The 54,603-nt window shown below is 71.9% G+C and carries 43 protein-coding genes; 26 read left to right on the forward strand and 17 right to left on the reverse strand.

Translation table 11 applies throughout. The annotated features are described in order from the left end of the window. The coding region (locus ABZ860_RS39035; RefSeq protein ID WP_357230482.1) for an NB-ARC domain-containing protein at positions 1-749 on the reverse strand (749 nt) is incomplete at its 3' end. A gap of 185 nt (positions 750-934) precedes the next feature. Beyond that, on the reverse strand, positions 935-1,804 hold the full coding sequence (locus tag ABZ860_RS39040) for a LysR family transcriptional regulator (protein ID WP_357230485.1): 870 nt from the start codon (positions 1,802-1,804) through the stop codon (positions 935-937). Between the two features lie 1,204 nt (positions 1,805-3,008). On the opposite strand from ABZ860_RS39040, the gene ABZ860_RS39045 reads away from it, so the two are divergent. From ABZ860_RS39045 to ABZ860_RS39070, 6 genes are all read left to right on the forward strand, one after another. Next, positions 3,009-4,118: a neutral zinc metallopeptidase gene (locus tag ABZ860_RS39045; protein WP_357230488.1), complete on the forward strand. Its 1,110-nt coding sequence runs from the start codon at positions 3,009-3,011 to the stop codon at positions 4,116-4,118. Between the two features lie 84 nt (positions 4,119-4,202). Then, positions 4,203-5,828, forward strand: a complete 1,626-nt coding sequence (locus ABZ860_RS39050) for an LCP family protein (protein ID WP_357230491.1) — start codon at positions 4,203-4,205, stop codon at positions 5,826-5,828. 147 nt (positions 5,829-5,975) lie between these two features. Further along, positions 5,976-7,337 carry a S8 family serine peptidase gene (locus ABZ860_RS39055; protein ID WP_357230494.1) on the forward strand — a complete coding sequence of 454 codons (1,362 nt, stop codon included), beginning with the start codon at positions 5,976-5,978 and terminating at the stop codon, positions 7,335-7,337. Between the two features lie 78 nt (positions 7,338-7,415). Then, positions 7,416-7,667, forward strand: coding sequence for a hypothetical protein (locus tag ABZ860_RS39060; protein WP_357230497.1), 252 nt, complete (start codon positions 7,416-7,418; stop codon positions 7,665-7,667). Continuing rightward, positions 7,664-8,230 (forward strand): AAA family ATPase, encoded by a 567-nt coding sequence (locus tag ABZ860_RS39065; RefSeq protein ID WP_357230500.1) that lies wholly within the window; start codon positions 7,664-7,666, stop codon positions 8,228-8,230. Before ABZ860_RS39060 ends, ABZ860_RS39065 begins: the two co-directional genes overlap by 4 nt. A 192-nt stretch (positions 8,231-8,422) precedes the next feature. Beyond that, positions 8,423-9,385 carry a zinc-dependent alcohol dehydrogenase family protein gene (locus ABZ860_RS39070; RefSeq protein WP_357230503.1) on the forward strand — a complete coding sequence of 321 codons (963 nt, stop codon included), beginning with the start codon at positions 8,423-8,425 and terminating at the stop codon, positions 9,383-9,385. Between the two features lie 30 nt (positions 9,386-9,415). Here ABZ860_RS39070 and ABZ860_RS39075 read toward each other — a convergent pair whose 3' ends face one another. After that, the gene (locus tag ABZ860_RS39075; protein ID WP_357230506.1) at positions 9,416-10,012 is read right to left on the reverse strand and encodes an HD domain-containing protein; all 597 of its coding nucleotides are present in this window, start codon (positions 10,010-10,012) and stop codon (positions 9,416-9,418) included. A gap of 48 nt (positions 10,013-10,060) precedes the next feature. Next, a complete protein-coding gene (locus tag ABZ860_RS39080; RefSeq protein ID WP_357230509.1) occupies positions 10,061-10,825 on the reverse strand; it encodes an ion transporter in 765 nt (254 codons plus the stop codon). Between the two features lie 180 nt (positions 10,826-11,005). Here ABZ860_RS39080 and ABZ860_RS39085 point away from each other — a divergent pair, with 180 nt between their 5' ends. After that, positions 11,006-12,865 (forward strand): protein kinase, encoded by a 1,860-nt coding sequence (locus tag ABZ860_RS39085; RefSeq protein ID WP_357230512.1) that lies wholly within the window; start codon positions 11,006-11,008, stop codon positions 12,863-12,865. Here the strand turns inward: ABZ860_RS39085 and ABZ860_RS39090 are convergent. Further along, complete coding sequence (locus tag ABZ860_RS39090; RefSeq protein ID WP_357230515.1) at positions 12,807-13,289, reverse strand: DoxX family protein; 483 nt, start codon at positions 13,287-13,289, stop codon at positions 12,807-12,809. The genes ABZ860_RS39085 and ABZ860_RS39090 overlap by 59 nt on opposite strands. Before the next feature lie 74 nt (positions 13,290-13,363). On the opposite strand from ABZ860_RS39090, the gene ABZ860_RS39095 reads away from it, so the two are divergent. Together ABZ860_RS39095 and ABZ860_RS39100 are read left to right on the forward strand one after the other, a co-directional pair. Beyond that, the gene (locus ABZ860_RS39095) at positions 13,364-14,224 is read left to right on the forward strand and encodes a sigma-70 family RNA polymerase sigma factor (protein WP_357230518.1); all 861 of its coding nucleotides are present in this window, start codon (positions 13,364-13,366) and stop codon (positions 14,222-14,224) included. A gap of 168 nt (positions 14,225-14,392) precedes the next feature. After that, positions 14,393-14,770 carry a helix-turn-helix transcriptional regulator gene (locus ABZ860_RS39100; RefSeq protein WP_357230601.1) on the forward strand — a complete coding sequence of 126 codons (378 nt, stop codon included), beginning with the start codon at positions 14,393-14,395 and terminating at the stop codon, positions 14,768-14,770. 75 nt (positions 14,771-14,845) lie between these two features. Here the strand turns inward: ABZ860_RS39100 and ABZ860_RS39105 are convergent, their stop codons facing one another. From ABZ860_RS39105 to ABZ860_RS39115, 3 genes are all read right to left on the reverse strand, one after another. Further along, entirely contained in the window at positions 14,846-15,208 is a 363-nt protein-coding gene (locus ABZ860_RS39105; protein ID WP_357230521.1) for a hypothetical protein, read from the reverse strand. Positions 15,209-15,265: 57 nt separating this feature from the next. Then, positions 15,266-15,580 carry a hypothetical protein gene (locus tag ABZ860_RS39110; protein ID WP_357230524.1) on the reverse strand — a complete coding sequence of 105 codons (315 nt, stop codon included), beginning with the start codon at positions 15,578-15,580 and terminating at the stop codon, positions 15,266-15,268. Positions 15,581-15,927: 347 nt separating this feature from the next. After that, on the reverse strand, positions 15,928-17,079 hold the full coding sequence (locus ABZ860_RS39115; RefSeq protein WP_357230527.1) for an ROK family transcriptional regulator: 1,152 nt from the start codon (positions 17,077-17,079) through the stop codon (positions 15,928-15,930). 241 nt (positions 17,080-17,320) lie between these two features. Here ABZ860_RS39115 and edd point away from each other — a divergent pair, with 241 nt between their 5' ends. Genes edd through eda form a run of 3 tightly spaced genes read left to right on the forward strand, consistent with a single transcriptional unit; the run spans position 17,321 to position 20,735 of the window. Then, positions 17,321-19,150, forward strand: coding sequence for a phosphogluconate dehydratase (edd, locus tag ABZ860_RS39120; RefSeq protein WP_357230530.1), 1,830 nt, complete (start codon positions 17,321-17,323; stop codon positions 19,148-19,150). Further along, positions 19,147-20,121 carry a glucokinase gene (locus ABZ860_RS39125; RefSeq protein ID WP_357230533.1) on the forward strand — a complete coding sequence of 325 codons (975 nt, stop codon included), beginning with the start codon at positions 19,147-19,149 and terminating at the stop codon, positions 20,119-20,121. Before edd ends, ABZ860_RS39125 begins: the two co-directional genes overlap by 4 nt. Beyond that, positions 20,118-20,735, forward strand: a complete 618-nt coding sequence (gene eda / locus ABZ860_RS39130) for a bifunctional 4-hydroxy-2-oxoglutarate aldolase/2-dehydro-3-deoxy-phosphogluconate aldolase (RefSeq protein ID WP_357230536.1) — start codon at positions 20,118-20,120, stop codon at positions 20,733-20,735. Before ABZ860_RS39125 ends, eda begins: the two co-directional genes overlap by 4 nt. Before the next feature lie 196 nt (positions 20,736-20,931). On the opposite strand, the gene ABZ860_RS39135 is transcribed toward eda, so the two are convergent. The 6 genes from ABZ860_RS39135 to ABZ860_RS39160 all read right to left on the reverse strand — a co-directional run bounded on the left by ABZ860_RS39135 (position 20,932) and on the right by ABZ860_RS39160 (position 27,849). Next, positions 20,932-21,825: a PfkB family carbohydrate kinase gene (locus tag ABZ860_RS39135; RefSeq protein ID WP_357230539.1), complete on the reverse strand. Its 894-nt coding sequence runs from the start codon at positions 21,823-21,825 to the stop codon at positions 20,932-20,934. A 202-nt stretch (positions 21,826-22,027) separates the two neighbouring features. Then, positions 22,028-23,050, reverse strand: coding sequence for a LacI family DNA-binding transcriptional regulator (locus ABZ860_RS39140; protein WP_357230542.1), 1,023 nt, complete (start codon positions 23,048-23,050; stop codon positions 22,028-22,030). Between the two features lie 10 nt (positions 23,051-23,060). Next, positions 23,061-24,695: a glycoside hydrolase family 13 protein gene (locus ABZ860_RS39145; protein ID WP_357230545.1), complete on the reverse strand. Its 1,635-nt coding sequence runs from the start codon at positions 24,693-24,695 to the stop codon at positions 23,061-23,063. A gap of 26 nt (positions 24,696-24,721) precedes the next feature. Next, positions 24,722-25,594, reverse strand: coding sequence for a sugar ABC transporter permease (locus ABZ860_RS39150; protein ID WP_357230548.1), 873 nt, complete (start codon positions 25,592-25,594; stop codon positions 24,722-24,724). Beyond that, positions 25,588-26,550, reverse strand: coding sequence for a sugar ABC transporter permease (locus ABZ860_RS39155; RefSeq protein WP_357230551.1), 963 nt, complete (start codon positions 26,548-26,550; stop codon positions 25,588-25,590). The genes ABZ860_RS39150 and ABZ860_RS39155 overlap by 7 nt, the downstream gene beginning before the upstream one ends. A 3-nt stretch (positions 26,551-26,553) precedes the next feature. Beyond that, positions 26,554-27,849 (reverse strand): extracellular solute-binding protein, encoded by a 1,296-nt coding sequence (locus tag ABZ860_RS39160; protein WP_357230554.1) that lies wholly within the window; start codon positions 27,847-27,849, stop codon positions 26,554-26,556. A 313-nt stretch (positions 27,850-28,162) separates the two neighbouring features. On the opposite strand from ABZ860_RS39160, the gene ABZ860_RS39165 reads away from it, so the two are divergent. Next, positions 28,163-29,434, forward strand: a complete 1,272-nt coding sequence (locus ABZ860_RS39165) for an ATP-binding cassette domain-containing protein (RefSeq protein WP_357230557.1) — start codon at positions 28,163-28,165, stop codon at positions 29,432-29,434. A gap of 6 nt (positions 29,435-29,440) precedes the next feature. Here the strand turns inward: ABZ860_RS39165 and ABZ860_RS39170 are convergent, their stop codons facing one another. Beyond that, positions 29,441-30,085, reverse strand: a complete 645-nt coding sequence (locus ABZ860_RS39170; protein WP_357230560.1) for an amino acid-binding protein — start codon at positions 30,083-30,085, stop codon at positions 29,441-29,443. A 121-nt stretch (positions 30,086-30,206) separates the two neighbouring features. On the opposite strand from ABZ860_RS39170, the gene pulA reads away from it, so the two are divergent. From pulA to ABZ860_RS39200, 6 genes are all read left to right on the forward strand, one after another. Next, positions 30,207-35,930 carry a pullulanase-type alpha-1,6-glucosidase gene (gene pulA, locus ABZ860_RS39175; RefSeq protein WP_357230563.1) on the forward strand — a complete coding sequence of 1,908 codons (5,724 nt, stop codon included), beginning with the start codon at positions 30,207-30,209 and terminating at the stop codon, positions 35,928-35,930. A gap of 125 nt (positions 35,931-36,055) precedes the next feature. Beyond that, positions 36,056-37,483, forward strand: a complete 1,428-nt coding sequence (locus ABZ860_RS39180; protein ID WP_357230565.1) for a serine hydrolase domain-containing protein — start codon at positions 36,056-36,058, stop codon at positions 37,481-37,483. 150 nt (positions 37,484-37,633) lie between these two features. After that, positions 37,634-39,040, forward strand: a complete 1,407-nt coding sequence (locus ABZ860_RS39185; RefSeq protein WP_357230568.1) for a HAMP domain-containing sensor histidine kinase — start codon at positions 37,634-37,636, stop codon at positions 39,038-39,040. A 123-nt stretch (positions 39,041-39,163) separates the two neighbouring features. Further along, positions 39,164-41,266, forward strand: coding sequence for an N-acetylneuraminate synthase family protein (locus tag ABZ860_RS39190; RefSeq protein WP_357230571.1), 2,103 nt, complete (start codon positions 39,164-39,166; stop codon positions 41,264-41,266). Beyond that, positions 41,263-42,228: a glycosyltransferase family 2 protein gene (locus ABZ860_RS39195; RefSeq protein WP_357230574.1), complete on the forward strand. Its 966-nt coding sequence runs from the start codon at positions 41,263-41,265 to the stop codon at positions 42,226-42,228. The genes ABZ860_RS39190 and ABZ860_RS39195 overlap by 4 nt, the downstream gene beginning before the upstream one ends. After that, positions 42,221-43,483, forward strand: coding sequence for a polysialyltransferase family glycosyltransferase (locus ABZ860_RS39200; RefSeq protein ID WP_357230577.1), 1,263 nt, complete (start codon positions 42,221-42,223; stop codon positions 43,481-43,483). Before ABZ860_RS39195 ends, ABZ860_RS39200 begins: the two co-directional genes overlap by 8 nt. 42 nt (positions 43,484-43,525) lie before the next feature. Here ABZ860_RS39200 and ABZ860_RS39205 read toward each other — a convergent pair whose 3' ends face one another. Both ABZ860_RS39205 and ABZ860_RS39210 read right to left on the reverse strand, forming a co-directional pair. Further along, positions 43,526-44,752 (reverse strand): DUF6716 putative glycosyltransferase, encoded by a 1,227-nt coding sequence (locus ABZ860_RS39205; protein ID WP_357230580.1) that lies wholly within the window; start codon positions 44,750-44,752, stop codon positions 43,526-43,528. Beyond that, positions 44,749-45,780, reverse strand: a complete 1,032-nt coding sequence (locus tag ABZ860_RS39210; RefSeq protein WP_357230583.1) for a hypothetical protein — start codon at positions 45,778-45,780, stop codon at positions 44,749-44,751. Before ABZ860_RS39210 ends, ABZ860_RS39205 begins: the two co-directional genes overlap by 4 nt. A 99-nt stretch (positions 45,781-45,879) precedes the next feature. Between ABZ860_RS39210 and ABZ860_RS39215 the strand changes: the two genes are divergently transcribed. The 7 genes from ABZ860_RS39215 (at position 45,880) to ABZ860_RS39245 (ending at position 54,521) form a co-directional block, all read left to right on the forward strand. After that, positions 45,880-46,698 carry an aldo/keto reductase gene (locus tag ABZ860_RS39215; protein WP_357230586.1) on the forward strand — a complete coding sequence of 273 codons (819 nt, stop codon included), beginning with the start codon at positions 45,880-45,882 and terminating at the stop codon, positions 46,696-46,698. 150 nt (positions 46,699-46,848) lie between these two features. Beyond that, positions 46,849-48,411 (forward strand): sulfatase, encoded by a 1,563-nt coding sequence (locus ABZ860_RS39220; RefSeq protein WP_357230589.1) that lies wholly within the window; start codon positions 46,849-46,851, stop codon positions 48,409-48,411. Between the two features lie 333 nt (positions 48,412-48,744). After that, positions 48,745-50,091 carry an extracellular solute-binding protein gene (locus tag ABZ860_RS39225; RefSeq protein ID WP_357230592.1) on the forward strand — a complete coding sequence of 449 codons (1,347 nt, stop codon included), beginning with the start codon at positions 48,745-48,747 and terminating at the stop codon, positions 50,089-50,091. 84 nt (positions 50,092-50,175) lie between these two features. Further along, on the forward strand, positions 50,176-51,150 hold the full coding sequence (locus ABZ860_RS39230; RefSeq protein ID WP_357230595.1) for a sugar ABC transporter permease: 975 nt from the start codon (positions 50,176-50,178) through the stop codon (positions 51,148-51,150). Next, positions 51,147-52,040: a carbohydrate ABC transporter permease gene (locus tag ABZ860_RS39235; RefSeq protein ID WP_357230598.1), complete on the forward strand. Its 894-nt coding sequence runs from the start codon at positions 51,147-51,149 to the stop codon at positions 52,038-52,040. Before ABZ860_RS39230 ends, ABZ860_RS39235 begins: the two co-directional genes overlap by 4 nt. Before the next feature lie 41 nt (positions 52,041-52,081). Further along, positions 52,082-53,473: a GH1 family beta-glucosidase gene (locus ABZ860_RS39240; RefSeq protein ID WP_357230604.1), complete on the forward strand. Its 1,392-nt coding sequence runs from the start codon at positions 52,082-52,084 to the stop codon at positions 53,471-53,473. A 28-nt stretch (positions 53,474-53,501) separates the two neighbouring features. Next, entirely contained in the window at positions 53,502-54,521 is a 1,020-nt protein-coding gene (locus ABZ860_RS39245) for a LacI family DNA-binding transcriptional regulator (protein ID WP_139572861.1), read from the forward strand. The last annotated feature ends 82 nt before the right edge of the window (positions 54,522-54,603 follow it).

Below are 54,603 nucleotides of genomic sequence, written 5' to 3' on the forward strand. Positions count from 1 at the left end.
TTCAGGACGCCGTACCGGTCGTCGAGCCGCTCGACCAGCGCGTTCACCGACAGCGCCCGCAGCCGCACGGCGGCGAGCTCGATCGCCAGCGGGATCCCGTCCAGCCGGCGGCACAGCTCGACCACGGCCTCCTCGTTGTCCGCTGTCAGGCGGAACCCGGGCACGACGGCCGCCGCCCGCTCCACGAACAGGCTGACTCCGTCGTACAGCTCCAGCGCCTTGTGCGGGAGCGGCCGGTCCGGCTCGGGAAGCGCGAGCGGCGCCACCTTCATCTGGTGCTCGCCCATGACCCCGAGCGACTGGCGGCTGGTGGCGATGATCCGCAAATCGGGAACGGCCCGCAGAAGCCGGTCGGCGAGCGACGCGCAGGCGCCTCGCAGGTGCTCGCAGTTGTCGAGCACGAGCAGCGTCCGCTGCGCCGACAGCGCCTGGATCAGCGAGGTGAGAGAGGACTTCTCCGACTGGTCCCGCACGCCGATGGTCGCCGCCACCGTCTCGGTGACCAGCTCCGGGTCGTCGAGGGCGGACAGATCGACCAGCCAGACCGCGTCGAACGCCCGATGCTGCTCGGCGGCGACCCGCAGCGCGAGCCGGGTCTTGCCGACGCCGCCCGCTCCCGTCAGAGTCACCAGGCGCGAGATGTTCTGCAACCGGCGGATCTCGGTCAGGTCCCGCCTGCGGCCCACAAAGCTCGTCAGCTCGGCTGGAAGGTTGCCGACCCGACGCGTGAGCGGCGCGCTGGTGACCACCACTTCACGCTAGGCGGGACGAACTACCAGGTCAAACGCTGTTATTACCGCACCATCGGGCCGCTCGCTCGCCTCCCTTCGCCCGGGACGGCCGGGCATCCGGAGCTTCACCCGCCCGCCGCCGGTCTTGCCGGTATGGGTCGCCGTCGGTGGTGCTGGAACGATCCAAACGACCTGCATGCGATTCATGCCGCGGAGCCGCCCTCGGCCAGGGCCACGAAATCCTGTGCCATCGCGGGCAGCCTCCGCCGGGCGTGCACGACCGCGATGATCTTCCGGAGCGAGGGGTCGAGCGAGCGGACCACCAGGCCGGCCCTTGCCGCCTGCTCGGCCATGCCCCGATACCACAGCAGCGAGGCCCGCCCCTCCCGTACGGTCCGCAGCCAGCCCCGGCGCTCGTCGGACTCGACGGCCGGGATCGGGCGGACGCCGTACGTGGCGAAGATCTGGTCGAACTCCCTGCGGCGGGGACTGCCGGGGGCGGGCAGCACCAGCCGCATGCGGTCGAGCCGGGCCACGGGGACGGGGTCGGGCAGGTCGACGCCGGGCGGGGAGATCAGCACGATCTCCTGGCGTTCGAGCGGGTGGCTCACCAGGTCGGTGGGCACCGGGAGGTCGGTCAGCCCGAGATCGGCGCGCTGCTCGCGGACCGCGCTGACCACCCCCTCCCGGCCCTCGCACCGCACGATGTGCACCCGGATTCCCGGATGCTCGGCGGCGTAGGCGGGCAGCAGGCGCCCGGCGAGCCCGGGCTCCAGGCTCGGCGTGGACGCGATCCGCAGTTCGGCGCCGGAGGAGTTGCCCTGCGTCGCGAGGGCCTCGATCTCGGCCACCGCGTCGAGGGCCTCGCGGGCCAGCTTCACGACCCGGCGTCCCTGGGCCGTCACGACCACTCCACGGCCCGAGCGTGCGAAAAGCGTCATTCCGAGTTCACGTTCCAGGTCGCGTATCGCGCGGGACAGAGCCGGCTGCGCGATATACAGCGATCTGGCGGCATCGGTCATGGTGCGGTGCTCCGCAGTGGCGACCACGTAACGGAGCTGCTGCAGATTCATGCGAAAAACGCTAGGGCAGACGAGCCCGGCGATTCCGGAACATCGCAGAGATCACGTCGGTCGATTACACATCGTGCCCGACATCTGCTACATCCGTGATGGATGAGAAAACAGTATTCTTTTGCCCCAAATCCACAAAGGGGGCAATGTCGTGGCGCAGCAGTACCCTCCCCAGGAGCCACCGGGGGAGAGTTCTCCCTATTCGGGGCAGCCGTATTCGCCGCAACCGGAGGCCGTGCCCGGCTCACCGGACGGTTCGCGATCCCCCGGCGCGGAGCCGGGGCCGTACGGTCCGCCCGGGTGGAGCGGCCCGGAGGGCGGCGCGTGGCAGCAGGCGCCCGGCGCCGCTCCCTACCCGCCGCAGCAGCAGCCGCAGAACGGCTCCCCGGCGCCGGGAGGTCAGCCTTACGGCGGGCCCTATCCGCCCGCGGCGCATCCGCAGGGCCCGCCCGCATACCCGGGGAACGCCCCGTCCCACATTCCGTCCCACGGCCCGGCCTATCCGGCGAACGCCGCGCCGCAGGGCGGACCCCAACCTCCCGGTCCCCATGTCTCCGGCATGCCGCAGGGCGGCGCTTTCCATCCGCCGAGCGGGCCGCCGCAGGGTGCCGGGGCGTACCCCGGGTCTCAGCCTCAGGGCGGGGTTCCGCACTCCGGACCGAACGGCGGCGCCCCCTACCCGCAGACCGCGCCGTCCTATGGCCAGGCCGCGCCCTATGGCCAGGGCGCGCAGCCGGGGGCCGAGGCGCAGGGCGGCGCCCATGCGCCCAACGGCCCTTACCCGGGTGCGGCTCCCTATCAGCCCGGGGCGCACTTCCAGGGCGGGGCGCAGCCGCAGGCCCCGGCGTGGCCGGACGGGACAGGCGCCGGACCGCAGGCGCAGCCCCCCGCACAGTCCTATGCGCAGCCCCCCGCACAGTCCTATGCGCAGCCCCCCGCGCAGTCCTTCGCACAGCCTCCCGCGCAGTCTCATGCCGGGCCCTACGCGCCGTCCTACGCACCCCCGCCGTCCCCCGCCCCGGCGGGCGCGTCACCCGGCTCTCCGTACGCGCCGGGCGGGCTCGGGTACCCGCAGGATCTCCCGGGATCACGGGGCAACACGGCGGCCCCCGCCCCACCGCAGGGCATGCCGTTCCAGGCGGCACCACCCCAGGCACCACCGCAGGCGGCGCCGTTCCAGGGAGCTCCGTTGCAGGGAGCGCCGTTGCAGGGAGCGCCGTTCCAGGTGCCGCCGCCGCAGGCGGCACCGCACGCGGCGCCGCCGCAGGGGCCGGGGTGGGCTCCGCAGCCGCCGCCTCCCCCGCGTGGGCCCGCCGCCCCCTATCCGCCACCCGCCTGGCGGCCGCCCCGCCGCAAGTCCGGCGCGGGGGCGGTCGTCGGCGCGCTCGTGGGCGTGCTGGCGGTGGTCTTCGTGCTCGTCGTGGTCGTGAGCGCGCTGGCCGGCCTGTCGGACCACGAAGAAACGGTCTCACCGGTCGCGATTCCGACCTTCACCTTCTCGCCGTTCCCCTCGGACGAACCCACCGGCGACACGGAGCCGACCGGGAAGCCCACCTCGAAGCCGACGTCGCAGCCCACGACGCGGCCGACTCCGGTGCTCAACCGCACGACGAAGAACAACACCCTCTACCGGGCCGGGTCGCTGGCGAAGACGAACTGCCGGGCGGGGAACGGCAGCATCTACAACCACGCGCAGTTCAAGGCGCTGATCCTGAAGACCGGCGCGTGCATGGGCAAGGCGTGGGCGCCGGCGCTGGAGCGGGTCGGGATCGACTGGAGCCCGCCGAAGTACATGATCGCGGCCCGCAAGGGCAGGGGCGCGTGCGGCGACTATCCCTCCCCCGGCAGCAACGTGCCGTACTACTGCCCGAGCAACAGCACGATCTACGCCTCCACCTCGGCCATGACGAGGGAGTACGGCCCGCTCGGGTCGTGGAACGGGATCATCATCAGCATGATGGCCCACGAGTACGGCCACCACATCCAGAGCCTGTCGGGCATCTCCGACTCCTGGTGGCGGCAGACGCTCGACTCCAGCTCCCGCAGCGGCAGGATGGCCCTGAGCCGCCGGCACGAACTGCAGGCCACGTGTTTCGGCGGCATGTTCATGCGGTCGGTCGCCGCCTCGTATCCGATCGACACCACCCGGCGCAACACGCTCCTGTGGGCGTACAGCCACCTGGGCGACCAGCCGGGAGGGCCACGCGACCACGGGAACACGCGCAGCAACGCCGCCTGGTTCCGTCAGGGGTACACCCGCCCGATGGCCTACCAGTGCAACACCTGGGTCGTCGGCTCCAGTTCGGTGTCATGATCGGCCCTCAGGTTTACGTCTACCTTGTCCGGATATGGGGGTTAGAATCCCTAGCCACAGCTTCGGAGGAGAGAGCGGTGAACGATGCGAGGCGGGGGTCCCGCTGACGATGCCGGGGGTCCCCGGGAAGGTCAGCGAGCAGGTCGGCGGGGTGGGAGTGGGGACGGCACGGAACCCACGGGCCCGCCACCCACGGCGGCCGCGCGCGGCGAGGGGCCCCGTTTCGGCCCTCCGCTGACCACCGCCTCCCTGATCGGCTGGACGGCGCTGTCGGCCGTCCTGCCCGGGGCGGCCCACCTGCGGGCGGGCAGGCGCCGCACCGGGATCGCACTGCTGGCGACGTTCGGCGTCGTGCTGGTCGCCCTGGTGGTCCTGGTCCTGCGCCTGAAGGACAACGCGGGGGTCGCGCTGCGCGGCAGCACGATGACCGCCGTCATGGCCGGCGCCGCCCTGTGCGCGCTCGCCTGGTTCGCGCTCGTACTCCTGTCGTTCGTCGCCCTGCGCCCGCAGCGCCTGACCCAGACCGGGCAGGTGGTGTCCGGCATCGTCGCGGGCGTGCTGTGCGTGGCCGTGATGGCCCCCTTCGCCTTCACCGCGAACACGATCAGGACGGCCAGCCAGTTACTCGACGACGTCACGGCTCCGGTGGAGGGCTCGACCCCCGTCCCCGTACGCGCCGAGGACCCGTGGAACGGCCGCACGCGCGTGAACTTCCTGCTGATCGGCGGCGACGCGGCGGGCAACCGGGTCGGGGTGCGCACCGACTCGATGACCGTGGCCAGCGTGAACGTCGCCACCGGCAACACCGTCCTGTTCAGCCTGCCGCGCAACCTCCAGTACGTCCGCTTCTCCCCGAGCAGCCCCCTGCGCAAGGTGTTCCCCAACGGCTTCAACGCGGAGGGGCAGGGCCTGCTCAACTCCGTCTGGTACTACGCCGACAACAACCCCCAGGTCATGGGCGGCAAGAACAGGGGCGCGCTGGCGCTGAAGGACGCCATCGGCTACACCCTGGGCCTGCACATCGACTACTACGCGATGGTCGACATGTACGGCTTCGCGGCACTGATCGACGCGGTCGGCGGGCTCAAGATCCGGGTCGAGCAGGACGTCAGGTGGGGCGGCAAGTTCGGCACCGCCGGGACCATCAAGGCCGGTTACCGGACGCTCAACGGCGAGGAGGTGCTCTGGTACGGCCGCTCGCGGGTGGACAGCGACGACTTCTCCCGCATGGCCCGCCAGCGCTGCGTCATCGGCGCGCTCGCCCAGCAGGTCACCCCGGCCACCGTGCTCGCGAACTTCAACAAGATCGCCACGGCGGCCCGGCACATGTTCCGCACCGACATCCCCCGCGACCTGCTGGAGCACCTCGTCCCGCTCGGCATGAAGGTGCGCAGCGCGAAGATCACCAGCCTCCAGTTCGTGCCGCCGCTCATCTACACGGGCAACCCGGACTGGGCCAAGATCAGGCAGCTGACGAGGGAAGCGATCCGCGACTCGATGTCCGACCGGGGCGCCGTCGCGGCCACCGCCTCGCCGATGACGTCCGCCGGATCGGCGGCGTCCGCCACCCCCTCCGGTTCGCCCTCCCCGTCCGCGTCGCCGAGTCCGTCGGCCTCCCGCACGCCGGTCGTCGCCGGGGCGAGCCCTCACAAGACCCCCACGACGAACGACAAGGCGGCCAAGAGCCTCTCGGAGCTGTGCGGCTTCTGAGCGAAGGCTTCTGAGCGAAAGCCTTCGACCGGGGCACGCCGGCGGGTTTTTCCGCGAAGACGTGGACGACGTCGTGCGGATGCAGCAAGGTTGTCACGTAACGCATCCACCCAGTCACGATCCGCACAGTAACGGAGTGGACTCGTCGTGCGCGTACTCATCCAGTTGCGTCCGTCCCCCGACCTGGTCGCCGCCGTCGCCGACCCGTCGGTCCCGTCGATGGCGTCCGACGTGGCCGACGGCCTGCCCGGAGTCGTCCTCGACCACTCGTACGCCCCCGTGGCCGTGCCCCGCCCGATGCCCGCGTACCCCGGCGGGGACCCGCTGTCGCTCAACCAGCCGCTGGTCTTCTCCATGGCGCCCCAGGACGCCTCTGTCGTGGTCCGCGGGGAGATCGCCGACGACGAGGTCACCAGCAGGATCGCCCTCCTGCCCGCCGCCCGCCGCGACGTGGTCGCGGTGTACGCCGACCCGGCGATCGAGACCACGCTCACCTGCGGGGGCGACCCCGCCGTCGGCGACTGGCACGACGTCGAACGGCTGCTGCGCGTGCCCGACCTGACGGCCGAGGGACTGGACGGCTCCGGCGTCCCCCTCGCGGTCGTCGACACCGGCATCAACGCGGCGTACGTCAAGGCCGCCCGCGGCCACGACGTCACCGTGGATCACGAGCGGAGCTGGACCCCCCAGAGCGTCTCCGGAACGCCGGGGGACTTCCCGGTCGACCACGGCACGATGTGCGCCTTCGACGCGCTGATCGCCGCGCCCAAGGCGTCGCTGGTGGACGTGCCCGTGCTGCTGTCGCGGCGGCAGGGCGGCTCGACGCTCGACGGCCTGCTGTCCGACGCGATCGCCGCGTACGCCCACCTGCGCGACATCCTCGACGCCCAGCCCGCCGAGTCGCGGGCGCTCGTGGTGACCAACAGCTGGGGGTCGTTCTCCCCGCGCTGGGACTTCCCGCCCGGCCACCCCGGCAACTACTCCGACAACCCGGCCCATCCGTTCAACCTGATCGTCGGCAGCCTGGCCGAGGCGGGGGCGGACATCCTGTTCGCCGCGGGCAACTGCGGGACGCAGTGCCGCGACAGCAGGTGCGCCTACCCCGACCGGCCCATCGTCGGGGCCAACTCCCATCCCCGCGCGCTGTCGATCGGCGGGATCGACACGGCGGGGACGCGGGTGGGCTACTCCTCGCAGGGCCCCGGGCGGCTGGCCGCGCGCAAGCCGGACGTGTGCGCCTACACGCACTTCGCCGGGTCGGGCGCGCTCGGCGACGACGAGCCCGACTCGGGCACCTCGGCGGCCTGCCCCGTCGCGGCCGGGCTGGTCGCCGCCGTACGCTCCCGCTGGCCCTCGACGGTGCTGCCGCCCGCCCAGCTCAGGACCCTGCTCCGCAGGACAGCCGATGATCGCAGTGCCGTAGGGTATGACCACGACTACGGGTACGGCGTGGTGGACGCCGCCGGCATCATCGCCGCGCTGCGCCGCCGATCCGCGAAGGCGGCCTGAAAGGCACAACGCCGCGAAGGCGGCAAAGACCGCCGCGCCGTCCGGTGACGAAACGTCCAGCAGGGGGAGGCGGGGCCGGTGGCCGAGGTGCTCATCACCGTGCGGCTCGCCGCGCCGGCGACGCTGGAGGCCGCGATGCGGCGGCTCGGCCTCACCGAGGACGAGGTCGACACCGGATACGGTCTGGTGCCGGTCGATCCCGGCAGGAGCCTGTACGTCCTGCGGGTGACGGAGGAGGCCGGACGGCGCGTCGGCGACCCGGGCGCCGGGACGGCGGACGGCGGGCCGTACTCCGACCCGCCCATCGAGCCCTACGGCCCGCCGCGATGACCGCTCACGTCTGGGTGGTGTCCGGTCCGCCGGGCGCGGGCAAGTCGACCGTCTGCGACCTGCTGCTGGCCCGCCTCGACCCCGTGCCCGCGCTGCTCGACAAGGACACGATGTACGGCGGTTTCGTCGAGGCCACGCTCGCCGCGCACGGCAGGCCCCCGGGCGAGCGTGAGGGGCCGTGGTACGACGAGCACGTCAAGCGGCACGAGTACGCCGGCATGACGGCGACGGCCAGGGAGATCCGCTCCCACGGCTGCCCGGTGATGCTCGGCGGGCCCTTCACCTCCCAGGTGCACGACGCGGCGCTCTGGCACGCGTGGGTGGAGGCGCTGGGCGGACCCGAGGTGCGCCTGCTCTGGATCCGCTCCGACGGGCCGACGCTGCGCGAGCGGCTCATCCGCCGGGGCCTCGCCAGGGACGGGCAGAAGCTGGAGAGGTTCGCCGAATACCTGCGCGCCATCCGCGCCGGCGAGCCGCCCGCCGTGCCGTACGACGAGGTCGACAACCGCCTCGGCGCTCCCCCGCTGGAGGCCCAGATCGACCGGCTGCTGGCGAGGACCTAGCCGGGTCGCGTCTTCAGGCGTCCTGTCTCGGCGCGCGGGCCGCGTCCAGGACGCGCTCACGGCTGTCCAGGGCGTCGGAACGCGGGATGTGAGACGAACGGCCGATCACCGCTCTCACTTCGGCTGCACGGACGGCGGCGTCCGTTACGGTCCGAAGGCAGTACCGATCGATCCGGCGATGTGGAGACGACCGTGAAAGCAGTGGTGATCCAGGCGTTCGGAAGCCCCGAAGGCCTGGCGCTCATCGACCTCCCCACCCCGGCTCCCGCCGCCGGGCAGGTGCTGATCGCGACCCAGGCGATCGGCGTCGGCGGCGCGGACGCCGTGATCCGAAGCGGCGCGCTGGCCGCCTACGGCTTCGAGGAAGGCCACATCCCCGGCAGTGAGGTGGCGGGCATCGTGATCGCCGCGGGCGACGGCGTCGACACCTCGTGGATCGGGCAGCGGGTGTGGGCGTTCACCGGCGTCGGCGGCGGCTACGTCGAACAGGCGATCGCTCCGGTCGAGGAGATCATCCCCCTTCCCGCGAAGCTGTCCGCCGTCGACGCGGTGACGCTCGGGAGCTCCGGAGTGGTGGCCCACTTCGGCCTTTCCCATGCCCGCTTCGCTCCCGGCGAGTCGGTGCTGGTGCGCGGCGCGGCCGGCAGCATCGGGATCATGACGGTCCAGCTCGCGGCGCGTGGCGGCGCCGGCGCGGTGGCGGTCACGACGTCGTCGGCCGAGCGCGGCGAGCGTCTGCGCGAGCTCGGCGCGACCCACGTGCTGGACCGCTCCGGCGAGGGGAGCGCGGACGCTCCCACGGGCTACGACGTCGTCATCGACGTCGTCGCCGGCGCGGATCTGCCTTCGTTCTTCGGCAAGCTCAACCCGAACGGCCGCCTGGTGGTCGTCGGCGCGGTCGGAGGCCAGCCGCCGGCGGACTTCGGCACGACGATGATGGCGGCGTTCCGGAAGTCGATGTCGTTCGCCACCTTCAGCGCCGACACGGTCGCCGGACCCTGCCGGCGTGCCGTGAGGACCGAGCAGTTCGCGGCCGCGAGCCGCGGCGAGCTGCACACGGTGGTGCACGAGGTGCTGCCGTTGGACCAGGCCGTGTCGGCGCACCGGAAGATGGACGCCGGCGAGGTGTTCGGCAGGATCGTGCTGACGCCGTAGCCCTCGCGGCTCACGGGCGTGCGCCGCCGGTCACCCGATCTCGTGGCCGTACGCGGCGGCGAGCGGCCGCAGGTCGGGGACGCCGAAGGCCGCGCACATGGACGCGAACACCTCGGCCTTGTCGTCGCCGTACCGGCGGATGTGGGCCGCGTAGGCGTCGGCGGTGACGAATCTCGGCGGGTCGGTCTTGCTGTGGAACTTGTCGGCGAACATCACGAGCTCTTCCTCGGCCGACTCCGCGAGATAGTCGCGGGGAGGCAGCGGCAGGCCCTGCCGCAGCACGTCCTCCCGGCTGATCCCCACACCGGTGTGGTGGGAGCAGAACCGGCTGAGGATCTCGGGCAAGCCCTCCCCGCGGAGCAGTTCGTGGCCGAGGATCCCGTGGCGCACGTAACCGGCGTGGTCGAGCCGCCCGTCCTCGTCATAGAGGCGGTAGACCCCGATGTCGTGCAGCAGGCTTCCGGCCCGCACCAACTCGGCGTCGACGTCGAGGCCGGCGCGGCCGGCCAGGCGCAGGGCGATCGCGCAGACGATCTCGCAGTGCGTGTGCACGAGCTCGAACGCTTCTTCCGTGGGCGCGTGTTTCGCGTGCAGTGCGCGGATCTCAGCGTCCGTCGGAAGCCGCATGCGGCGAAGTTTAGCAAGCGACGATCATGGGCGATCGGATCCCTGCCGTCAGGAGGGCACCCGTTCGCCCAGGCTCTCGCGCAGGCCCCTGATCTCCTCGCGCAGGGCCGACAGCTCGGCGAGCGTCGAGCTGTCGTCCCTCGCCTCCTCCTCCATCGCGCTCACCACGACCGCGATGAAGAGGTTCAGCACGACGAACGTGCAGACCAACACGAACACCACGAAGTAGATCCACGACGAGGGGTGGCTCTCCATCAACTGGCGGTTGATCTCCGACCAGCCGTCCCCCGTCATGACCTGGAACAGCGTGTAGAGCGACGTGGGCAGGTCGCCGAAGTACTCGGGCGCCGCGGTGCCGTACAGCTTCGTGCCCATGACGGCGGCGACGTACAGGACGAGGCCGAGCAGGACGACGATCGAGGTCATCCCGGGGATGGCGGTGAGCAGCGCGGAGACCACCCTGCGCAGCGACGGCACCACCGAGATCAGCCGCAGCGCCCGCAGGACGCGCAGAGCCCGCAGCACCGACAGACCGCCCGCCGTGGGGAGGAACGAGAAGCCGATGATCAGCAGGTCGAAGACGTTCCAGGCGTCGCGGAGGAACCGCCACCGGTAGACGTAGACCTTGGCCAGAATCTCCGCCACGAAGACGTACAGGGCGACGTGGTCGGCGATGTGCAGTTCCGTGCCGTAGCGGGCGACCGCCTCGGCGGAGGTCTCGATGCCCAGCGTGGCCGCGTTGAAGAGGATCACCACGGTGATCGCCTGCTGGAACCGCCGCGACTCGATCAGGCGGCGGACACGTTCACGCACGAAAAACTCCTGGGGGGCCATGGAAGATCGGCAAGAGCCTAGTGCCACCGCCCGACATATCCGTTCCCGGTCGGCCCGGCCCCCGGCCGTGGCCGGCCCGATCGAGCACCCGGCGCGACACCTGGACGGGGCCGATGCTTTCGCTAGGCTGGATCGTGATCACGATGGATGAGGGGCTGCATGGCCGGAAGTCCGTTACGTGCCGGAGACCCGGAACGGCTGGGTGACTATCGCCTCATAGGCCGCCTGGGGGAAGGCGGCCAGGGCGTGGTGTACCTCGGCGAGACCCCGGCCGGGGAGCGGGTGGCGGTCAAGGTCGTGCGGGCGCGGCCCTCCACCGGCGTTCCCGCGTCCTTGGCCAGGGAGCTGGCCGCGGCGCGCCAGGTGGCCGAGTTCTGCACGGCGCGCATCCTCGACGCCAGACTGGACGCCGCCCTGCCCTACATCGTGAGCGAGTTCGTCGACGGCCTGTCGCTCCAGCAGGTGGTCGAGAGCGGTGGCCCGATGAGGGGCGCGGTGCTGCACCGGCTGGCCATCGGCACCATCACCGCCTTGGCGGCCGTGCACGGGGCGGGGGTGGTGCACCGCGACTTCAAGCCGAGCAACGTGCTCGTCGGTCCCGACGGGCCGCGCGTCATCGACTTCGGCATCGCCCGGCTGATCGACGCCTCGGCCACCACCGGCTCCGCCGCCGGCACGCCGTCGTACATGGCGCCCGAGCACTTCCGCGGTGACCGGATCGGGCGTCCGGCGGACGTGTTCGCCTGGGCCTCCACCATCACGTACGCGGCCACGGGGGCGCCGCCGTTCGGCCGGGACACTCCCGCGGCCGTCGCCTACCGGATCGTGCAGGGCGAACCCGTCCTCGGTGACCTGGCGGGCGGGCTGCGCGACCTGGTGGCACGCTGCCTGGACAAGGACCCGGCACGACGGCCGACCGCCCGTGAGGTCCTCCTGAGCCTCCTTGACGACGTGCCGTCCTCCGGAGGGGACGTCGCAGCGCTCCACATGGGCCGGCAGGCGGCGATCGGGCGGGCCCCTCATCTCCTCGCGGCGGGGACGACGAGCGACGGGCAGCACCGGCTTCCTCGCCGGGCTCTGCTCGCCGGCACGGGCGCGGTGGTCGCGGCCCTCGCAGGGACCTGGATCGTGGTCGCCCGCCTACCCGGCCGGACCGCGACCGGCGGGGCTCCGCCGTCGGCGTCGGGGCCGGGGGCGTCGCCCGTGCCGATGGCCGCATCCGGCTCCTCCTCCCTCGCCGGGCCTTCGGGCGTGTCCACCGCGAACGATCCCGCCTCGGCGACCTCCGCGCCCGGCGGGACCGCTTCGCCGTCGGCAGGCCCGGCCCGCACGGCCGAGCCGTCCCCGGTCGCGGCTCCCGCGACCGCGGCGGAGCTGGGCGCGGCGATCGACGCCGCCGCCACGGCCACTCCCTCCGCGAGCTTCACCTGCGAGGGGGCGTTCACCCAGAGTGACACCTACCTGCGGGCCGACGGCAGGTTCACCCATGACCCCGCAGGCGGGTACGACGGCGACTCCTACGACATGCGCGTCACCTATCCCGGCAGCGAGCGCAAACGCGTCGTCGTCATCGCCGACGAGGTTCACCTCCCGCACGGCGAGAGGCTGCCGCTGGATCTCGACCCGCAGGGACAGGCCGCCCGCGGGCGCGACAGCGCGGCGGCGGGCGCCGCGCTCTTCATCCTCGTCGGCTCGATTCCCACGATCCTGACCCTTGTCGGCGCCACCCCGAGGGTCTACCGCTCCGGGGAGGACGGCAGGACGTACTCGGGCGGGGTCCAGGTCGCCGACGCCGGTTACGAACTGCGCGAGTTCCTCGCGAGCTGGCTGAGCCCGGCCCGGGGTCTCGACAGGTCCCGCATCTCGTACGTCGTGACGCTCGGCCAGGACGACCTGCCGGTCAGGTTCGCGTTCACCTGGAAGGCGTCCGTGCCGCAGCTGGGACTGCTCTCGTCGTCCTTCACGACGTCCTACCGAGGGTGGGGCCGGACCCGGCCGATCGTCGCCCCGGCTCACTGAACCCTGCATCCCGAACCCCGCATCCCGAAGCCGGCACCCGCCCAGGGGGCCTCAGCGCCCAGGACAGCGCGGTCAGTGCGGTCAGGATGGCAAGCACCCACACTTCGCCGAGGGAGTACCCGGTGGTCACGTGGGAGACGACGGCCCCGGTGTAGGTGTAGAAGGCGCCCGCATAGGCCCATTCCTTGACCAGCGGGCGACGCGGGACGAGCAGGGCGATCGCACCCAGCACCTTCCAGGTTCCCAGCAGCACCAGGAAGTAGGGCGGATAGCCCAGGTGCGTCACCAGGTCGCGGACGTGCGGAATCCGCGCGATGTCCCAGATGCCGCCGACCGCCAGTTCGGCCGCCACCGCTGCGGTGGCCGTCCAATAGCCGGCCGCACGCAGGTGTGCGCAGCGCCTGATGCTCGAAATCGGTTCCATGGGATGCTCCTTGTCACATCCGAGCGGGGTCCGGGTTCATCGCCATGAACCCCGACGGCGAAAGGATGTGACCGATGGACGAGGCCGGGCTGGCGGTCCGCTTCGAGGAGCAGCGACCCCATCTGCTGGCGGTCGCCTACCGGATGCTGGGCTCGCACGCGGAAGCCGACGACGCGGTGCAGAACGCATGGCTGCGCCTCAGCGGCGCCGACACCGCCGAGGTGGCCAACCTCGCCGGTTGGCTGACCACGGTCGTCGCCCGGGAGTGCCTCAAGGTGCTGCGCACCCGCCGCAACCGCCGCGAGGAGCCCCTTACCGACACCACTGCCGGGCCCTCCGCCGGAGGCCACGACGTCGGCGATCCCGAAGCCGAAGCCCTGCTGGCCGACTCGATCGGTCCCGCGCTGATGGTCGTGCTCGACAGCCTCGCCCCCGCCGAGCGGCTCGCCTTCGTCCTGCACGACGTCTTCGCCGTGCCCTTCGGTGAGATCGCCGCCATCCTCGAGAGGTCCCCGGCCGCCACCCGTCAGCTCACCAGCCGCGCCCGCAGACGCGTCGTGGGCGCGACCCCGCCCCGGCAGGTGGACGTCATCCGCCAGCGGCAGGTCGTCCGGGCCTTCCTCGCCGCGCTGCGGCACGGTGACTTCGACGGGCTCCTCGCCGTGCTCGATCCCGATGTCCTCCTCAGGGACGACGGCGCGGGGCTGGTGCGGGGTGCGCGGGCCGTGGGCGCCCACGCGCTCACCTTCTCGCGGGCCGCCCGGTTCGTACGGCCCGCGCTTGTCGACGGGACCGTGGGGCTCGCGATCGTCCCGCAAGGACGCCTCATCGGGGCACTCGGCTTCGCCTTCGACCACGACAAGATCGCCGTAATCGAGCTGATCAGCGATCCCGGACGCCTGCGGCGCGTCGACCTGGCCGCTTTCCGCCCTTGACCGCACCGGCGGGCACGACCGGCGTACGCTGCGATGCCCCGCGCCACGCTCGCCGTCGCGGGGCGGGATGACGGACGGAAGGCCCAAGTTTCCGGACCTGTCTTTGAAGCCGTCCTTGGCGCATGCTCGCGCCGTCGGGAGAGTCGAGCCATGACACGGACGACACCCATGCAGGAAAGGGAGCATCGAAGCCTGGGAGCGCTCATCCGAGCCTGGCGGAATCGTGCGTTGCTGACCCAGGAGCAGCTCGCCGACCGGGCGGGCGTCAACGTCCGCACCATCGGCAGACTCGAAGGCGACGCCGTGGGGCGGCCCCGCAGTGCGTCGCTTCAGCGGCTGGCCGAGGCACTGGGCCTGGACGGGCGGGAGCGGGCCGCGCTTGCCGCGGCGGCCTGTCGCACGCCGGCCCGGCGCGGCGCGGAGGACGCATGGCCTGGCATCCCGCGCCGGGGGGCGCCCGAGCTGCTGATCGTGCTCGCGGACGCCGCGGTCGTGAGGGTCGAATCCGCGTGCCGGTGCCGGTCCCGCCGGGATGCCCGGCGCTGATCGCCGGCCGGTGCCGGAGCGACGAAGCGCGGCGCCTTCGGGTAACGATCGGGAAGGGCGCCGCGGGGCGCGGTCTCAGGCGGTCACGGCACGGATCGCGAGCGGCTCGCCGCTCTTGCAGACCACGCAGAAGAGCCAGAGCTGGACCGCGACGACGCTGCCGCCGTCGCGGAGGTTACGGCAGTAGGCGCGGTAGTTCCCGGTCGCCTCGTACGCGCTGCCCGCGGCCACGCACTTCCCGCACGCGTTGGGCTGGGAGTAGGTGGCTTCCAGGAAGGAGCCCGACGGGGGAAGTGAGATCGAGCAACTCACAGCGGGCGCGAGGCCGGCGGCGGAGGGTTCCGCCCACACCGGGGCCGCGCTCGCGATTCCGCCCGCCATCAGCGCGAATGCCGCGCCCAGTCCGATGGCCGTCTTCGTGGAGTAGCGCACGGTCATGATGTCTTCCTTTCGATGGCTTCCGCTGGGCGTGACCGGCGCCGGTCGTCGCGGCTGTCAGCGGTCCGCGGGGCCGGCGCCGGTTGAGGCCGCCCACACGCCGTCGGCCCGGTCACAGGCCTCGGCGGCATGCGCGGGGCTGACGCCGGTCTCCCTGAGCACGTCGTAGCAGAAGACGTAGCCGCCGATCTCGCCGCTTGCGGCCCGCTCGCACGCCATCCTCTTCGCCGTCGTCTCCGGGTAACCCGCGCCGGCGAGGTAGGAGAGGCAGTCACTGGGGGACGCCTGGGCGGGGGACGCGACGAAGACCGCCGAGGCGGTCGCCGCCACGGTGACAGCCGCCGTCGTGGCCGCTCGGAACCGTCTGGACATTCGAGTCTTTCCCTTCTGCCGAATCGTCTCCGAGAACCGCATCGTGCTGCCTTCACGTCGGCGGCATCGGAGGGCGGGGGAAACAGCGGCGCTCCCTGCCGCGCTCGACGTGCACGCACCGGTCTTGGATCCACTCTCATGGCTGCCTGCGTGGCGAACCAGGGCGTCCACCGGACATTCGCCGGGCATTCGGGCATGCCCGGCCGCCTGCGGGACTTCCGGTGTGCGGACCCGTGGGCCGGCGGCCGCGTTCCGGTTCGGCCTCCCGTCAGGCGAACCGCGCACGCTCGCCTCCACGAGGTCGCGTGTTCGTCGACGCCGCTCCGCCGCCCCCGCGGTGGCGGCTGTCAGCGGGCGGCGGCGTCGACGGCCTGGGCCGACAGGACGTGGTCGAGGACCATGAGGGCGCAGCCGGTGATGCCGGCGCCGGGCCCGAGGCGGCTGCGCTCGATGCGCAGGCTGCGGGTGGCGAGCTGGGTGGAGCGCCGGTAGACGACCTCGCGCACGCCCGACACCAGCGGCTGGAACATCTCGGCGACGTCGCCGCCGAGGACCACCACGGAGGGGTTGAGCAGGTTGACCGCGCCCGATATGACCTCGCCGAGCCAGCGGCCGGCCTGCCGCACCACGGCCATGGTCTCCGCGTCGCCGGCCCGGACCAGGGCGGTCACGTCGGCGAGCGACATCACGTCGCGGCCCTTGGCCCTCAGGTCGCGCAGGATCGCGGTGCCGCTGGCGACCGAGTCGACGCAGTCGAGGTTGCCGCAGCGGCACAGCACGCCCCCGCCGTCCCGCACGGGGATGTGCCCGATCTCCCCGGCCGCGCCGAGCGCGCCGCGCAGGATGCCGCCGCCGGAGATCACGCCCGCGCCGATGCGGGTGGAGACCTTCACGAACAGCAGGTCGTCGAGTTCCGAGGCGTAGACGACCCGGTGCTCGCCCATCGCGATGACGTTCACGTCGTTGTCGACGAGCACCGGCACGCGGAACCGCTCGGCGATGATCGGCGGGATCACCACGCCGGTCCAGCTCGCCATCACGCGGGCGCTCTCGACCCGTCCGGCGGCGAACTCCACGGTCGCCGGCACGCCGAGGCCGATGCCGACGACGTCGTCCCGCCCGTCGAGCAGCTTCTCCCAGGTGTCCATGAGCAGGGGCAGGACGACGCCCGGCCCCTCCTCGACGTCGATCTCCAGATCGGTGCGGTGCAGCACCTCGCCCGCGAGGTCGCACAGCGCGATCTGGGTGCGGCGGGCGCCGAGCGAGGCCACCGGGACGATGCCTCCGGAGGCGGCGAAGCGCAGCCGTACGGGCGGGCGGCCCCCGGTGGACGGCCCCTCGGCGTCCTCCACGATCAGCCCGCGCTGGAGCAGGTGGGCGACGCGGTGCGCGACGGCGGGGCGGGACAGGCCCGTCACACGGCCGATGTCGGCACGCGTCACCGCCTCCCCGCTGCGGATGAGCTGGAGGACCTCACCGGTGGTGGCTAAACGTGACATCGAGCGTAAGTGAAGCACAAAAGCTCACCTAAGTTCAATGACTTATTCATTCCGAGTTACAAAAGTGGGCTTGAAAAGTGGCATAACTTCCCGATACTGTCCCATCCGTGCCTGATCGACACTTGGTGCCCGATCAACGGATCGGGGGCCGGACGTGCCGCCGGGCACACGTCCCGGGACGAAGGACCCGGGACGAGTTGGACCCCGCCTCGCGGCGGCCCCGGCAGGAGGAGGACCTTCCGTGACGAACCCCGTTATCACCGAGGTCACCGAGCGCGTGGTCGCGCGTAGCCGCGAAAGCCGTGGGGCCTACCTGGAGCGGGTGCGCCGTGCCGGGGCCGAGCTGCGTGAGCGGGGGCCGGCCCGGGGGCGGCTCGGCTGCGCCAACCTGGCCCACGGCTTCGCCGCCGCGCCTGCCGAGGACAAGCTCGACCTGCGCGGTACGGCGAAGCCCGGCGTGGCCATCGTGACGTCGTACAACGACATGCTGTCGGCGCACCAGCCGTACGAGACCTACCCGCCGGAGCTGAAGCGGGCGGTCCGGGAGGCGGGCGGCGTGGCGCAGGTGGCGGGCGGCGTGCCCGCGATGTGCGACGGCATCACCCAGGGCCGGGCCGGCATGGAGCTGTCGCTCTACAGCCGTGACGTGATCGCGATGGCGACCGCGATCGCGCTGTCGCACGACATGTTCGACGCGGCCCTGTTGCTGGGGGTCTGCGACAAGATCGTGCCGGGGCTGCTCATCGGCGCCTTACGCTTCGGGCACCTGCCGGCGATATTCGTCCCCGCCGGGCCGATGACCTCGGGCCTGCCCAACAAGGTCAAGGCCAGGGCGCGGCAGGCCTTCGCCGAAGGCAAGATCGGCCGCCTGGAGATGCTCGACGCCGAGGCGGCGTCCTACCACTCCCCCGGCACCTGCACGTTCTACGGCACCGCCAACTCCAACCAGCTCCTCATGGAGGTCATGGGCCTCCACCTGCCGGGAGCGACGTTCGTCAACCCGCACACCGAGCTGCGCCACGCGCTGACCGCGGCGGCGGCGCGGCGGGCGGTCGAGATCACCCCGCACGGCGAGGAGTACACGCCCCTCGCCGAGGTCGTGGACGAGAAGGCGATCGTCAACGCGGTCGTCGCGCTGCTCGCCTCCGGCGGCTCCACCAACCACACGATGCACCTGGTCGCCATGGCGGCGGCCGCGGGCATCGAGCTGACCTGGGACGACATGGCCGCCCTGTCCAAGGTCGTGCCGCTGATCACCCGCATGTACCCCAACGGCCAGGCGGACGTGAACCACTTCCAGGCCGCGGGCGGCATGGCGGTGTTCATCGGCGACCTGCTGGACGCCGGGCTGCTCCACGAGGACGTGCTCACGGTCGCCGGGCGCGGCCTCGGCCTCTACCGCTCAGCCCCCGCTCTCAAGGAGGGCGCGCTGGCGTGGGAGGAGCGAACCGAGCCCAGCACCGACACCGAGGTCCTGCGGCCGGTCGCCGAGCCGTTCTCCCCCGACGGGGGCATCCACATGCTGTCGGGCAACCTGGGCCGGGCAGTGAGCAAGGTCTCCGCCGTCAAGCCCGAGCACCTGGTGATCGAGGCTCCCGCCAAGGTGTTCGACGACCAGCTCGACCTGCTCGCCGCGTTCGAGCGGGGCGAGCTCGACGGGCAGGACTTCGTCGCGGTCGTCCGCTATCAGGGCCCCCGGGCCAACGGCATGCCGGAGCTGCACAAGCTCACGCCGCCGCTGGCCGTCCTGCTCGACCGCGGCCGGAAGGTGGCCATCGTCACCGACGGCCGCATGTCCGGCGCCTCGGGGAAGGTCCCCGCGGCGATCCATCTGTCTCCCGAGGCCGCCGACGGCGGGCCGATCGCGCTGCTGCGCGACGGCGACGTCATCCGCCTCGACTCGGCCGCGGGGACCCTCACCGTGCTCGCCGACCTCACCGGGCGTACGCCGGAGGGCGCACCGCTCACCGACGAGCAGTGGGCCGGCACCGGCCGCGAGCTGTTCGCCTCGTTCCGCCGCACGGTCGGCCCGGCCGAGCGCGGGGCGAGCGTCTTCGGAGGTGCCGCGTGAGCCTTCCCTGGCTGGTCGCGGACATCGGCGGAACCAACGCCAGGTTCGGTTTGGTGACCCGGCCCGGAGGGCAGCCGGAGGCGGTAGCCGTACTCGACGTTTCCCAGCATCTCGGCCTTGCCGATGCCGTAGCCGCCTATCTCGCAGACCATGCGGGCGGAGTTCGGCCGGGGGCCGCGTGCCTGGCGATCGCCGGTCCGGTCGACAAAGACCGGTACCGGCTGACGAACGCGGGATGGTCGGGATCCGTGGAGGAGCTCGGCATCCCGCGCACGGTGCTGCTCAACGACTTCGAGGCGCTGGCGATCTCGCTGCCGCATCTCGCGGGGGACGACCTCGTGCCGCTCGGCGGCCCGCCGCCGACCGCCGGCCTGACGAAGGCCGTGCTCGGACCCGGCACCGGGCTCGGGGTGGCCGGTCTCGTGCCCGTACGGGAGGGCTGGCAGCCGGTGCCCGGCGAGGGCGGGCACGTGGCGGTTCCCGCCGTCACGGACCTGGAGATGGAGATCGTCCGGGCGCTGCACGCGGACGGCCTGCCGTACGTGGACGCCGAGCACCTGCTGTCGGGCACCGGGCTGCCGCGCCTGCACCGCGGGCTCGCGCTCGTGCGCGGCGTCGTGTCGGATGCCCGTACGGCGGCCCAGATGACGGCAGCGCAGATCACCTCCTCGGACGACCCGCTGTGCGCCGAGACCGTGGAGGTGTTCCTCGCCCTGCTCGGCGGTTTCGCCGGCGGCGTGGCGCTCACCCTCGGCGCGCGGGGCGGGGTCTACCTGGGCGGCGGCGTGCTGCCCCGCCTCGTCTCGCGGATCCCCGGCAGCGCGTTCCGGGCCCGGTTCGAGACGACCGCGCCGGCGCTGACGGAGTACGCCGCCGCGATCGCCACCGTTCTGATCACCGCCGAGCAGCCGGCGCTGACGGGTGCGGCCGCCTGGCTCGCCCAACGAAACCCCGATGTGGAGCTGGTATGAGCAACCTTCTCGACCTCGCGCCGGTCGTCCCGGTGGTCGTCCTCGACGACGCCGAGAGCGCCGTCCCCCTCGCCCGGGCCCTGGTGGCGGGCGGGCTGCCGGTCATCGAGGTGACGCTGCGCACCCCGGTCGCCCTCGACGCGATCCGGCGCATCGCCGCCGAGGTGCCGGAGGCCGTGGTCGGCGCGGGCACCGTCCGATCGCCCGAGGACGTGGAGGCCGCGACCGGGGCCGGCGCCCGCTTCCTCGTCTCTCCCGGCACCACGCCCGGCCTGCTCGCGGCCATGCTCGCCTCGGGCGTGCCGTTCCTGCCGGGCGTCGCCACGGCCACCGAGGCGATGACGCTGGCCGAGCGCGGGGTGCGCGAGCTCAAGTTCTTCCCGGCCGAGCCGGCCGGCGGCGTCGCGTACCTCAAGTCGCTGAGCGGCCCGCTGCCCGACGTGCGGTTCTGCCCCACGGGCGGGATCACCCCGTCGAACGCGCCGGCCTATCTCGCCCTGCCGAACGTCGGCTGCGTCGGCGGAAGCTGGCTCACCCCGCGCAGCCTGGTGACGTCGGGCGACTTCGCCAGGATCGAGAAGCTCGCGTCCGAGGCCGCCGCGCTGCGTCCCTGAGCGCTCCCACTCGCGCCGTGCCCCTGAGCGCTCAGACCCGCGCCGTACCCCTGAGCGCTCCCTGAGTTTCCCAGCTCGCCGGTCCGTCCTTCCTCCCTCGGCGGAGCCGGTGGCCATGCTCGTGCCCGCGACCCGGGCACGTCCATGGGTGCCGGGCCCGCGACCGCTCACCTGCGGTGGTGGGCCCGGCGTCGCCTCACGACACCGCGCCCAGCAGGGCGTCCAGGCCGATCGGGTCCTCGTGCGTGCCCTCCGAGGTGCACGCGTGCGCCCCGGCCACGGCGCCCAGCCGCACGCACTCCTCCAAAGGCCGGCCGGCCAGACGGCCGTAGAGGAAACCCGACACGAACGCGTCGCCGGCGCCGTTGCTGTCGGCCACCGGGCCCGGCAGCGGCTCGGCCGGGAAGCTGCGGACCTTCCCTTCCGCAAGCACGTGGCAGCCCTCGGCCCCGTCCGTGCACACGACCACCGACGCGCGGCCCCGCTCCGCGATCGCCCGCATGACCTCCTCGCGCCGCCCGCCGAGCTTGGTCGCGGACAGGAAGACCAGGTCGGAAGAGTAGGCGAAGTCCTCGTGGTGCGGGTTCTCGCCGTCCCAGTCGTGCAGGTCGGTCGAGACCGTCGTGCCGTCCGGGATGTCGGCGTACACGTGCCGGGCGAAGTCCACGATCGAGACGTGGACGTGCCGGGCCGACCGGAGGGCCGGCAGATAGAGCTCGCGGGGCATCCGCTGGCCGGGGACGACCCTGGGGTCGAAGAGCGAAAGGCGCCTGCCGCCGGGGTCCACGAGCAGGACGCTGCGGCGGGTGCCCGCCTCCGACAGGGCGTGGGCGAAGTCCACGCCGCGGGCGGCGAGGTGGTCGCGGATCAGCGCGCCCTGCGGGTCGTCGCCGATCACGTCGACGAACTTCACGCGCAGGCCGAGGGCGTGGCAGCCGAGCGCGACCCCCGCGCCGGTGTTGCCGATCCGGTCCACGACGGGCGGCACCGCGTAGGTGTCGGCGTACGGCAGGGGCAGTTCGGGCACGTAGACGGTCGTGTCGACACCGGCGCCGCCGACGACCAGGACGTCGAAGGTGTGATCGGTCATTCGCAACGCTCCTGAGGACGTCGGGGAAGTCCGGCGCGGTGACCTCGCACGTTCGCCGGAACAGGGGGAAGGGCGGTCAGCCCGGCGCGGGCATGCCGGGACCGGCCTCCGGGCACGCGGACCCGCGCCGGCGCCTCACCCGGCGGCGACCGCGGCCGGACTCGATGGCAGAGCTCGGCGGTAGGGGTTCAGTGGCAGGGGCTCAGCGGTTGACCAGCGGGCCCGAGCTGGTGGAGCCGCGCACCACGAGCTCGGGCTGGTAGATCAGCTCGACGTGCTTGGCGGGAGTGCCGCCGATCTCCTCGAGCAGGGTCTCGACGGCGGCGGCCGCCATCGCGCCGATCGGCTTGCGCACGGTCGTCAGCGGCGGGTCGGTGAACGCCATCAGCGGCGAGTCGTCGAACCCGACGACCGACACGTCCCCGGGCACCGACAGCCCGCGCTCGCGGGCGGCGCGGATCGCGCCGAGCGCCATGAGGTCGCTCGCGCAGAAGATCCCGGTGCAGCCGCGGTCGAGCAGCGCCGCGGCGGCGGCCTGCCCGCCCTCGACGGAGAACAGCGAGTGCTGGATGAGGTCGTCGGCGTCCACCGGGCCGAGCAGCTGCGCCATCGCCTGGCGGAAGCCCTCGATCTTGCGGATGACCGGGACGAAGCGCCGCTGTCCCAGCGCGAGGCCGATGCGCTCGTGCCCGAGGTCCACCAGGTGCTGTACGGCCAGGCGCGCGGCGAGCCGGTCGTCGGGCGAGATGAACGGCGCGGGGATGGCCTCGTTGTAGCCGTCGACGAGCACGATCGGCAGCCCCCGGTCGGTGAGCCGGGTGTAGCGGTCCATCCGCGCGGTGGTGTCGGCGTGCAGGCCGGAGACGAAGACGATGCCGGACACGCCCCGGTCGAGGAGCATCTCGGTGAACTCGTCCTCGGGGGCGCCGCCGGGCTCCTGGGTGCACAGGATCGGCGTGAAGCCGTGCTGGATCAGCGACTTCTCCATCGCCTGCGCGAACGCCGGGAAGATCGGGTTGCCGAGCTCCGGGATCACCAGGCCGATCAGGCCGTTGCTGCGCTGGCGCAGTCGCTGGGGCCGCTCGTAGCCCATCAGGTCGAGGGCGGTGAGCACGGCCTGGCGGGTGGCCGGGGAGACCCCCGCCTTGCCGTTGAGCACACGGCTCACCGTCGCCTCGCTGACTCCGGCCTGGGCGGCGATGTCGGCGAGCCGTGTGTTGTTCATGAGCATTACTTTAGACATTCCTCGCGGTCCACCAGGTGGCGGAGTCGGGAGCGAGCCGGACGACGTCGCCGGCGGTCTCGGGTCCTCCGCTGGCCAGCAGCAGGTCGCCGTACCCCTGGCCCGCGCCGTGTTCGGGGCCGATCTCCACCCACTCCGGCGTCATGTTCAGCACGCAGACGAACGAGTCGCCGCGCCGGAACGCCAGCGTGCCGGCCGGGCTGTCGATCCAGGTCAGCACGCCGTCGCCCAGCTCCGGGTGCTCCCGCCTGAGGGCGAGGGCGGTCCGGTAGAGGCTGAGCATCGACGCGCCGTCCCGCAGCTGCGCCTCCACCGACAGCTCGCGCCAGTCGGCCGGCATCGGCAGCCAGCTCTCGTAGATGCCCGGCGGGGTGAAGCCGTACGGCGGCTCGCCCGCGGCGGTCCACGGGAGCGGCACCCGGCAGCCGTCGCGGCCGCTGTCGGGGTCGCGCAGCCGCTGCGGATCCTGCAGGTACTGCTCGGGCAGGTCGAGCACCTCGGGCAGCCCCAGCTCCTCGCCCTGGTAGACGTAGGCCGAGCCGGGCAGCGCCAGCATGAGCAGCGCCGCCGCCCGCGCCCTGCGCAGGCCGCGCTCGCCGCCGCCGTAGCGGGTGACGTGCCGCTTGACGTCATGGTTCGACAGCACCCAGGTCGGGGGCGCGTCCACCAGCGCCGACGTCCGCAGCGACTCGTCGATGACCTCCCGGAAGCGCGCCGCGTCCCAGGGCGTCTTGAGGAAGTGGAAGTTGAACGCCTGGTGCAGCTCGTCGGGGCGGACGTAGTTGGCCAGCCGCTCCGGCGAGGGCGCCCACGCCTCGGCCACCCCGATCCGCTCGCCCTCGTAGGAGTCGAGGATGCGGCGCCAGGCCCGGTGGATCTCGTGCACGCCGTCCTGGTCGAAGAAGGGCACGACCTGCGCGCCGATCATCTCGGCCTGGCCCCGGGCGCCCACGTCGGGCAGGCCCGGCGCCTTGACCATGCCGTGCGCCACGTCGATCCGGAAGCCGTCCACGCCGAGGTCGAGCCAGAACCGCAGCACGTCGGCGAACTCCTCGTGCACCTCCGGGTGCTCCCAGTTGAGGTCCGGCTGCTCGGGCGCGAACAGGTGCAGGTACCACTGGCCGTCCTCGACGCGGGTCCAGGCGGGGCCGCCGAAGATCGACTCCCAGTCGTTGGGCGGCAGCTCGCCCGCCGCGCCCTTGCCCTCACGGAAGATGTAGCGCTCCCGCTCCGGGCTGCCCGGCCCGGCCCGCAGCGCCGCCTCGAACCAGGGGTGGCGGTCGGAGGTGTGGTTGGGCACCACGTCCACGATGATCCGCAGGCCCAGCCGGTGGGCGTCCGCGATCAGCGCCTGGGCGTCCGCCAGCGAACCGAAGATCGGATCGACGTCGCGGTAGTCGGCCACGTCGTATCCGAAGTCGGCCATCGGCGAGGGGTAGAACGGCGTCAGCCAGATGGCGTCCACACCGAGATCGGCGAGGTAGCGCAGGCGGCTGCGCACGCCGAGCAGATCGCCGATCCCGTCGCCGTTGCCGTCCGCGAAGCTGCGGACGTACACCTGGTAGATCACCGCGTCGCGCCACCACCGGGTCGCGACCGCGGACGGCTGGACGGCGAGTTCGGTCATTGGGATCCCCCGATTCTCATATAGGGTCACGCCTTCGTCGCGCCGGCCGTCAGGCCGGTGACGAGGTGGCGCTGGACGAGCAGGAAGACGACGGCCGCCGGGATGGCGATCAGCACCGACGAGGCCGTGAGCAGGCCCCACTCCGCCTTGTGCTGGCCGACGAACTGGCTCAGGCCGACCGCGAGCGTGTACTTGTCGTCGCCCGTCATGAACGCGGTCGCGTACGCGACCTCCGCCCAGGCGGTGATGAACGAGTAGAACGCGGCCACGGCCAGGCCGGGCTTGGCCAGCGGCAGGATGAGCCGCCAGAACGTGCCGAAGGGCGTCAGGCCGTCCACCCGGCCCGCCTCGTCGATCGAGGTGGGGACGGTGTCGAAGTAGCCCTTCATCATCCACGCGCAGAACGGCACGGTGGAGGTGAGGTAGGCGATGACCAGCGACGGGAACTGGTTGATCAGCCCGAGCCCGGCCATCAGGTTGTAGATCGGCACGATCAGGACGGCCACGGGGAACATCTGCGTGATCAGCAGCATCCACATCACCGAGCGGAAGCCGGGGAAGCGGAAGCGGCTGACCGCGTAGCCGGTGGTGGCCGACAGCAGCACGCCGAGCACGGCGGTGATGAGCGAGACGACGAGGGAGTTGGCGGCCCACGTCAGGAACCGGGTCTCCCCCAGGACCTGGGTGTAGTTGGCGAGCGTGGGGTGGTCGATCGGCGCGACCGAGGCGGTCTCGATGACCGTACGCGGCTTGAGCGAGGTCAGCACCAGCCACGCGACCGGGAACACCGACACGATGCTCGCCGCGATCAGCGTGAGGTGCAGGGCGATCGACTTGCCGGGGCTGCGCCTGTCGCGGCTCCACCCGGCGGCGCCCGCGGGAGCGGCCCGGCTCACCATGCCTCCCCCTGCTGCCTGAGCGCGCGCCGGTAGACCGTGGCCATCACGACGAGGAGCGCGAGGATCACCATGCCCCAGGCGGCGGAGCCCGAGTAGTTCCTGATGCCCTCGAACGCCTGGCGGTAGGCGTATGTCACGAGGATCTCCGTGGCTCCGCCCGGTCCTCCCTTGGTCAGCAGGAAGATGACCGGGAACTGGTTGAACGTCCAGATCGTGCCGAGCAGGACGACCGTGCTCGACACCGGGCGCAGGCCCGGCAGCGTGATGTGGCGGAAGCGCTGCCACGGCGTGGCGCCGTCCACCTCGGCGGCCTCGTGCAGCTCGCGCGGGATGGCCTGCAGGCCGCCCAGCAGGGCGAGCATCATGAACGGCACGCCCAGCCACACGTTGCAGGCGATCACCGACACCTTGGCCCAGAAGGGGTCGTCCAGCCAGGCGATCCCGTCGAACCCGGCGGCCCGCAGCATGGCGTTGACCACGCCGAACTCGCCGTTCAGCAGATAGCGCCAGATGAAGGCGGACACGAAGGCCGGCACGGCCCAGGGCAGCACGAGCAGGATCCGGTAGAGCGACCGCAGCCGCATGGGCCGGTTCAGCAGCATCGCCAGGCCGAGGCCGATGCCCACGTGGAGGGCGACGCACACGACGGTCCACACGACCGTCCAGGCCAGCCGGCCGAGGAACTCCGAGGACGTGAGGATGTCGGCGTAGTTCTTCAGGCCCACGAACTCGTAGGTGGACGGGATGACGTTCATCCCGATCGTGCGGCCCATGTTGCCCTCGGTCGCGTCGGTGAGCGACAGGTACACGCCCCGCACGAGGGGGTAGCCGACCAGCACCAGCATCACGATGACGACCGGCGCGGTCATCGCCCACGCGTACCAGTGACGGGACAGGAGGCGCCGCGCCCCGGAACGGGGCGCGGCCCTTCTCGTCGCGACGACGTCAGCCGTCATGTCCTACAGGCTCCAGCCCTTGAGGATGCCCTGGTAGGCGGTGGCGACGTCCTTGAGCATGGGCTCGGTCGTCGTCTGCCCGCCGGCGAGCTTCTGGTAGCCCTCGACCAGCGGCTGGAACAGCGAGGCGGCCTCGGGGATCCAGGGACGCTCGACGGCCGTCTCCATCGGCTTCTGCCACTGCGCGATCTTGGGGTTGGCCGTGGCCTCGGAGGCGCTGTAGGCGGGCTGGCGGGTCGGCAGCAGGCCGAGCTTGCCGGCGATCTTGGCCTGGCTCTCCGCGCTGTCCATGAACTGGACGAACAGGTAGGACGCGTCGAGGTTCTTCGAGCCCGCGTAGACGGTGTAGTCGTGGCCGCCCAGCGGCGAGCCCGCCTTCGCCGAGCCGGCCGGGACCGGGGCGACGCCGAAGTTGTCCGGGTTGTCCTTGAACACCTTGCCACCGAGGTTGTCGGCGTTGGACCACGGGCCGTTGAAGATCATCGCGACCTTGCCGTCCTTGAACGCGGTCTCGGCGTTCGTGTAGCTGTCCTGCAGCGCCGGCTTGACGGCGGCGCCCGACGTGATCAGGTCCTCGACGATCTTCACCCCCGCCACGCTCTGCGGGGACGAAATCGTGATCTTCTTGTTCTGGACGTCGACGAAGTCGCCGCCCTCGCCGTAGATGAACGGGAGCAGGAAGTAGGCGTCCACGTTCAGGGCGAGGCCGCCCGCTCCGGTCTTCGACTTGACGTCGAGCGCCACCTTCTTGAGGTCGGCCATCGTCGCCGGAGGCTCGTCGTAGCCCGCCTTCTTCAGTAGTTCCTTGTTGTACAGGAGGCCGAGCGTGTCCGTCACCTGCGGCACGCCGTACGTCTTGCCGTTGTACTTGCCGCTGGCGGCCGGGACGGGCAGGAACTCCTCGGGCTTGTCGACCGCGGGGGTGCCGTCGAGCGGCGCGAGGTAGCCGAGCGAGGCGAACTCCGCGACCCACCCCACGTCGGTGCGCAGCACGTCGGGCGCGCCCGCCCCGGACTGCGCGGCGGTCTTGAACTTGTCCCGCGCGTTCGCGAACGGCACGTTGACGTAGTTGACCTTGATCTTCGGGTACTTGGCCTCGAAGTCCTTGATGATCTCCTGGAAGACCGGGCCCTCGGTCGTGGCGTCCGAGGTGTCCCACCAGGTGACCGTGCCGGACACCTCGGCGGGGGCGGCGCTCTTGGCCGGGGCCGATCCGGCGTCGCCGGAACCGTCGCCACAGGCGGTGACCGCCAAAGCGAGCGCCGCGGCCACCGCCGCGGACGTGAGGACTCGCCTCATGTGCGTCGCACTCCTTGCTCATGGGGATTTGAGCGGAACGTAACAGGGGCGCGAACGGGGTGAAAGGCCTTACAGAAACTTTCAGCAATTTCGTTACATTTGACGCCTCAGAGAGGGGCGCGGGGAGGTCACGGCGCGACCCTGACAGCCGTCTTTAGCAAGGGGAAAGTTGGGAGTAACGAGAAGTTGCATGTAGATGCCGGATCTTTCACGACACGTATGGACACGAGTGCCCGCGACGCGATGTACTACCTCATCATTCACACCGAAGGCTGGGGATCCGGGCGTGCCTGCCCGGGAGGAACGAGCGCGCATGAGCACCGTCGTCCTCGACAACGTGACGAAGATCTACCCGGGGGGGTACCTCGCGGTCGACCGCATGAACCTGCGCGCGGACGAGGGTGAACTCCTCGTCCTGCTCGGGCCGTCGGGCTGCGGGAAGTCCACGCTGCTGCGTATGATCGCGGGCCTGGAGGAGATCACCTCCGGCGACCTGTGGCTGGGCGGGCAGCTCGCCAACCACCTCGCGCCCCGGGACCGGGACGTCGCGATGGTCTTCCAGAACGGCGCCCTGTATCCCCACCGCACGGTACGCGGCAACCTGTCGTTCCCGCTGGAGATCGCCAAGGCGGACCCCACGATGGTCAAGCAGCGGGTCGTCGAGCTGTCGCGCGCACTGCACATCGACGAGACGCTCGACCGGCGGCCGGGCACGCTGTCCGGTGGCCAGCGCCAGCGCGTGGCGATGGGCCGCGCCATCGTGCGCCAGCCCTCGCTGTTCCTGATGGACGAGCCGCTGTCCAACCTGGACGCCGGCATGCGCACCGAGCTGCGCATGGAGATCTCGTCACTGGTGCGCGCCCTCGGCGTCACCACCATCTACGTGACGCACGACCAGGTCGAGGCCCTCACCCTGGCCGACCGCATCGCCATCATGAACCGGGGCGTGCTGCAGGACATCGGCACCCCGGCGCAGGTCTACAACGACCCCGCGACCGCGTTCACCGCCGCGTTCCTCAACTCCCAGCAGCTCAACCTGCTCGCGGCGACCGTGCGCACCCCGCAGAACCAGTTCATCATGCTCGACTTCGGTCCTCACCAGATCACGATGCCCTGGACCGATCCACGGGCGTACGCGGTGTCGCAGCACACCGGCATGCAGATCATCGTGGGGATCCGGCCGGACGGGCTGGTTCCCGTGCCGGAGCGGACGGAGGGCCCGACCTTCTTCGGCCGGGTCAGGACGCTGGAGTATCACGGTCACGAGTGGCTCGCCTACCTGGAGGCCGGGATCCCGGCCGTCAACGTGCCGGAGCCGCCGGACCGCCGCCAGATGAACGGCTCGGGCGGCGGCGGTAAAGCGCGGTCGATGATGCGCCGCCTGCTGAACGGCTCGGCCGCGGCGGAGGAGGAAGAGCAGCCGCCGGTCTCGCAGTCGGGCACGCACCGCCGCGCCGACATCATCGTCAGGCTCGGCAACCGGCCCGTATGGCGCGCGGGCGACGCCGGCCGGGTCGCCGTCGACGTCTCCCGGCTCATGCTGTTCACCATGGACGGCACCCGCATCGACCCGCCGCGCCGGTGAGGACCGTCAGGCGGTACGGCTGACGCCGCCGGCCAGCACGGACACGATCCCCACCAGGCGGACGATCTTGTCCAGTTCCGCCCGGTGGAACGCGGGTCCCTGGGAGCGTGCCACCACCAGGTGGACGCCGTCCATCGGCACGCTCGCCAGGTGCAGCCCGCCTTCGGCGAACGCCGAGGCGCGCAGCGGGGTGAGGTCGGCCGCCGGCACGGTCTCCGGCGCCTGCCAGCTTCCGTGGACGATCGCGCCGTCGGCCGAGTCGACCGCCACCGCCCACTCGGCGCTGACCAGGTCAGGCACCGCGTCGACGAGGGTGACGTACGCCCGGTCGGGGTCGGCGGCGACGTGGCCGAGCAGGTCGTAGTCGGGGGTCGAGCCGGGCACCTCGCGGGTCGGCCACACGGCCTCCACCCGCGTGCCGGGAACCACCCCGATCCGCTCGCGCAGCTCGCCGGGCTCGAAGACGCCCGACCAGGAGACGGTGAAGTCGTCGACCGCGCGGCCCCCCTGCCGCTCCAACACGGTGACCTGCAGGATGTCCGCGCCCATCACCCCGAACGCGCGCGCCACCTGGCCGAGCACCCCGGGCCGGTCGGGGAGCGAGACCCGCAGCCGCAGCAGCATCCCCACCACCTCCTTCTCGTGCGACACCAACAGTGTCGGACACACGTTTCGCGCCTGTTACGGCGGTGGGTCACGGAATGGCTGCAATGTTTCTGGAAGTTACAGCAAAGTCTTGCACGAGCCGGGGGCCGACAGTAGCTTCCGGGCCATGGTGACCCCCCAGCACCGGCGTACGCGCGTGCCCATGGCGCTGTCCATCGCCACGGCACTCGCCGCCGCGCTCATCGCCGTCCCCCTGGCGCCTCCTCCTGCGGCGTCGGCCCTGGCTTCGGCAGGCCCGGTCGCGGCGGGCGCCGCCGCGGCGGGCGCGCCGTCCGACGCCGAACTCGCCCGCGACGCCCTCCGGGCGGACCTGTCCCGCGAGCGGCTGTACTTCGCGATGACCGACCGGTTCGCGAACGGCGACCCCTCCAACGACCGGGGCGGGCTGTCCGGCGACCGGCTGACGACCGGCTTCGACCCCGCGGACAAGGGCTTCTACCAGGGCGGCGACCTCGCCGGGCTGATCGGGAAGCTCGACTACATCAAGGGCCTCGGCAGCACGGCGATCTGGCTGACGCCGTCGTTCAGAAACCGGCCCGTGCAGGGCACCGGGGCGGACGCGAGCGCCGGCTACCACGGCTACTGGATCACCGACTTCACCAGGATCGACCCGCACCTCGGCACGAACGCGCAGATGAAGAGCCTCGTCAAGGAGGCGCACAAGCGCGGCATGAAGGTGTTCTTCGACATTATCACCAACCACACCGCCGACCTGATCGACTACGCGGAGAAGACCTACGGCTATCGCGGCAAGGCGGCCTACCCCTACGTGGACGCCTCCGGCCGAGCCTTCGACGACCGCGATTACGCCCTGCGCGACGACTTCCCGAAGGTCACCGCCGACTCGTTCCCGTACACGCCGGTGGTGACGGCCAGGTCGAAGGTGCCGTCCTGGCTGAACGACCCGACGATGTACCACAACCGGGGCGACTCGACCTTCTCCGGCGAGAGCTCCGAGTACGGCGACTTCTCCGGCCTCGACGACCTGTGGACCGAGCGGCCCGAGGTCGTGAAGGGCATGACCGACATCTACAAGACGTGGGTCAAGGAGACCGGCATCGACGGGTTCCGGATCGACACCGCCAAGCACGTGAACATGGAGTTCTGGCAGCGCTTCGCGCCCGCCCTGCACGGCTACGCCGCCAAGCTCGGCAACGACAGATTCTTCATGTTCGGCGAGGTCTACAGCTCCGACCCCGCGTTCGAGAGCCGATACACCACCACCGGCACGCTCGACGCCACGCTGGACTTCGGCTTCCAGGAGGCGGCGCGCTCGTACGCGAGCGGCGGCGACGCCGCGAGCCTCGGCAGGCTGTACGCCGCGGACGACTACTTCACCGACGCCGACTCCAACGCCTCGTCGCTGCCGACGTTCCTCGGCAACCACGACATGGGCCGGATCGGGTACTTCCTCAGGCAGGACGACCCCTCGGCGGACGACGCCGCCCTGCTCGCCCGCGACCGCCTGGCCCACCAGCTCATGTACCTGACCCGCGGCCAGCCGGTCGTGTACTACGGCGACGAGCAGGGCTTCACCGGCGGCGGGGGCGACAAGGACGCCCGGCAGCCGATGTTCGCCTCGAAGACGGCCGACTACCTCGACGACGACCTCATCGGCACCACCGCCACCCACGCGACCGCCAACTACGTCACCACCCACCCTCTCTACACCTCGATCGCCGAGCTGGCCCGGCTGCGCGACCGCTACCCCGCGCTGGCGGACGGCGCCCAGATCGTGCGGCTGGCGAGCGGCGGCGTGTTCGCCTTCTCCCGGATCACCGCCGGGGAGCGGGTCGAGTTCGTCGTGGCGCTCAACAACGGCACGGCGGCGAAGTCCGTCCAGGTCCCGACGTACTCCCCCGGCGCGTCGTTCACGCAGGTCTACGGAGGGACGCAGCGGCTGACCGGCGCGGCCGACGGGAGGCTGGCCGTGACCGTGCCGCCGCTGTCGGCCGTCGTCTACCGCGCGGACAAGGCCCTGGCCGCCCCGGCCAGGGCGCCGGAGATCTCCCTCACGCTGCCCGGCGAGTCGCTGCGCGGCACCGCCGCCGACGGCCGGGTGGCGATCTCCGCCGAGGTGCCCGGCGACGGCTTCGCGCAGGTCACGTTCGCCGTCAAGGCCGGCGACGCGCCGTGGCGGGTGCTCGGCACCGACGACGCTCCCAACGGCCACACCTACCGCGTCTTCCACGACCTCAGCGGTGTGCCCGAGGGCACCCCGCTCACGTACAAGGCCGTCGTGAAGGACTCGGCGGGCCGGCACGCGGGCGCCACGGCGACCGCGACGGCCGGGCCGCAGCCCGCGGAAGAGGAGCCGGGCGCGGTCAAGCGCGACTACCTGGTGGTCCACTACAAGCGCGACGGCGGCGACTACGACGGCTGGGGGCTGCACGCCTGGGGAGACATCGACCAGACGGTCGAGTGGGGCTCGCCCGTCGCCTTCGAGGGCGAGGACGCGTTCGGCCGCTTCGCCTGGCTCAGGCTCAAGCCCGGGGCCACCGAGGTCGGCCTGATCACCCACAGGGGCGACACCAAGGACCAGGGCGACCGCATGGTGAACCCCGCGCGTGCCGGGGAGGTGTGGCTCGTGGAGGGCAAGCCGGACGTCTACGCCTCCCGGGCCGCCGCCGAGGGCTACGCCACGATCCACTACCGCCGCCCCGACGGCGCGTACGACGGCTGGGGCCTGCACCTGTGGGGCGACGCGCTCGCCGACGGCGCGGGCACCAAGTGGGGCTCCCCGCGCCCGCCGGACGGCGCCGACGCGTTCGGGGCCTTCTGGCGGGTGCCGCTGAAGAACGCCGACGCGCCGCTGAACTACATCATCCACAAGGGCGACACGAAGGACCCCGGGCCCGACCAGTCGTTCGTGCCGGCCAGGCAGCCCGAGGCGTACGTGAACTCGGGCGGGACGGCGATCCACGGCAGCGCGGCGGCGGCGCGGAACGTCGCGGTGCTGCACTACCACCGGGCGGACGGCGACTACGACGGCTGGGGCCTGCACTTCTGGGGCGACGCGTCCGGCTCTGTCGAGTGGGGCGACCCGCTGAAGCCCGCCGGGACCGACGCCTTCGGCGTGCACTTCGAGGTGCCGCTCAAACAGGACGCGAAGACGCTGGGGTGGATCATCCACAAGGGCGATCAGAAGGACCAGCAGGCCGACCAGTCGCTGGACCTCGGCGTGACCGGCCACGAGGCGTGGAAACTGTCAGGTGTGGACGGATACCTGCTGCCGCAGCCCGCGGCCACCGGGGCGGACGCCGACCTGTCCAAGGCCACGGCCCAGTGGATCGACAGGGACACGGTCGCGTGGAAGGGCAAGGTCGCCGAAGCGAACCACTACGCGCTGGCCTACTCCCCCAAGGGCGACATCGCCTACGAGAAGGGCGTCCTGACCGGGGACGTCCACCTCGTCCGCCTGACGCCCGGGCGGCTGAGCGACGCCCAGAAGGCCGCGTGGCCGCATCTGGCGGCGTACGGCGCACTGACGGTGGACCCGCGCGACGCCGGCCTCGTGCGCGATGCGCTGCGCGGCCAGGTCGTGGCGATCGAGCGCGGGCCCTCCGGCGCGCTGCTGACCGCCACCGGCGTGCAGATCCCCGGCGTCCTCGACGACCTGTACGCGGGGGCGGCGAAGGTCCCGCTCGGCCCCACAGGCCGCGGCGGGCTCGCGGTGTGGGCGCCCACCGCCCAGAAGGTCGAGCTGGCCCTCTACGACGGCCCGTCCGCCGATCGCAGGACGGTCCACCGCATGCGCAGGGACGACGCGACGGGCGTGTGGTCGATCGACGGCCCGGCGTCGTGGCGGGGCAGGTACTACACCTACCTCGTCACCGTCTACGCCCCCGCCGCCGGGAAGATCGTGACCAACGAGGTGACCGATCCCTACAGCCTGTCGGTCTCGGCGGGCTCGGGGCACAGCCAGATCGTCGACCTGGACGACCGGTCGCTGCGGCCCGAGGGGTGGACGGGGCTGAAGAAGCCCCCGGCGGTGCGCCAGGACCGGGCGTCGATCTACGAGCTGCACGTGCGCGACTTCTCGGCCTCCGACGCCACCGTGCCGGCCGCCGAGCGCGGCACGTACAAGGCGTTCACCGAGACGGGCAGCGCCGGGATGACCGAGCTGCGGAGCCTGGCGAAGGACGGGCTGACCCACGTCCACCTGCTGCCGGCCTTCGACTTCGCCACCGTGCCCGACCGGAGGGCCGACCGCACCGAGCCCGGCTGCGACCTCGCCGCGCTGCCGCCCGACTCCGACCGGCAGCAGGCGTGCGTCGCGGAGACGGCCGCGAAGGACTCGTTCAACTGGGGCTACGACCCGCTGCACTACACCGTGCCCGAGGGCTCGTACGCGACCGACCCGGACCGGAGGATCAAGGAGTTCCGCGAGATGGTCGCGGGGCTCAACGGCGCGGGCCTGCGGGTGGTCATGGACGTCGTCTACAACCACACCCACGCCGCCGGGCAGGACCCCACGAGCGTGCTCGACCGCGTCGTCCCCGGCTACTACCACCGGCTCATGGACGACGGCACGGTGGCCACCTCCACCTGCTGTGCGAACACCGCCCCGGAGCACGCGATGATGGGCCGGCTCGTCGTCGACTCGATCGTCACCTGGGCCAGGGAGTACAAGGTCGACGGCTTCCGCTTCGACCTGATGGGCCACCACCCCAAGGCGAACATCCTGGCCGTGCGCGAGGCCCTCGACGCGCTCACGCCCGAGAAGGACGGCGTGGACGGCAAGTCGATCATCCTGTACGGCGAGGGCTGGAACTTCGGCGAGGTGGCCGACGGCGCCCGGTTCGAGCAGGCCACCCAGGCCGGCATGGCGGGCACCGGGATCGGCACGTTCAGCGACCGGCTGCGCGACGCCGTGCGCGGCGGCACGCCGTTCGACGCGGACCCGGGCGTCCGGGGCTTCGGGTCCGGCCTGGCCGACTCCGCGCCGGACAACCGGCTCGCGCACTACGAGGACCTGATCAAGCTCGGGCTCGCGGGCAACCTGCGCGACTTCACGTTCACCGGATCGTCCGGCGGGCCGGTCAAGGGGTCGGAGGTCGACTACAACGGGGGCCCCGCCGGGTACGCCGCCGAGCCCGGCGACACGGTGACCTACGTGGACGCCCACGACAACGAGACGTTGTTCGACGCGCTCGCCTACAAGCTGCCCAAGGACACCCCGATGGCCGACCGGGTCAGGATGCAGTCGCTGTCGCTGGCGACGGTCCTGCTCGGCCAGGGCACCGCGTTCGTCCACGCCGGCAGCGAGCGGCTGCGGTCGAAGTCGCTCGACCGCAACTCCTACGACTCGGGCGACTGGTTCAACCGCCTGCTGTGGGACTGCCGCCAGGGCAACGGCTTCGGCGGCGGCCTGCCGCCCGCGAAGGACAACGAGGCGCGCTGGCCGTACGCGCGGCCCCTGCTGGCCGACCCCGCGCTGAAGCCGGACTGCGCGGCGATCGGGGCGGCCCGGGCGAGGTTCGGCGAGTTCCTGCGGATCCGCTACTCCTCCCCCGCCTTCTCGCTCGGCTCCGCCGCGGAGATCGGCAGGCGGGTCTCCTTCCCGCCGTCCGGCGTCCCCGGCGTGATCGTCATGCGCGTCGACGCCACCGGCGTCGACCCCGCGAACAAGGCGATCTACGTGGTGTTCAACGCCACCGGGAAGACCGCCGCGCCCGCCGTTCCCGCGCTCAAGGGCGCCAGGGTCGCGCTGCACCCCGTGCAGGCGGCCTCGGACGACCCGGTGACCCGGCAGGCGTCGGCGGATCCGGCGACCGGCACGCTGACCGTGCCCGCCCGCACGGTCGCGGTGTTCACCGAGACACCATAGGGGCATCAGAGGGGCGCCTAGGGGCGCCGGGCGCGGGCTCTCCCCCGCGCCCGGTGCCACGGCGGCTCCACGCACGTCTCGAAACTCTATTGAGCGGGCTTGTGCGGTTTCATTAGCGTGTCCGGATGCCTTCTCAGCGACTCCTGCCGCGCTCGGCACCGGCCGCCTCGGGGATGTCGTCCCGTTCGATCGCCGCGTTGCTGGACCGGCTCGATGCTCGATCCGTCGAGTGTCACTCCCTGATGGTCGTACGCCGCGGTCACGTCGTCGCCGAAGGCTGGTGGGCGCCGTACTCGGCCGAACGCCCGCACCTTCTCTACTCGCTGACCAAGTCGTTCACCTCGATCGCCGTAGGGCTCGCGATCGCCGACGGGCTGCTCTCGCTGGACGACCGGGTGGTGGACGTGCTGCCCGATCACGTTCCGGCCGGCATCTCCGAGCAGGGACGCCGCCTCACCGTCCACCACCTGCTGTCCATGACGACCGGACACCGTACGGACAGCCTCGCCGAGGCCTGGCGCCTCGAACCGGGCGACCTGGTGAAGGGCTTCCTGCGCGTGCCGTTTCCCGAGGCCGAGGGAACGCGGCACGCCTACGACAATCCGACCACCTTCGTCCTGGCCCGGATGGTGGAACGGGTCACCGGCCGCGGCCTGCCGGAACTGCTCGACGAGCGCCTCTTCACGCCGATGGGCGTCGACCACGCCGAATGGGACCGGGTGGCCAGCGGCGCCGCCTTCGGATTCCACGGACTGCACCTCACGACCGAGGCCGTCGCCGCCTTCGGTGAACTGCTGCTCCGCGGGGGCCTCTGGCGCGACCGGCGGCTCGTTCCACGCGAATGGGTGGAGCTCGCGACCAGACGGCACATCGGCACCCTGCAGATCGAGGGCTGGTCGGAGAACCCCGACGCGCTGTGCGGGTACGGCTACCAGTTCTGGATGTCGCGTCACGGTTACCGCGGCGAGGGCGCCTTCGGCCAGCTGTGCGTGGTCGTCCCGTCGCACGATCTCGTGGTCGCCGCGACCGGCGCCATAACGCAGGGGGAGGCGATTCTCGACGCGGTCTGGGAGTGCCTGCTGCCCGGCGTGGACCAAGCGGGGAGCACCCGGGACGATGAGTTCATCGCCGAGCGGCTGCGGCGGCTGTCATTCGCGCCGGTGCCGGGTTCGGCCGCCCCGGAGCGTTCCGTCAAGGCGAGAATCGACGCCTCCTCCGAGGATTCGGCTCTTCCCGACGGATCCACGGTGGCCGTCGATCCCGTGGACGGTGGATGGCTCCTGCGACTCGGGTCCTCCCTCGACGTCGAGGCCGGCCACGGCGAATGGTGGGAGAGCTCACCGCTCGGCCGCCCCCTCGTCGCGGCCGGCGCCTGGCAGGGCGACACGTTCGTCGCCGACCTCTACGTCATCACCACACCGCACCGGGTCCGGCTGGTGGTCGACGCCGACGCGGGCACAGCGGTGGCGACGTGGAACATCGCGCCCCTGACCGGACCCGATCTGGCGTTGCATCTGCGGTCGCCCCTGATGACACGGCCCGACGTCGCGTAGGTGACGCATCACGGTCCGTGAGGGATGCGTATGCTTCGCCGAGCGCCCCCACTCGCCCGGTTGCTCTCATTAAGAGACTTTGGCCAAGTTTGGGGTGAGCTTTTCGCTGTCGCGAGTTTCCCTAAAGATGACCATCAGTAGCCTCGGGTAATGCTCCTCCCCAGGCGCTCCCCTTCACTGCGAGCCCGGCTGGCACTCCTCGCCACCGGGACAGCGGCGATTCTGCTGATCCCGCTGGCGATCGTGGTGCACGTGCTCGTACGCGACATGGTCGCGGACCGCATCTGGGACCGCAGCCTGGACACCGCCACCCACATCGCCGCGCAGATCCGCGACGGGCACCTGCGCAACCCCATACCCACCGGCGGGAACGGCATCGACCTGATCGAGGTGGCGGGACCGGACGGCCGGGTCGTCGCCGAGAGCCCCGCGGCCAAGGACGTGCCCCGCCTGAGCCCGTTACGCCCGGCCCCCGACCGCGAGGTCACCCAGACGACGGCCTGCTCGCCCGCCGGGCGCGACTGCCTCTACATCACGGTGCTGCGGGTCGCCCCCGGGTCCGGCTCCGACCTCGTCTACGCGGGCCGGGCGGCCCCGGCGATCCTCGACACCCCCTTCACGCTGCCGGCGCTGCTCCTGCTCGCCCTGCTGCTGACCGCGCTCGCGGGCTGGACGGCCTACAAGGTGACGGGCCGCGCGCTGCGGCCGGTGGAGGCGATCCGGTCGGAGCTCGCCGAGATCACCGAGAGGAACCCCGGCGGCCGGGTGCCCGAGCCGCCCGGCGACGACGAGTTCTCCCGGCTGGCCCAGGCGGCCAACGACGCGCTGTCCCGGCTGGACACGTCGATCCAGCGGCAGCGGCAGTTCGCCGCCGACGCCTCGCACGAGCTGCTCACTCCCATCGCCGGGATCCGGGCCCAGCTGGAGAGCGCGCGGCTGCATCCCGAGGACACCCCCGAGGCCGTCGGCGCCGCGCTGCGCGACACCGAGCGCCTGGAGGCGATCGTCGCCGACCTGCTCCTGCTCGCGCGGATCCCCACGGTTCCCGAGACCGCCCGGGAGGAGGTCGACCTGTCCCACCTGGTCGTCACCGAGGTCGAGCGGCGGCCGGCGCGGCTGCCGACCCATCTCCACAACACCCCGGGGGTGGTGGTCAGGGGCCTGCGCCGCCACCTCGCCCGGGTGGTGGCGAACCTGATCGACAACGCCGAACGGCACGCGCTGACGGTGGTCTGCGTGCGGGTCGCGCGCACCGAGGACACCGCCATCCTGTGCGTGCGCAACGACGGCCGGCCGATCCCCGAGGCGGACCGCGAGCGGATCTTCGAGCGGTTCTACCGCACCGACGCGGCGCGCAGCCGCGACCGGGGCGGCACGGGCCTCGGCCTGGCCATCGCCCGGGAGGTCGTGGAGGCCCACGGCGGCTCCATCCGGGTCGAGGACGTCACGGACGGCGAACCCGGCGTGCGGTTCGTGATCACGCTGCCGCTGGCCACGAGCGCCGCCGGCGATCCCGCCGCCGGCGACGCCGACCCGCGCGGCGACACCCAAAGTTAAGGACCGCGCCCCTGGTCGTTCAGCCCAGTAACCCCCAACGGGAGGACCTGCTGGCTAGTTTTCGGGACACCCCGGCCCCCATGGGTCACAGGGTTCCCGATGTCGCAGGTAGAGGAGTCACTCGTGCGAGTGCTGGCCGTCGTCCCCGCCCGTGGAGGCTCCGTGGGCGTCCCGCTGAAGAACCTGGAGAAGGTGGGCGGCGTCCCGCTCGTCGCCCGGGCGGTGGACGCCTGTACGCGCGCCGAGCTGGTGGACGAGGTGGTCGTCAGCACCGACCACGACCGGATCGCCGAGGTGGCCGAGGCCGCGGGCGCCCGGGTCGTGCGCCGGCCCGCCGACCTCAGCGGCTCGACCGCCTCCAGCGAGTCGGCCGTGCTGCACGCCCTGTCGGAGCTGTCCGGCGAGGAGCCCGAGATCGTCGTGCTCGTCCAGTGCACCAGCGCGTTCCTCGATCCCCGCGACCTCGACGCCGCCGTCGCGAAGGTGCTGGACGGCGAGGCCGACTCGGTCTTCTCCGGCACCGAGACCTACGAGTTCGTCTGGACCGGCGCCGGCCACGGCGTGAACCACGACCCGGCCGTGCGCCCGCGCCGCCAGGACCGCGAGCCCCACTTCCGCGAGACCGGCGCGTTCTACGTCATGCGTACGGAGGGCCTGCGCGAGCGCGGCCACCGCTTCTTCGGCAGGGTCGCCGTCCAGCAGGTGCCCGCCCGCCACGCGGTCGAGATCGACACCCCCGAGGACCTGGAGATCGCGCGGGCGCTCGCGCCGTTCGTGGACGAGCCGCTGCCGATCGACGTGGACGCGGTCGTCACCGACTTCGACGGCGTGCACACCGACGACCGCGCGTTCGTCGACTCCGACGGCCGGGAGATGGTCGCGGTCAGCCGCTCCGACGGGATGGGGATCGCGCTGCTGCGCCGGGCCGGCGTGAAGGTGCTCGTGCTGTCCACCGAGCGCAACCCGGTCGTCGCCGCCCGCGCCGCCAAGCTCGGCGTGCCGGTGGTGCAGGGCCTCGGCGCCAAGGACGTCGCGCTGCGCGAATGGCTGGCCGCCGAGGGCCTGGCCGCCGAGCGGGTGGCGTACGTGGGCAACGACGTCAACGACCTGTCCTGCATGGCGATCGTCGGCTGGCCGGTCGCGGTGCCCGACGCGCACCCCCGGGTGCGTGCCGCCGCCCGCGTCGTGCTGTCGGCCCCCGGGGGCGCCGGAGCCGTGCGCGAGCTGTCCGACCGGGTGCTCGCGGCCCGCCCGGCCACCGCGCTGGAGACCGTCCCCGCCTCCGCGCCCGCCACCGTGCCCTTCGCTGTGCCCTTCACCGCGTCCGGCATCGTGCCCGGCCGCCTCGGGCAGCCGCGGCCGGTGCGGATCGGCCGGTCGCTGGTCGGCCCCGGACAGCCCGTGTACGTGATCGGCGAGATCGGCATCAACCACAACGGCGACGTCGACATCGCCCGCAAGCTGATCGACGTGGCCGCCGACGCCGGCTGCCAGGCCGTCAAGTTCCAGAAGCGGACCCCGGAGATCTGCGTGCCGCTCGAGCAGCGCGACCAGATCCGGCAGACGCCGTGGGGCGAGATGACCTACATGGAGTACAAGATCCGGACGGAGTTCGGCGAGGACGAGTACGCCCACATCGCCAAATACTGCGAGGAGCGCGGCGTCGACTGGTTCGCCTCGCCCTGGGACGTGCCGTCGGTGGAGTTCCTTGAGCACATGGACGTCGTCGCGCACAAGGTGGCCTCGGCCTCGGTGACCGACCACGAACTGCTGCGCGCGCTGGCCGCCACCCGCAAGCCGATCATCCTGTCCACCGGCATGTCCACGATCGAGGAGATCGACGCGGCGGTGGAGATCCTCGGCACCGAGCGTCTGGTGATGATGCACGCCACCTCGACCTACCCGCTCCCGCCCGAGGAGGCCAACCTCCGCATGATCACCACGCTCCAGCAGCGGTACGGCGTGCCGGTCGGCTACTCGGGGCACGAGCGCGGGCTGCAGATCTCGCTCGCCGCCGTGACGCTGGGCGCGGTGACCGTCGAGCGGCACATCACGCTCGACCGGGCCATGTGGGGCTCGGACCACGCCGCCTCGCTGGAGCCCACCGGCCTGGAGCACCTGGTCCGCGACATCCGCATCATCGAGACCGCGCTCGGCGACGGCGTGAAGCGCGTCTACCCGGGCGAGGAGGCCCCCCGGGCCCGCCTGCGCCGCGTCACGGCATGATCACTCTCTCCGTGGTCGTGCCGGTCCGGGACGGCGAGGCGTACCTCGCCGACGCGCTCACTTCGCTGGTGCGCAACCGGACGCGCGAGTTCGAGACCGAGGTCGTCGTCGTGGACGACGGCTCGGCGGACGCCACGCCGGAGGTCGTCGAGGACTTCCGGCGCGACCTGCCGGGGCTCACGGTCGTCCGCAACCCGGTGCCGCTGGGGCTGGCCGGCGCCCGCAACGCCGGGCTGAAGCTGGCCGCCGGCCGCTACGTCACCTTCCTCGACGCCGACGACTGGCTCGCGCCCGGCTACCTGCCCCGCCTCGTCGCCGCCATCGACGGGCTCGGGTGCGACTTCGTGCGCGTGGACCACGTCCAGGTCGAGGGCCGCAGACGGGAGACGCACCGCGCGCCGCAGCCGCGCCGGGGCGTCGTGCTGGACCCGCGCGACGGCATCCTGCCGGCCGACGGGAAGACCATGGTCGACTACCCCTACGCCTGGGCCGGGATCTACCGGCGCGAGCTGGACGACCTGCTGACCTTCCCCGCCGGGCTGCACACCGCCGAGGACCGCCCGTGGATCTGGCGGCTGCACCGGCTGGCCCGGTCGTACGCCGTGGTCTCCCTCGCCGGGGTGTTCTACCGGCGGGGGATCGCGGCCTCGCTCACCCAGATCGGCGACGAGCGGCAGCTCCACTTCTTCGACGCCTACGAGATGGTGCTGGACGAGGCCGAGCCGCGCTACCTGCCCAAGGCGGCCCGCAACCTGTGCGCGCTGCTCGCCCACCACGTGGAGCTGGCCGGCCGGTTCACCCCGGCCGTACGCGACCGGTTCGACGAGCGGGCGCGGGCGGCGCTCGCCCGGCTGCCCCGCGAGACGCTCACCGAGGCCGTCGGCGGGCTGGAGCCCGAGCGGGCCGCCCTGCTCGACTCCTACCTACCGGGCCCCCGAACGACAGGAGAGCCGCGTGCCTGACTCCACGCTGTTCTACGCCTCCACGCTGTTCGGCGCGATGACGCTCGCGGCGGCGATCGACGAGGGGCGGTTCCGCGACGGCGACCGGGTCCTCCTCGTGTCGAACAACGCGGCGATCCCCGAGGTCACCCCGGCGCTGGACGAGGCGCCGGGGTTCGCCGCGCTGCGCGACAGGTTCGACCGCGTCCTGTCCTGGAACGAGATCATCGCGCCGCTGCACCCGTCGGACTGGAAGCCCCGTTCGATCGAGACGCCCATGCTCGGCCGCCTGCTGCGCGACCTGATCGGCGAGCCGGACGAGCTGGTCCTGGAGTCGATCGCGGTGTCCCCGTCGCGTACGCTCGCGGGCCTGGTCAAGGACTGCCCGATCACCGTCTACTCCGACGGCCTGATGAGCTACGGCCCGACCCGCGACCCGCTCCCCCAGGAGATCGCCGGGCGGATCGCCCGGCTGCTCCACCTCGACCTCGTCCCGGGCCTGGCGCCCCTGCTGCTGGCCGAGCACGGGGTGCGGGCCGAGGCCCTGACGGACGCGGCGTTCGCGCGCGTGGTGGGCCGGGTGGCCGAGGCGGCCGAACCGGCTCCGCGCGCCGAGGCGGTCGTCCTCGGCCAGTACCTGTCCGCGCTCGGCCTGGTCACGGCCGCCGAGGAGGCCGCGCTGCACGAGCGCATGCTGCGCGGGCTGGCGGCGCGCGGCCACCGGACCGTGCTGTTCAAGCCGCACCCCGCCGCCGGGCGGCGGCACGCCCGCGAGCTGCGGCCGGTCGCCGCGGAGCTGGGCGTCGACCTCCTCGTGGCCCCCGAGACGACGCCCGCCGAGGCGTGCTTCGCCGCGCACCGCCCCGAGCTCGTCGCCGGCTGCTTCTCCACCGCGCTGGTGACCGCGCGGCGCCTGTTCGGCCTGCCGGTCGCGGCCACCGGCACCGATCTCGTGCTCGAACGGCTCACGCCGTACGAGAACAGCAACCGGATCCCGGCGACGATCGTGGACGCCACGCTGCCCCGGCTGGAGGCCGGCGGCACGGTCACCGAGCCGCCCACCGCCGACCTCACCGCCCTGGTCGGGGCCGTGGGCTACTGCATGCAGAGCGCGGCCCACCCCGGCCTGCGCGAGACCGCGGCCGCCTACGTGGACGCCCACGGACCGGCGCGCTACTTCAAGAAGCGCAGGCTGGAGTCGCTCGGCCTGATCGAACGCCCGGCCCCCGCGCAGGCCCGCCCGCAGACGCGCCTGCGCCGCCTGCTGTCCCGGTGACCTCGCCCGGATCGACGCGGGCGGGGTCACCGGGCCGGTCGGCTAGAACGCCTTGAGGTAGCGGCGCATCCGCCGCTTGGCGCGGTAGCCGTACCGCAGGACCTTGGGCGGCACCTCCAGGCGCAGCCGGGCGCGGCGGCGGGCGGCGGCGTGCTCGGGACCGTCGAGGAGCGAGCGGGCCGGCTCCAGCGTCCCCGCCCCGGCCGCGGCGACCAGCGCGGCGACGCGGCCGGTCCAGTCGCTGGCCGAGGAGTCGTGGAAGTAGTTGGCCCGGCACCACTCCTCGGCCGGGACCCGGAAGTCCGCCTTGGCCAGGTCGTCGAGCGTGCCCAGGCAGCCGCTGCCCTCGAACACCAAGTTGATCATCTCGGCGCTGACCCCGAAGTCGGACAGCACGAGCAGGGGCACGTTCCCGGCGATCGCCTCGAGCGCCGCCGTCGAGCTGACCGTGACGAACCCGGCGGCGCGGCTCAGGTGCTCGTGCATCGGACCGGCGGCGAAGCGCACGGCGCCCACGGGCACCCGGCCCTCGGCCTCCATCGCGGTCCACAGCCGTTCGTAGTGGTGACGTTCGTTGTGCGTCTGCCGCTCGTCGTCGCGGGCCCGCAGCTTGACCACCACGTCCAGGTCGGGCCGGGCCCGCCCGAGCTCGGCCAGAGCCAGCAGGATCCGCTCCCGCTCATCGCGCCGCCTGGGCACCTTGGCCTGGGTGGCGAACACGACGCGGTCGCGCACGCCTCCGGTGGCGGGACCGCCCGCTGCGCGGGGCAGGAGGTCCAGGTAGGGCAGGCGGGCCAGCGCCACCGCCCCTCCCCCGCCGAGCCGCGCGCCGATCTCGGAGAACTCGGCGACCTCCCGGCCGCTGTGCACGACGAACAGGTCGCAGCCGCTGCGGAACAGCCAGGCCTTCTCCGTCGCGGGCACCGAGATGCCGGGCAGACCCGACACCAGCACCGGCCGCGGCCGCAGCCCGGCCAGCGTCTCCGCCGCCAGCGCGTCCACCACCGGCCCGGTGCAGGCCAGCAGCACGGCGTCGGGCCGGAACCGTTCGGCCGCCCGCCGCAGCTGCCGCGCCGGCAGCACCGGGGGAAGCCCTTCGCCCTGCGCGCGGGTGCCGCTCACGGCGGCGGCGATCTGCGCCGCGGACGGGGTGATGGGAGTGCGGACGACGGCCAGATCCGTGACCCAGTCCTCCGGAGTCGCGTCGAGCAGGCCCGCGGCCCACTTCAGATACGAGTCGGAGTCGGCCACGGCGAGCAGACGGGTCAAGGAGCGACCTTTCCGGGATCGTGCGTGTGGGGCTGGTGAGGTTCCTGTGCGAAGAGCTGGAGGTGGGAGCGCAGCGACGGGCCGGCCGAGGCCGTCCACCAGTCGTCGGGCACGTCCACGGCCTCCACCCGTACGCCCCGGGCCGACAGCAGGACGCGCAGCGAGGTCACCGCGGTGGACGGCAGGCTCAGCACCCGCTGGTCCGGTCGCAGGTCGCGCAGCGTCACCTCGGCGGGCGCCCCGGCGTCGTACACGGTCAGCCCGGCGATCCGGCGCACCCGGTCGAGGTCCCCGGGATCCTCACGCCGGTGGGGGAAGTACGCGACGGGCTCGTCGATCCGCTCCAGCCAGCGCAGGTAGCGGTCGCGGTGGATGAGCCCGTTGCGTACGAGCGAGGTGCCGAGCACGACGGTGCGCTCCGGCGGCGGCCGGTCGGCGGGCTGGGCGCGCAGCCAGGCGAAGTCGTGCCGGACGAGCCGCGTGCCCGTGCCCTCCACCGCCTCGGCGAGGCCGGCGGGCACCGGGAGCGCGGTGAACACCGTGGGCCTGCGGGTGCGCAGGCGGAACCCGGCGGCCGCGGCGAGCACCTTGCGGCCGAGACCGGGGGTCCCGCGGGCGCGCAGCAGCGGGCGGCGCGCGACCAGCAGCTCAAGCAGGCGGATCGTGGCCAGTCCGTCGTCCACCAGCACCGTGCGGCCGGGGAGGGCGGTGACGAGTGCGAGCTGGACGCGCCCGGAGAAGGCGTCGCCCACCGCCCACGTGCGGCCCGGCCGGGGAACCCGCTCGGCCGGCTCGGCGAACTCCAGCCCCTCGGGCAGCCCGAGCCGCTCGAGCTCGCGGCGGGTCAGCCGCAGGGCCGGCAACCCGGCCCGCGGCACCACCGTGGTGGCGGCCCCGAGAAGCCCCGCGTGGTGCGCCTCGACGACGCACAGCAGCTGCAGGGGGGACTCCACCCACGCGACGGCCTGCCCCTGCTCGGCGGCGTGGCGCCGTCCCTCGTTCTCCACGCCCCGTAAAGAAACGTTCACGACGCGCTCACCCTAGCCGCCCGACACGACGACGGCGGGAACACGCGGTGAACAGACCCCGAAGGGATCTTCTCGGCGCATTACGGCAGCATGGGAGGCATGAACGTCATCACCTTGAACAACAACGTGCGGATGCCTCAGCTCGGTTTCGGTGTGTGGCAGGTGGCCGACGACGAGGCCGAGAAGGTCGTGGCGACCGCCCTGGAGTACGGCTACCGCAGCATCGACACCGCGAAGCTGTACCACAACGAGGAGGGCGTCGGCCGCGCCCTGCGCGCCTCGGGTCTCCCCCGTGAGGAGCTGTTCGTCACCACCAAGCTCTGGAACGACGAGCACGGCTACGACCAGGCGCTGCGCGCCTTCGACGCCGGCATGCGGCGGCTCGGCCTGGAGACCCTCGACCTGTACCTGATCCACTGGCCTGCCCCGAAGCAGAACAAGTACGTCGAGACGTGGAGGGCCCTGGAGAAGCTGTACGCCGACGGGCGGGTGCGGGCGATCGGGGTGTCCAACTTCACCGTGAGCACTTTGGAGCGCCTGCTCGCCGAGACCGACGTGATCCCCGCGCTGAACCAGATCGAGCTGCACCCGCAGCTCGCCCAGCGGGAGCTGCGCGGATTCCACGCGGAGCGCGGCATCGCCACCGAGGCGTGGAGCCCGCTCGGGCAGGGCAGGGGCCTGCTCGACCTGCCCGTCCTGGCCGAGATCGGCAAGAAGTACGGCAAGACGGCCGCGCAGGTGGTGCTGCGCTGGCACATCCAGCTCGGCAACGTGGTGATCCCGAAGTCGGTGACGCCGTCGCGCATCAAGGAGAACATCGAGGTCTTCGACTTCGAGCTGAGCCCGGAGGACATGGCCGCGATCAACGGTCTCGACGAGGGCCGCCGTCTCGGTCCCGACCCCGCCGCCTTCGGCTGACCGGCCCGTGCCGGACCTCGGCCGCGTGTCGCGGCCGAGGCCGCCGGCGGCGGAGGATTCACCACAGCCTCCCGCATAACGGACGCGGCGCGGTCACACGGTCACGCTGCGTACGTTTCCCCTGGCGAAGGCATGGCAATGATTGCTGCCGTGCCCCAACCACGACGATCGAGAAAGCTGTGGGCCGGGCTCGCCGCGGCGCTCCTCCTGTGCCTCGGGCTCACCGGCGCCTCGCGTGCCGAGCCCGCCCCCGCGGCCCACCGGCCCAACATCGTGCTGATCCTCACCGACGACCTGGACGCGGCGGATCTGAGCCGGTTCCCCCACATCACCGACCTGCTGGTGCGTCAGGGCACCACGCTGTCCCGCTTCTTCGTCACCAATCCCTGGTGCTGCCCTTCCCGGTCGTCCATCCTGCGCTCGCAGTACATGCACAGCCACCAGGTGGAGAGCAACCGCTCGCCGACCGGCGGGTTCCCGAAGTTCCGGCCGCTGGAGGCCTCCACGCTCGGGACGTGGATGCACGACGCGGGCTACCGCACCGCGCTCATGGGCAAGTACCTCAACAACTACCCCGAGGACGCGCCGCGCACGTACGTGCCGCCCGGCTGGGACGAGTGGCACGTCCCCGTCACCCGTCTCTACCAGGAGTACGGCTACGCGCTCAACGAGAACGGCGTGATCCGGCGGTACGGCGACGCCCCCGAGGACTACCTGGAGGACGTGCTGAGCGCCAAGGCCGCGGCGTTCGCCACCGATTCCACCGCCCGGGGGGACGCTCCGTTCTTCCTCTACCTCGCCCCGGTCGCGCCGCACCTGCCCGCGCACTACGCGCCCCGCCACGCGGCCGCCTTCGCCGGCGAGCAGGCGCCGCGGACCGCGTCGTTCGACCAGGCCGACCTGTCCGCCGAGCCCCGCTGGCTCGGCGAGCGCGCACCGCTGTCGGCCGCCGACACACGCCGGATCGACCGCGTCCACCGCGACCGGCTGCGCGCCATGCTCGGTGTCGACGACATGGTGGGCGCCCTGGTCGAGGCGCTGAGCCGGGCGGGCCGCCTGGACGACACCTACATCTTCTTCACCTCCGACAACGGCTTCCACCTGGGCCAGCACCGGCTGCGGCCAGGCAAGACGACGCCCTTCGAGGAGGACATCCGGGTGCCCATGGTGGTGCGCGGACCGGGCGTGCCCGCCGGCGGCGTGGTCGACGCGCTCACGTCGACAGTCGACCTCGCGCCGACGTTCGCCGAGCTGGGCGGGGCCGCGGTGCCGCCCACGGCCGAGGGCCGCTCGCTCGTCCCGCTCCTGCGCGGGCAGGACGTCCCCTGGCGCGACGCCGTGCTCGCGGAGTTCTACCACCCCTCCTACTCGCCGCACTCGCCGCCCACGTACGCGATGGTGCGGACGGCGCGGTACGCGTACGTGGAGTACGCGACCGGGGAGCGGCAACTCTACGACCTGCGGGACGACCCGGCGGAGCTGCACAACATCGCGGCGACGGCCGACCCGGGCCTGAGGGCCGTGCTCGCGGCCCGGCTCGCGCTGCTGCGGGCGTGCTCGGGACCGGCCTGCCGGCTCGCGGACGCCGCGGGCACGGGACTCCCCGGCACAGTGATTCCAGACACAGCGATCCCTGGCACAGTGATCCCGGGGACGGGGATCTCGGTGGGCGGCGGGGTGTCCCCGGGTACGGCCGCGGCGGCCGGCGGGTGAGGCGGCGGAGCGGATAAGGGCGGGCGCCCCGGCAGGTTGGGGGCATCCCCTATTCATTTCTGCCCATATGGTGATGGGAGCGCTCCCAAGCGTGCTATGTCCTAGTATGTCCCATTGACCAGCCCTAACCACCCAGGGAGTAACAGTTAGGTTTCGGCATATTGACGCCCGCGTTGCTCATAGAGGACCCTTCGTGGGAGCGCTCCCAACGGTGCTGAGTACACGGTGCGGGAGTACCGAGCACAACCTTCGATCGCGGGCCGTGAGATCGGGGACCGGCCTGGGATGCACCTCCCACGAACGATTCGGGATACCACCTGAGAGGGGTCCGGAATGATTGCACACTCGCGCCGCGGCAGGCTGCTCGCGGTCGCCGCGGTGGCGGCGCTGGCTCTCGGCGCCACCGCCTGCCAGTCCGACGACAAGCCCGACACCGCGGCGGGCGGCGGGTCCTCGGCGGCGGCCGGCCCCGTGACCGTCACGCTCCAGACGTTCGGCGGCGGCAAGAACTTCGGCTACAAGGAAGCCGTCGACAAGTGGAACGCCGAGCACAAGGACATCCAGATCAAGTATGACAACCTGACCGACCAGTTCGAGCAGGTCTACTGGCCGCAGATGATCCAGTGGCTGCAGTCCGGCGCGGGCGCCGGCGACGTCGTCGGCATCGACGAGGGCGGCATGGGCCTCGCCAAGGCGCACCCCGAGTGGTGGGCCGACCTCGGCGAGTTCGGCCTGCAGAACCGCAAGAGCGACTTCGCCGCCTGGAAGTGGGAGAACGGCGTCACCGCCGACGGCAAGCTCTTCGGCCTCGGCACCGACGTCGGCGGCATGAGCCTGTGCTACCGCCGGGACCTGTTCGAGAAGGCCGGTCTGCCCTCCGACCGCGATGAGGTCAGCAAGCTCTGGCCGACGTGGGACGACTTCATCAAGGTCGCCCACAAGTTCCAGGACAAGATCAAGGACACGAAGTTCGTCGACGGCACCAACACGCTCTACAACGTGGTCCTGGTGCAGGAGGGCGCCAAGAACGGCAACGTCACGTACTTCGACAAGGACAACAACCTGATCGTCGACAAGAACCCGGCGGTCAAGACGGCGTACGACTTCGCCCAGAAGATCAGCCAGGAGGGCCTCACGGCCAAGCTGCGCAACTTCACGCCCGAGTGGAACACCGGCATGAAGAAGTCGCAGTTCGCCACCCTCGGCTGCCCGTCGTGGATGCTCGGCGCGGTGAGCGGCGACGGCGGCGCCGGACCTGACTTCAAGGGCAAGTGGGACGTCGCGGCGGTGCCCGGCGGCGGCGGCAACTGGGGCGGCTCCTGGCTCGCCGTGCCGAAGCAGTCGAAGCACCCCAAGGAGGCGGCGCAGGTCCTCGACTACCTGACCGGCAAGGACGCCGAGGTCAGCGTCTTCAACTACGCCGGCAACATGCCGAGCAACGTGCAGGCGCAGCAGGACCCGGCCGTCCAGGGCGCGAAGAACGAGTACTTCAACGACGCCCCCGTCGGTGAGATCTTCGCCAAGTCGGCCGCCTCGCTCCAGCCGATCTTCCTCGGCGTCAAGCACGCCCAGGTCAAGAACGCCATCGAGTCGGTCGTCTCCGCCATCGACGACGGCTCCGTGCCGTACGCGAACGGCTGGAAGAAGCTCGTCGACGACGCCGTGAAGGCCGCGGGCTGATCCTGCCCGCCAGGTGAGCACCGGCCCGCCGCAGCGGCACCCCGCCGGCGGGCCGGTCGCCTGCTTTCACCCGAAAGGTAACTTATGAGCCTGCACGTCGACGCCGGGCAACCCACCCGGGCACCGATGCCGCCCAGCCGGAGGCACGTCCGGCCGAGACCGGGCCGGTCCTTTCTGACCTGGCTGGACCTCAAGGCCGCGCCGTACCTCCTGGTCTCTCCCTACTACCTGCTCTTCCTGGTCTTCGGGCTCTTCCCGCTCGGCTTCACCCTCTACTACTCGTTCTTCGACTACGACCTCACGGGCACGGTCGAGTGGACGGGCCTCGGCAACTACACCGCCATGCTCGGCGACGCCGATTTCTGGAAGGCGGTCGTCAACACCCTCGCGATGTTCGTCATCGCGACGGTCCCGCAGATGCTGCTGGCTCTGCTGCTGGCCAACGCGCTGAACAAGCGGATGAAGGCCCAGCTGTTCGTCCGGCTGGGCGTCCTGCTCCCCCTCGTCACCTCGGTCGTCGCGGTGGCGGTCGTCTTCACCCAGCTGTACGGCCGCGACTGGGGCGTCGTCAACTGGGTGCTCGGCTGGTTCGGGGCCGACCCCATCGACTGGAAGGCCGAGCGCCTCCCCTCCTGGCTCGCCATCGCGACCATGATCGACTGGCGCTGGACCGGCTACAACGCGATCATCTTCCTGGCCGGCATGCAGACGATCCCCAAGGACCTCTACGAGGCGGCCTCGATCGACGGCGCGTCCCGGCGGCGCCAGTTCTGGCAGATCACGATCCCGATGCTCCGGCCCACGATGATCTTCGTGGTGCTGAACTCCACCATCGGCGGCCTCACGCTGTTCGCCGAGCCGACGACGTTCTACAACGGCAACGTCCACGGCGGCACCAACAGCCAGTTCCAGACCGTCTCGATGTTCATCTTCGAGCAGGGCTTCCGCGAGTTCGACTACGGCTACGCCTCGGCGGCCGCCTGGCTGCTGTTCCTGCTCATCCTCATCGGATCGGCCATCAACTTCCTGCTCATCCGCCGGATCGGGGGCAACAAGTGACCACGCTCTCCGCGCCCGCCACCACGCGGCGGCGCCGCGCCAAGGGGCCGGGAGGTGCCGCCGGCCTCTGGACCGCCACGCCGATGACGAGGCTCATCCTCGCGGTCACGATCATCATCTCGGCGTTCCCGCTGTACTACATGATCGTCATCGCCTCGCGCACCAACACCGAGGCGACCGACATGCCGCCGCCGTTCCTGCCGGGCGGCAAGCTCGGGGAGAACATCCAGCGCGTGCTGTCCAACCCCGACGCGCACTACCTGACCGGTCTCACCAACTCGCTGATCATCGCCTGCACGGTGACGCTCTCGGTGGTGGTGATCTCGACGTTCGCCGGCTTCGCGTTCGCCCGGCTGAACTTCAAGGGCGGCAAGGTCCTGCTGCTGCTGGTGCTGCTGACCATGATGGTCCCGCTGCAGCAGATGGGCATCGTCCCCCTCTACCGGCTCATGGTCAGCCTCGAATGGGTCGGCTCGATCAAGGCGGTGATCCTGCCCTACCTGCTCAACGGATTCGGCGTCTTCCTCATGACGCAGTACACCCAGCAGGCCGTGCCCAACGAGCTGGTCGAGGCCGCCCGCGTCGACGGCGCCTCCACCCTGCGGATCTGGTGGAACGTCGTCCTGCCCGCCGTACGGCCGGGCATGGCGGTGCTGGGCATCAACACGTTCATGCTCATCTGGAACGACTTCATGTGGCCGTTGATCGTCCTGACGCCGGACAACCCGACGGTCCAGGTCGCCATCAACTCGCTCAACGCGAAGTACGGGACGGACTACGTGCTGATCTTCAGCGGCACGCTCATGTCGATCCTCCCGCTCATCGTCGTTTTCATCGCGTTCGGCCGACAGATCATCGGCGGACTCATGGAAGGTGCGGTCAAGGCGTGACAACGCAAGGCACACGTCCCGAGGCAGAGGCCCCCAGCGTGATGTTCCCCACCGGGTTCGTCTGGGGCGCCGCCACCTCCGCTTACCAGATCGAGGGCGCGCTCACCGCCGACGGGCGGGGCCACTCCATTTGGGACACCTTCTGCAGTCAGGACGGGCGGATCGTGGGCGGCGACACCGCCGAGATCGCGATCGACCACTACAACCGGTATCGCGAGGACGTCAAGCTCATGGCGGACCTCGGCCTCACCGCCTACCGGTTCTCCGTCTCCTGGCCGCGGATCCAGCCCGACGGCTCCGGCGCGTACAACCGCAAGGGCCTCGACTTCTACAAGAGGCTCATCGACGAGCTGCTCAGCTACGGCATCGACCCGTGGCTGACGCTCTACCACTGGGACCTCCCCCAGGCACTCGAAGACGCCGGCGGGTGGCCGTCGCGCGACACGTCGAAGCGCTTCGCCGACTTCGCCGCGAAGGTGCACGCCGAGCTCGGCGACCGGGTCAGGAACTGGAGCACGGTCAACGAGCCCTGGTGCGCCGCGTTCCTCGGCTACGCCTCCGGCGAGCACGCGCCGGGGCGGCGCGAGCCGGCCGCCGCGCTGCGCGCCGCGCACCACCTCAACCTCGCGCACGGCCTGGCCGTCCAGGCCATACGGGCCCAGAACGCCGACTCGCTGATCGGCGGGTGCGTGAACGTGTACCCGGTCACGCCGGCCACGGGCAGCGAGGCCGACCAGGACGCCGCCCGCCGCATCGACGGGCTGCAGAACCGTTTCTTCCTGGACGCGCTGCTCAAGGGCTCCTACCCCGAGGACGTGCTGGCCGACCTGAGCCACCTGTCCGACATGGAGTTCATCCAGGACGGCGACCTGGCCACGATCGCCTCCCCGATCGACATGCTGCTGATCAACTACTACAGCCGCTTCACCGTCTCCGGCGCGCCCGGCGGCGCCGCGTCCGCGGCCGCCGCGCCGACGGACTCCGGATCGCCGTGGATCGGCAGCGAGCACGTGGGCTTCGTCAACGGCGGACGCCCGGTCACCTCCATGGGCTGGGAGGTCGACGGCAGCGGCCTGCACGAGATGCTGCGGCGGATCGCCGACGAGTACCCGCGTATCCCGCTCTACATCTCCGAGAACGGCGCGGCCTACGACGACGTGATCGGCGAGGACGGCACCGTGCACGATCCCGATCGGGTGGCCTACATCGACGCCCACCTGCGGATCTGCCACGAGGCCATCGAGTCGGGCATCCCGCTTCAGGGCTACTTCGCCTGGTCCCTGATGGACAACTTCGAGTGGGCCTGGGGATACGGCAAGCGTTTCGGTCTCGTCTACGTCGACTACGAGACCCAGGCGAGGACCATGAAATCGAGCGCTTTGTGGTATGCCGACACCATCAGACACGGCGGCCTGCTGGGTCGGGCACAATAAGCGCAGACGCGATAAGGGGGCAGTATAGATGAACGGGGACCGCCGTTCCGGAGGCCGGCCGACTCTGGAAGCGGTCGCCGCACGCGCCGGGGTCGGCCGCGGCACCGTGTCGCGGGTCATCAACGGCTCGCCCAAGGTGAGCGACCGGGCCCGCGACGCGGTGTTATTGGCGATCCAGGAGCTCGGCTACGTGCCCAACCGGGCGGCGCGCACCCTCGTGACCAACCGGACCGACACCATCGCGCTGGTGGTGTCGGAGTCGGAGCAGCGCGTCTTCGACGAGCCGTACTTCGCCGGGCTGATCCGCGGCATCGGCTCCGCGCTGGCGGAGACCGGACTGCAGCTCATCCTCACGATGGCGCAGAACCGTGCCGAGCACGACCGGCTGGAGCACTACCTGACCGGGCAGCACGTCGACGGCGTGCTGCTCACCTCCGTGCACGGCGCCGACCCGCTGCCGGGCCGGCTGGAGGAGCTGGGCGTGCCGACCGTGCTCGGTGGCCGTCCGGTGGGGCTCAACCCGTACAGCTTCGTCGACATGGACAACCGGGCCGGCGCCCGGCAGGCGGTCAAGTACCTGCTCTCCAAGGGCCGGACCAAGATCGCCACGATCGCCGGTCCGCAGGATATGGGCGTGGGCGTCGACCGTCTCGCGGGATACCGCGACGCGCTGCTGGCCACCGGGATGACCGAGCGCGTCGCGTACGGCGACTTCTCTGAGGAGAGCGGGGAGGCGGGCATGCGCGACCTGCTCGCCCGCCACCCCGACCTGGACGCCGTGTTCACGGCCTCCGACCCGATGGCGGTCGGCGCCCTCCGGGTGCTCAAGGAGCAGGGCCTGGTCGTGCCCGACGACGTCGCGGTGATCGGCTTCGAGGACTCCAAGGTGGCGCTGCACACCGATCCGCAGCTGACGAGCGTGCACCAGCCGACCGAGGCGATGGGCCGGCAGATGGTCCAGCTCCTGATCGCCCGGATCAACGGCGAGCCGCTGGAGCAGCCGGTCGTCATCCTCGACACACACCTCGTGATCCGCGCCTCCGCCTGACGCGCCACGACGTCCCCGGCGACATGGAGACCGCCGCGCACCCTCGGGTGCGCGGCGGTCTCGTGTCGTGGTCTCGACGTCG

It is taken from the genome of Microbispora sp. NPDC046973, assembly GCF_040644495.1.
GTDB lineage: Bacteria > Actinomycetota > Actinomycetes > Streptosporangiales > Streptosporangiaceae > Microbispora.

Coding starts and splice junctions, on each gene's coding strand:
- ABZ860_RS39095 (WP_357230518.1), top strand. CDS start 13,364: ATGGACGAGGCCGGGCTGGCGGTCCGCTTCGAGGAGCAGCGACCCCAT.
- ABZ860_RS39065 (WP_357230500.1), top strand. CDS start 7,664: ATGACCGCTCACGTCTGGGTGGTGTCCGGTCCGCCGGGCGCGGGCAAG.
- ABZ860_RS39215 (WP_357230586.1), top strand. CDS start 45,880: ATGAACGTCATCACCTTGAACAACAACGTGCGGATGCCTCAGCTCGGT.
- ABZ860_RS39140 (WP_357230542.1), bottom strand. CDS start 23,050: ATGAACAACACACGGCTCGCCGACATCGCCGCCCAGGCCGGAGTCAGC.
- ABZ860_RS39075 (WP_357230506.1), bottom strand. CDS start 10,012: ATGCGGCTTCCGACGGACGCTGAGATCCGCGCACTGCACGCGAAACAC.
- ABZ860_RS39115 (WP_357230527.1), bottom strand. CDS start 17,079: ATGTCACGTTTAGCCACCACCGGTGAGGTCCTCCAGCTCATCCGCAGC.
- ABZ860_RS39240 (WP_357230604.1), top strand. CDS start 52,082: ATGTTCCCCACCGGGTTCGTCTGGGGCGCCGCCACCTCCGCTTACCAG.
- ABZ860_RS39090 (WP_357230515.1), bottom strand. CDS start 13,289: ATGGAACCGATTTCGAGCATCAGGCGCTGCGCACACCTGCGTGCGGCC.
- ABZ860_RS39135 (WP_357230539.1), bottom strand. CDS start 21,825: ATGACCGATCACACCTTCGACGTCCTGGTCGTCGGCGGCGCCGGTGTC.
- ABZ860_RS39145 (WP_357230545.1), bottom strand. CDS start 24,695: ATGACCGAACTCGCCGTCCAGCCGTCCGCGGTCGCGACCCGGTGGTGG.
- ABZ860_RS39225 (WP_357230592.1), top strand. CDS start 48,745: ATGATTGCACACTCGCGCCGCGGCAGGCTGCTCGCGGTCGCCGCGGTG.
- ABZ860_RS39185 (WP_357230568.1), top strand. CDS start 37,634: ATGCTCCTCCCCAGGCGCTCCCCTTCACTGCGAGCCCGGCTGGCACTC.
- ABZ860_RS39150 (WP_357230548.1), bottom strand. CDS start 25,594: ATGGTGAGCCGGGCCGCTCCCGCGGGCGCCGCCGGGTGGAGCCGCGAC.
- pulA (WP_357230563.1), top strand. CDS start 30,207: ATGGTGACCCCCCAGCACCGGCGTACGCGCGTGCCCATGGCGCTGTCC.
- ABZ860_RS39110 (WP_357230524.1), bottom strand. CDS start 15,580: ATGTCCAGACGGTTCCGAGCGGCCACGACGGCGGCTGTCACCGTGGCG.
- ABZ860_RS39105 (WP_357230521.1), bottom strand. CDS start 15,208: ATGACCGTGCGCTACTCCACGAAGACGGCCATCGGACTGGGCGCGGCA.
- ABZ860_RS39085 (WP_357230512.1), top strand. CDS start 11,006: ATGGCCGGAAGTCCGTTACGTGCCGGAGACCCGGAACGGCTGGGTGAC.
- ABZ860_RS39160 (WP_357230554.1), bottom strand. CDS start 27,849: ATGAGGCGAGTCCTCACGTCCGCGGCGGTGGCCGCGGCGCTCGCTTTG.
- ABZ860_RS39195 (WP_357230574.1), top strand. CDS start 41,263: ATGATCACTCTCTCCGTGGTCGTGCCGGTCCGGGACGGCGAGGCGTAC.
- ABZ860_RS39050 (WP_357230491.1), top strand. CDS start 4,203: ATGCGAGGCGGGGGTCCCGCTGACGATGCCGGGGGTCCCCGGGAAGGT.
- ABZ860_RS39230 (WP_357230595.1), top strand. CDS start 50,176: ATGAGCCTGCACGTCGACGCCGGGCAACCCACCCGGGCACCGATGCCG.
- ABZ860_RS39165 (WP_357230557.1), top strand. CDS start 28,163: ATGAGCACCGTCGTCCTCGACAACGTGACGAAGATCTACCCGGGGGGG.
- ABZ860_RS39245 (WP_139572861.1), top strand. CDS start 53,502: ATGAACGGGGACCGCCGTTCCGGAGGCCGGCCGACTCTGGAAGCGGTC.
- eda (WP_357230536.1), top strand. CDS start 20,118: ATGAGCAACCTTCTCGACCTCGCGCCGGTCGTCCCGGTGGTCGTCCTC.
- ABZ860_RS39180 (WP_357230565.1), top strand. CDS start 36,056: ATGCCTTCTCAGCGACTCCTGCCGCGCTCGGCACCGGCCGCCTCGGGG.
- ABZ860_RS39100 (WP_357230601.1), top strand. CDS start 14,393: ATGCAGGAAAGGGAGCATCGAAGCCTGGGAGCGCTCATCCGAGCCTGG.
- ABZ860_RS39040 (WP_357230485.1), bottom strand. CDS start 1,804: ATGAATCTGCAGCAGCTCCGTTACGTGGTCGCCACTGCGGAGCACCGC.
- ABZ860_RS39155 (WP_357230551.1), bottom strand. CDS start 26,550: ATGACGGCTGACGTCGTCGCGACGAGAAGGGCCGCGCCCCGTTCCGGG.